Origin of the sequence: Prevotella sp. TF12-30, from assembly GCF_003436715.1 — a bacterium.
Lineage (GTDB): Bacteria > Bacteroidota > Bacteroidia > Bacteroidales > Bacteroidaceae > Prevotella > Prevotella copri_A.
Window position 1 is genome coordinate 33,490 of record NZ_QSQJ01000013.1, and the last position, 47,903, is coordinate 81,392.

Annotated in this window: 30 protein-coding genes and 2 tRNA genes; 27 read left to right on the forward strand and 5 right to left on the reverse strand. The window is 48.5% G+C overall.

Annotated features, from left to right (window positions below; translation table 11 throughout):
• Positions 1-259: 259 nt before the first annotated feature.
• Positions 260-886, reverse strand: a complete 627-nt coding sequence (locus DXD25_RS06835; protein WP_106812198.1) for a Type 1 glutamine amidotransferase-like domain-containing protein — start codon at positions 884-886, stop codon at positions 260-262.
• 859 nt (positions 887-1,745) lie between these two features.
• Positions 1,746-3,083: a deoxyguanosinetriphosphate triphosphohydrolase gene (locus tag DXD25_RS06845; RefSeq protein ID WP_117662454.1), complete on the reverse strand. Its 1,338-nt coding sequence runs from the start codon at positions 3,081-3,083 to the stop codon at positions 1,746-1,748.
• A 158-nt stretch (positions 3,084-3,241) separates the two neighbouring features.
• Here DXD25_RS06845 and dut point away from each other — a divergent pair, with 158 nt between their 5' ends.
• The 4 genes from dut to DXD25_RS06865 are packed head-to-tail and all read left to right on the forward strand — an operon-like array spanning position 3,242 to position 8,286.
• Positions 3,242-3,679, forward strand: a complete 438-nt coding sequence (gene dut / locus DXD25_RS06850) for a dUTP diphosphatase (protein ID WP_117662456.1) — start codon at positions 3,242-3,244, stop codon at positions 3,677-3,679.
• Positions 3,680-3,707: 28 nt separating this feature from the next.
• Positions 3,708-5,594, forward strand: a complete 1,887-nt coding sequence (locus DXD25_RS06855) for a tetratricopeptide repeat protein (RefSeq protein ID WP_367379915.1) — start codon at positions 3,708-3,710, stop codon at positions 5,592-5,594.
• 5 nt (positions 5,595-5,599) lie between these two features.
• Positions 5,600-6,496, forward strand: a complete 897-nt coding sequence (locus DXD25_RS06860) for a DUF4292 domain-containing protein (RefSeq protein ID WP_117662514.1) — start codon at positions 5,600-5,602, stop codon at positions 6,494-6,496.
• A gap of 41 nt (positions 6,497-6,537) precedes the next feature.
• Entirely contained in the window at positions 6,538-8,286 is a 1,749-nt protein-coding gene (locus DXD25_RS06865) for a murein hydrolase activator EnvC (protein WP_117662459.1), read from the forward strand.
• A gap of 50 nt (positions 8,287-8,336) precedes the next feature.
• Here DXD25_RS06865 and DXD25_RS06870 read toward each other — a convergent pair whose 3' ends face one another.
• Positions 8,337-9,401: a M20 family metallo-hydrolase gene (locus tag DXD25_RS06870; RefSeq protein WP_117662461.1), complete on the reverse strand. Its 1,065-nt coding sequence runs from the start codon at positions 9,399-9,401 to the stop codon at positions 8,337-8,339.
• A 130-nt stretch (positions 9,402-9,531) separates the two neighbouring features.
• Here DXD25_RS06870 and DXD25_RS06875 point away from each other — a divergent pair, with 130 nt between their 5' ends.
• From DXD25_RS06875 to DXD25_RS06895, 6 genes are all read left to right on the forward strand, one after another.
• Complete coding sequence (locus tag DXD25_RS06875; RefSeq protein ID WP_117662462.1) at positions 9,532-11,340, forward strand: long-chain fatty acid--CoA ligase; 1,809 nt, start codon at positions 9,532-9,534, stop codon at positions 11,338-11,340.
• 53 nt (positions 11,341-11,393) lie between these two features.
• A complete protein-coding gene (gene prfB / locus DXD25_RS06880) occupies positions 11,394-12,518 on the forward strand; it encodes a peptide chain release factor 2 (RefSeq protein ID WP_117662464.1) in 1,125 nt (374 codons plus the stop codon).
• 29 nt (positions 12,519-12,547) lie between these two features.
• Positions 12,548-12,697: a hypothetical protein gene (locus DXD25_RS16940; RefSeq protein ID WP_187360447.1), complete on the forward strand. Its 150-nt coding sequence runs from the start codon at positions 12,548-12,550 to the stop codon at positions 12,695-12,697.
• Positions 12,698-12,744: 47 nt separating this feature from the next.
• Positions 12,745-13,230 (forward strand): CYTH domain-containing protein, encoded by a 486-nt coding sequence (locus DXD25_RS06885; RefSeq protein WP_117662466.1) that lies wholly within the window; start codon positions 12,745-12,747, stop codon positions 13,228-13,230.
• Between the two features lie 202 nt (positions 13,231-13,432).
• A complete protein-coding gene (locus DXD25_RS06890; protein ID WP_117662468.1) occupies positions 13,433-14,794 on the forward strand; it encodes a sodium-dependent transporter in 1,362 nt (453 codons plus the stop codon).
• Positions 14,795-14,894: 100 nt separating this feature from the next.
• Positions 14,895-16,250, forward strand: coding sequence for a sodium-dependent transporter (locus tag DXD25_RS06895; RefSeq protein ID WP_117662470.1), 1,356 nt, complete (start codon positions 14,895-14,897; stop codon positions 16,248-16,250).
• 97 nt (positions 16,251-16,347) lie between these two features.
• On the opposite strand, the gene DXD25_RS06900 is transcribed toward DXD25_RS06895, so the two are convergent.
• Positions 16,348-17,307, reverse strand: coding sequence for a helix-hairpin-helix domain-containing protein (locus DXD25_RS06900; RefSeq protein ID WP_117662472.1), 960 nt, complete (start codon positions 17,305-17,307; stop codon positions 16,348-16,350).
• Between the two features lie 23 nt (positions 17,308-17,330).
• A tRNA-Pro gene (locus tag DXD25_RS06905) sits at positions 17,331-17,403 on the reverse strand.
• Between the two features lie 175 nt (positions 17,404-17,578).
• Here DXD25_RS06905 and DXD25_RS06910 point away from each other — a divergent pair.
• From DXD25_RS06910 to DXD25_RS06995, 17 genes are all read left to right on the forward strand, one after another.
• Positions 17,579-17,651: transfer RNA gene (locus tag DXD25_RS06910), tRNA-Phe, on the forward strand.
• Positions 17,652-17,907: 256 nt separating this feature from the next.
• The gene (locus DXD25_RS06915) at positions 17,908-20,877 is read left to right on the forward strand and encodes a TonB-dependent receptor (RefSeq protein ID WP_117662474.1); all 2,970 of its coding nucleotides are present in this window, start codon (positions 17,908-17,910) and stop codon (positions 20,875-20,877) included.
• An 18-nt stretch (positions 20,878-20,895) separates the two neighbouring features.
• Positions 20,896-22,563, forward strand: a complete 1,668-nt coding sequence (locus DXD25_RS06920) for a RagB/SusD family nutrient uptake outer membrane protein (protein ID WP_117662476.1) — start codon at positions 20,896-20,898, stop codon at positions 22,561-22,563.
• 12 nt (positions 22,564-22,575) lie between these two features.
• Positions 22,576-23,964 carry a DUF5114 domain-containing protein gene (locus DXD25_RS06925; RefSeq protein WP_117662478.1) on the forward strand — a complete coding sequence of 463 codons (1,389 nt, stop codon included), beginning with the start codon at positions 22,576-22,578 and terminating at the stop codon, positions 23,962-23,964.
• Positions 23,965-24,088: 124 nt separating this feature from the next.
• Positions 24,089-25,165, forward strand: a complete 1,077-nt coding sequence (locus tag DXD25_RS06930) for a glycosyl hydrolase 53 family protein (RefSeq protein WP_117662480.1) — start codon at positions 24,089-24,091, stop codon at positions 25,163-25,165.
• Positions 25,166-25,253: 88 nt separating this feature from the next.
• The gene (locus DXD25_RS06935; protein ID WP_370453408.1) at positions 25,254-27,713 is read left to right on the forward strand and encodes a glycoside hydrolase family 2 TIM barrel-domain containing protein; all 2,460 of its coding nucleotides are present in this window, start codon (positions 25,254-25,256) and stop codon (positions 27,711-27,713) included.
• A gap of 338 nt (positions 27,714-28,051) precedes the next feature.
• The gene (locus DXD25_RS06940; protein WP_158556313.1) at positions 28,052-30,949 is read left to right on the forward strand and encodes a two-component regulator propeller domain-containing protein; all 2,898 of its coding nucleotides are present in this window, start codon (positions 28,052-28,054) and stop codon (positions 30,947-30,949) included.
• Positions 30,950-31,228: 279 nt separating this feature from the next.
• Positions 31,229-34,165: a TonB-dependent receptor gene (locus tag DXD25_RS06945; protein ID WP_117662484.1), complete on the forward strand. Its 2,937-nt coding sequence runs from the start codon at positions 31,229-31,231 to the stop codon at positions 34,163-34,165.
• Between the two features lie 20 nt (positions 34,166-34,185).
• Positions 34,186-35,712, forward strand: a complete 1,527-nt coding sequence (locus DXD25_RS06950; protein WP_117662486.1) for a RagB/SusD family nutrient uptake outer membrane protein — start codon at positions 34,186-34,188, stop codon at positions 35,710-35,712.
• Positions 35,713-35,727: 15 nt separating this feature from the next.
• Positions 35,728-36,630 carry a DUF4984 domain-containing protein gene (locus DXD25_RS06955; RefSeq protein WP_117662488.1) on the forward strand — a complete coding sequence of 301 codons (903 nt, stop codon included), beginning with the start codon at positions 35,728-35,730 and terminating at the stop codon, positions 36,628-36,630.
• 17 nt (positions 36,631-36,647) lie between these two features.
• Complete coding sequence (locus tag DXD25_RS06960) at positions 36,648-38,213, forward strand: DUF5003 domain-containing protein (RefSeq protein WP_117662490.1); 1,566 nt, start codon at positions 36,648-36,650, stop codon at positions 38,211-38,213.
• A complete protein-coding gene (locus DXD25_RS06965) occupies positions 38,213-40,888 on the forward strand; it encodes a DUF4458 domain-containing protein (protein WP_117662492.1) in 2,676 nt (891 codons plus the stop codon). Before DXD25_RS06960 ends, DXD25_RS06965 begins: the two co-directional genes overlap by 1 nt.
• Before the next feature lie 21 nt (positions 40,889-40,909).
• Positions 40,910-42,964, forward strand: a complete 2,055-nt coding sequence (locus DXD25_RS06970; protein WP_117662494.1) for a BACON domain-containing protein — start codon at positions 40,910-40,912, stop codon at positions 42,962-42,964.
• 18 nt (positions 42,965-42,982) lie between these two features.
• Positions 42,983-45,070: a subtilase family N-terminal domain-containing protein gene (locus DXD25_RS17155; protein WP_117662496.1), complete on the forward strand. Its 2,088-nt coding sequence runs from the start codon at positions 42,983-42,985 to the stop codon at positions 45,068-45,070.
• Between the two features lies 1 nt (position 45,071).
• Positions 45,072-45,809, forward strand: coding sequence for a DUF1573 domain-containing protein (locus tag DXD25_RS06980; RefSeq protein ID WP_117662498.1), 738 nt, complete (start codon positions 45,072-45,074; stop codon positions 45,807-45,809).
• An 86-nt stretch (positions 45,810-45,895) separates the two neighbouring features.
• The gene (locus tag DXD25_RS06985; RefSeq protein WP_117662500.1) at positions 45,896-46,387 is read left to right on the forward strand and encodes a lipocalin family protein; all 492 of its coding nucleotides are present in this window, start codon (positions 45,896-45,898) and stop codon (positions 46,385-46,387) included.
• Between the two features lie 272 nt (positions 46,388-46,659).
• Positions 46,660-47,619, forward strand: a complete 960-nt coding sequence (locus tag DXD25_RS06995; protein ID WP_117662504.1) for a hydroxymethylpyrimidine/phosphomethylpyrimidine kinase — start codon at positions 46,660-46,662, stop codon at positions 47,617-47,619.
• The last annotated feature ends 284 nt before the right edge of the window (positions 47,620-47,903 follow it).

Genomic DNA, 47,903 nt, shown 5'->3' on the forward strand with positions numbered 1-47,903 from the left:
AAATAAACTTAATACATTCCCCTCTCATTTATTTAGTGTAATTTTGGAATATAATCTTTATCCCTTTATAATAAGGACATTGGGAGGATTGTCCGATTTTGAGGTAACGAATTGCCAACCGTTCTTGTTGCTGCATTCTGCTTTGATATGCTTTCTTGGCATCTCGTCTATGCTACAAAACGTTCTGAAATTTGCTGTGCTTTCACTAACGAGTGCGATTGTAACTGAATCAATATAGCAGAAATACGGTCTATTCTATTCATTTTGCATCTTTAATTTGAATATTTGAATCTTCAATAATAATAGCTTGTTTATTACTTATAGGAATAAGCTGCAACTTCTCATTATATAGTTGAACTATCTTTTCTCCTTTTTTCTTGAATGGAAAATTTCCATAATGGGGAATCGTATAAAAATCGACCAAATCTAAAGAAGTACAGTCTTTCAATTCAGGAGCCTTTTCTATTGGATCAAAATTCACACTTCTCATATATTCTGCATCGGGAGAGGCTATTATTGCTCCGGCAGATTCCCCAATATACAGTTTCCCCAATTTCACTTGTTTAGATATAATTTTATCAACACCTTTTCTTTTTAACTCTTGCAAAAGGAAAAATGTATTTCCACCTGTTATGTAGATATAATCGCATTTATGTAATATAGAAGATATTTCCTCTTTGGGCAGTTGGGTAATCTCGACTTCTTCAACAATCATTCCTGCTTCTTCTAAAGCCTTTTTCCCCTTTTTTACATAGAATCGTATTGGTTCTGTAAGGCTTGCAGTTGGTATAAAAGCTATAATTTTCCCTTGCAAATCTTCTTTGGCACAATCGACAAATAGATTAGCAACATCAGCAAATGATGAGCATAAAAATAATCTTTTCATATTTTATAATATTAAGTTGAATACTTTTTGATACAAAGATAGCGTCTTCTATGACAGCTCTATGTCAGTAAGTCTAAATATTGAAGAGTTTTTTCATCGAAAGTACTTATTTTTTATAAGTAATTGAGAATGAGATAAGTTTTTATCTTATAAAAAGAAGAGGTTACGAATTAGAAATATACAGAATGTAGCATCCTGCTGTGATTTGCATAACCATTCAAAGAACTCTTTCGGTTGCAAAGGTACGATATTTAATCGGGGATAAAGAATGTTTTAAGATTTTTTTGAGTATTTGCATCTTTTCGATGAGCCAAGGACAGCTCATGTTTCTTTCGAGGGCAACGACAATGCATCTTATAACTGCAACATCATAAGCCATAATGCCAAACTCATACATAGGGAAGATGGCAACTATTTTATGGCTACAGCCACTGTGAGCACACAGGGACAAAATACCCCAATATTGCAACAGTACATGAAAGCCGATGTCAGAATCATCGTCAGCAATAAAACGTTATGGCAACAGGTATTCGGATAAACTATATCCGAATACCTGCTGTTTGTTTTTGGATGCATATTGTGTTGGTAAGCATCAGATTTTACGCAAAAGTTCTAATTTCCATAAAATTCCTCTTGTAAATCATTGGATATTTAGAAAAATATCGTATCTTTGTCCCCGAATTGAGGCGTTCTTTGCATATTGCAAAATACAGAAACGAGCAGAAGTCCGCTCGTTTCCATATTGTTACCTATATAATATAGGCAAACGCCCAACTTTTTGATTTTCAATCAAAGTCCAATTTAGAACGAGTTATTTCAATTAACATTACGCTCTAAAGCCCGTATGCCTGCTTTGTTTCTATACTATCGGCAGACTTATTCCGTTGATTTTCTGATAGATGTCGAGCGCATAGATATCCGTCATGCCACTGATATAATCCAATATCGCCATGATTCGCTCCTCCAGATGCTCGTTCTCTATGTCGTACTGGCTGCTTACCCTTCTCAGGAGTTGCTTGGAGTAGAAGCGGGATGGATTCACGGCGGCATCGATGAAGACCTCCATCAGCGTAGCCATGATCTTATAACCCGAAAGTTCGATGTCGAGAACCGGTTTGCTGGCATAGATTTTCTTGCGGGAAACCTGCGTACATTTCTGATAGGCTTGGCGCTGATGTTCGGCGATATGTTCGATGAGACATCCCTCGAAAGTGCCGCCAAGAATCTCCTCTTCGTGATTCAGAAAAACATTGACGCATTCGTTCTCAAGCTTTCCGATTACGCAGGCACGCATGTACACTACCTGTTCGTTTTCATCGGTCAATCCCTCATCCAGGATTCGCTGGCGAATCTTCTGTTGGGTTTCCTCGTCAAAGAATCCCAGCAGTAAGTTTGCTGTCTCCTCGAAGGATAAGATCTTGAGCTTGTGGGAGTCTTCGATGTCCATAATCTCATAACAGATATCATCAGCTGCTTCTACCATATACACCAGCGGGTGGCGGACATATTCCAGAGGCTCTCCCGGTTTCGATTTTCTCAGGATTCCCAACTCCTCAGCAACCTTCTGGTAAGATTCTGCTTCGGAAGTAAAAAATCCAAACTTTCCGTGCTTCCCTGCCAAACTGCTGGCAAAAGGATATTTCACGATGGCAGCAAGCATGGGATAGGTCATCACGAAACCACCCTGGCGGCGACCTTTAAACTGATGCGTCAGGATTCTGAAGCCGTTGGCATTACCCTCGAAATGGGTGATGTCGTCCCAGAACTCGGCAGAAACTTCATCTTTCAATCCCTGTCCGGCACCCTCGCTGAAGAAAGTCTGGATAGCTTTTTCGCCGGAATGACCGAAGGGAGGATTGCCCAGATCATGCGCCAGGCAGGCTGCACTCACGATGGTTCCGATTTCCTCGAAGAGTGTATCCTTCAGCTCCGGGCGCTTCTGGATGATGTGGCGGGAGATATCGTTGCCCAGCGACATACCCACACTTGCCACTTCCAGGCTGTGAGTGAGACGGTTGTGTACGAAGATGCTGCCCGGCAGCGGAAATACCTGCGTCTTGTTCTGCAATCGGCGGAAAGCCGAAGAGAAGATCAGACGGTCGTAATCGCGCTTGAACTCCGAGCGGTCATCGTGGCGCTCGGCGTGCTTATGCTCCTGTCCGAATCGCTTGTTAGATATGAGTTGGGTCCATTCCATATTCTTTCTGTATTATGAGTCTTTTATGTTGTCTATTGTGCAAAAATACACGAAAGTTAGGATAAATCAAAATAAAAAAGGATAAATTATATCATTTTCACGTCTAAAATGCTATTATTCGGTTAAAAAGCAGTATTTTTGCAGAAAAATAGAAAATTATGCTGAAAGTACAGATTATCAATAAGGGGCATCAGCCTCTCCCTGCGTTTGCCACACCTCAGAGTGCGGGCATGGATTTGCGTGCAAACATCGAAGAGGCTATCGTGCTTCATCCTATGGAGCGCCGACTCGTTCCTACGGGGCTTTTCATGGCATTGCCGGCTGGTTATGAGGCACAGATCCGTCCTCGCAGCGGTCTCGCCCTGAAGCATGGCATCACCGTGCTCAATACTCCGGGTACCATCGATGCCGATTACCGTGGCGAGATCATGGTGCTGCTCATCAACTTCTCACAGCAAGACTTCGTTGTCAATGATGGCGAGCGCATCGCACAAATGGTGCTTGCCAAGCACGAACAGTGCGACTTCATCGAGGTGGAGGAGCTGGATGAAACTGAGCGTGGTGCAGGTGGTTATGGTCATACCGGCGTAAAATAAGATAAGGATTTTTAGATAAGATTTGATCGTGAAGATAGATTTAAGAAATATGGGAGTCTGGGTGACTGTGGTGCTCATCGGCGCCATAGCCTTGCCTTCGCTCGCCCGAAAAAAGAAGATGCAGCCTGTCGGACAGCAACAGCAGACTGTAAGGGTGGATTCGCTTTCTCCAAACAATCGTAAGCGATATGAATACTTCTTGACCGAGGCGGCTCGCCAGCATGCAGCTGGCAGCTATACTGCCGCCTTCGATCTCTACGAACATGCCCGGAACATCGATCCTAACTCGGCAACGGCAAATTATTATCTGTCTCTCTATTTGACCGAGATGAAGCAGGATTCGCTGGGTCTTCTGCGATTGCAGAAGGCGATAGAGCAGGATCCTGAGAACCTGATTTTTGCAGAGCGACTCGCCCAATACTATATCAGCAAGGGAAAATACGAGGATGCCATCAATGCCTACGAGGCTGTCTATGCCAAGAATCACAGCAATACGGATGTGCTCCGCGTGTTGGCGCAGCTCTATCAGCAGCAGAAGAACTTCAAGATGATGCTCAATACCGTTAGCCGTCTGGAGACCGAAGAAGGTGAGAGCGAGCAGTTTACACTCACCAAGATGCGTATCCATGAGATGATGGATGACAAGAAGGCTGCCTATAACGAACTGAAGTCGCTTGTAGAACAGCATCCTCTGGATATGCAGTATAAAACCATGCTGGGCAACTGGCTGATGCAGCACGATGGTCAGAAGGAAGCGTTCAAGTACTTCACTGATGTGCTGAAGGAAGAGCCGGATAATTCCTACGCCCAGATGTCGCTCTATGATTATTACAATGCTACCAAGCAGGCGGATCTGGCGAATGGCATGCTCGATAAGATTCTGATGAGTCAGAAGACGGATACCCAGACCAAGATCATGATGTTCCGTTCCTTCATCCAGAACAATGAAACCGAAGGCGGCGACTCTACCAAGGTCATCGCCCTCTTCGATAAGGTGCTCAATGTGCCACAGCCGTCTTCAGAAATAGCCGAGGTGCGTGCCGCCTATATGAGTCTGAAGAAGATGCCGACCGACTCTGTGATTTCAGCCTTCAAAAAGGTGCTTGATATCGCTCCAGACAATGCCAATGCGCGCATCCAGACCATTCAGCTGCTCTGGAATCAGAAGAAATATTATGAGGTGATCGAGCAGGCGAAGGCTGCCCACGAATACAATCCGGAAGAGATGATCTTCTATTATTTCGGAGGTATGGCTTACTATCAGAATAAGGACGAAGATGCGGCGCTCAATGAGTTCCGGCTGGGTGTGGCTCAGGTGAATAAACTCTCTGCCAACGACCTGGTCTCTGATCTCTATGCCGTGATGGGCGACATCCTGCATCAGAAGAATCAGAAGGATGCAGCCTTTGCTGCCTATGATTCCTGCCTGCAGTGGAAAGCCGACAACGTAATGGCGCTCAACAACTACGCCTACTATCTGAGCGAGGAAGGCAAGGACCTGCACAAGGCTGAGGCTATGAGCTACAAGACCATCAAACTGGAACCGAACAACGGTACCTATCTTGATACCTACGCCTGGATTCTGTTTATGGAAGAGCGTTATGTAGATGCCAAGACCTACATCGATGCGGCTCTCAAGAACCGTGATTCTACCGAGAATAACAGTACGGTATTGGAGCATGCCGGCGATATTTACGCCATGAACGGTATGGTGAATGAGGCTGTCGGCTATTGGAAGCAGGCCTTGGATGACGACCATCAGACCGAGATCCTGAAATGGAAGATAGAAAATAAGCAATATATTTCCGAGGAAGAATTCCAACGAAAGAAGAACCCTGCAGCTGCTGAGCTCAAGAAATCGAAAGTGGCAGGCAAGTCTGCGGGTAAAAAGAATAAGAAAGGTAAAAAGAAGTAATGAATATGAAGAAGATGAATATGGCAGTAGCTGCTGCGGCACTCCTGCTGATGGCTTCCTGCGGCACTACCAAGAAGATGGAAGGAGCTGGAAAGGTGAATGCCAATGATAAGAAGACCGAGACAAAGGCGGAGCAGTCGGCTGCGCTCAGGAATCTGGCTTTCGTTCAGAAAGTATCAGATAATCAGGTTTATACCAATAATATTGTGGGCAATATGAATTTCAATCTGCAGGCAGCAGATAAGGACATCACCGTGCCGGGCAAGTTGAGTATGCGCAAGGATGAGGTAATCCGCATCCAGCTCTTCATCCCTATCCTGGGTACAGAAGTGGGAAGACTGGAATTCACCCCTAACTATGTGCTGATCATCGACCGCCTTCACAAGGAATACATCAAGGCAGATTATACCCAGGTGGATTTCCTGAAGAAGCAGGGTGTGAACTTCTATTCTCTCCAGGCGCTCTTCTGGAACCAGTTGCTCGTGCCTGGAACCAAGAAGGTGACAGATGCAGACCTGAAGAAGTTCTCTGCCAATCTGGATGCTGTGGGTGAGAATGTACCTGTGGCTCTGCAATATGGCAAACTGAACTATACCTGGACTGCCAACCGTAATTCGGGCAGAATCACCGAGGCCAATGTGGTGTATCAGGACAGAAGCATCAGCGCAGCCAAGCTCAATCTGAAATATAGCAATTTCAAGAGCGTGGGTGTGAAGATGTTCCCGGCTACCCAGAATCTTACGCTCTCTGCCATGGTGAACAACAAACCTCAGGTAGTGAAGATCAACATCGATATGAAGAGCGTGAAGACCGACAGTAAATGGGAGGCACAGACCGAAGTGTCTGACAAGTACAAGAAGGTGGCTCCAGAGGATGTACTCGGCAAACTGATGAATATGTAGTGTTTGTCGCGAAAGAAAACAATGAAATCATGTATTGAATAATGAAGCGAATTATATTTTTCCTATTGGCAATCATGTTCTCGCTTGCTCCCTATGCGCAGAAAACGGTGCATAAGAAGCCGGTGAAGAAAACCGCTGTTGCCAATCGTAAGCATCAGGCTCAAAGAAAACCGGCGGCTCGCCGTGCCAAGGCACCTACCAAGGCAGAACGCCGTGCTGCTACCTATAGCAATGCTTCTATCAGAGGATTGCAGGGGCAGCGTGCCGATATCCAGCGAAGAATCAGGGAGCAGGAGCAGGCTTTGCGCAAGAACAAGGCTGACGTGAAAAAGCGCCTGGAAGACCTGATGGCGCTGAATGGCGAAATAGACCAGAGTCAGAAGAAGATTGAAGGTATCGAGAAGGATATTCATCATATTAATGGAAACATCGGTATCCTGCAGGCGCAGTTGAAGACCCTTCAGCAGCAGTTGCAGGATAGAAAGAACAAGTATATCCGTTCTATGCGATATATGAGCCGGCATCATACGGTGCAGGACAAGCTGATGTTTATCTTCAGTGCCAAGAACCTGACCCAGATGTACCGCCGTCTCTCGTTCATCCGCCAGTACTCTTCTTACCAGAAGGTGCAGGGCGAGGCTGTAAAGGCTAAGCAGCAGCAGGTGAACGATAAGCACAAGCAGTTGCAGAATGTAAAGGGACATAAGAATACCTTATTATATAAGGGCAAGCAGGAGAAGACCGTGCTCGAAGGCAAGCAGACCCAGCAGCAGGAGATGGTACACGGACTGCAGAAGCAGCAGAAGACCATTCAGGCTGTCATCGCCGACCAGCGCCAGAAGGATGCAGCCATCAATGCTCAGATCGACCGCTTGATTCAGCAGGAAGTAGCCAAGGCTCGTGCCCGTGCTGCTGCCGAGGCTAAGCGCAAGGCAGCTGCAGCCGCTGCTGCCAAGAAGCGTGCAGAGGAACTGGCGCGTAAGAAAGCAGCTGCAGAGGCTGCTGCAAGGGAGAATGCCCGTCGTATTGCTGAGGCTAAGGCTCGTGAGGCAGCTGCAGAGGCTGCAAGAAGAAAGGCTGCCGAGGAGGCTCGTGCTGCTGCCGAGGCTGCTAGAAAGGCGCAGGAAGAAGCTGCTGCCCAGGCTGAGGCGAAGGCTAAAGCAAAGGCGCAGGCTAAGGCCCGTGCTGCTGCCGAAGCTGCTCAGCGTGCTGCCGCAGAACAGGCGGCTCGTGAAGCTGCTGCCGAACAGGCGGCTAAGAAGGCGGAAGCTGACCGCAAGGCTGCTGAGCTGAAAGCCAAGGCGGATGAGGAGCGTCAGGCCCGTGAGATTGCTGCTGCCAAGAAGGAGGCGCAGGAAGCGGCTACCTTGAGTTCGGTAGATAGAATGTTGAGTGGTGGATTCGAGGCAAACCGTGGCAGATTGCCTATGCCTATTAGCGGCGGTTATCGCATCGTGAGCCATTTCGGACAGTATAATGTTCAGGGATTGAAGGGTGTTACCCTCGACAACAAGGGTATCAATATCCAGGGTAAGCCGGGTTGTGTGGCTCGCAGCATCTACGATGGTGAGGTGAGTGCCGTCTTCGGATATGGTGGTATGTGGAATGTCCTGGTTCGCCATGGTGCCTACATCTCGGTATATTGCAACCTGAAATCGGTCAGCGTACATAAGGGTCAGAAGGTTAGTACCCGTCAGGCTTTGGGTAGTGTAGGCTCTGATAACATCCTCCAGTTCCAGCTTCGCAAGGAAACGGCAAAACTCAATCCGGAGGCTTGGCTGGGAAGATAAAATACAGGAGTTATCAAGGTTAACTGTATAGACAGATAGAGGAAACCCTCTTAGATGGCAGCGCCATCTAAGAGGGTTTCGTATTTAGCAATGGCATCGCGTATTTCGCTGATGCGGATAAACTCGTTGGCAGAATGGGAGCGGGAAGATTCGCCCGGCCCCAGCTTGAAGGATGGAAAATGCATCAATGCCTGATCGCTGAGGGTAGGACTTCCGAATGGCTTCATACCCATAGCTACACATTTCCTGATAAGAGGATGTTCCGGGTCGATACGTGATGACTTCAGGCGGAAACTGTGTGCCTTTACCTCGCTCTTGAGGTGCTGGCGGATAAGCTCGTAAACCTCCTCGTTGTCGTAAAACTCGTTGGTTCGGATATCCACAAGCATCGTGCACTTATCCGGAATCACATTATGCTGGGTTCCGGCATTCACTACGGTGAGCGTCATCTTGGTAGGACCCAGAAATTCGCTTACCTTCTCGAATTTGTAATCACGAATCCAACGCATATCATCCAGCGCCTCATAGATCGCATTCACTCCTTCGTTTCTAGCCGCATGACCACTTTTGCCATGAGCAATCACATCCAGCACCATCAGTCCCTTTTCTGCTACGGCAGGATTCATGCTTGTAGGTTCTCCCACAATGGCAAGATCGATGTGTGGAAGCAAGGGTAGGGCACGTGTGATGCCATCCTTTCCCGAAACCTCTTCTTCGGCGGAAGCCAGATAAATCAGGTTGTAGCTCTGCGGCTTCTCCGTCAGCATTCGGAAAATCTGGAGAAGGGAACACAATCCGCCACCGCAGTCGTTACTACCCAGTCCATAAAGCACGCCGTCTTCTACATCTGGAGAAAAAGGATCGCGACTCCACGAAGTCACGGGCTTCACGGTGTCGATATGGGCATTGAGCAGCAAGGTAGGACGGCTCTCATCGTAGTGAGGGTCGATAATCCAGAGGTTGTTTGCCTCGCGCTGCGGTTCGAAACCATAGCTGCGGATGGTCTGCTCCATAATGTCGGCAGCATCTTTTTCGTTGCGGCTTACCGATGGAGTGGCAATCAGCTTTTTGAGCAGTAGCACCGCATCGCTAACATATTGTTCCTGTGTCATCATAATCTCTCTTTTTAATGTTTTGGGGACAAAGTTACGAAAAAAAGAGCATATAAAGTGGAAAAACCAACATTTTATTTTGTGTTCTTAACAAATTCTATTATCTTTGCACCAATATTATAATACTAAGCTTATGCAAATTAATAGTCATCTTTCGGTTCTGGTTCATGACCTTGCTAAGAAGTGGGGAGATAAGCCTGCGCTTACCTTCAGGAAGTTTGGTAGTGACCAGTGGCAAACGGTTTCATTCAATCAGTTTTCCCTAAGAGTGAAACAAGTGAGCAATGCCCTTCTTAATCTTGGGGCTAAACCACAAGACAAAATAGCTGTCTTCTCGCAGAACTGTGTGCATTATCTGTACACCGATTTCGGTGCATACGGTATCAGGGTTACTGCAGTACCTTTCTATGCCAACAGTAGTGAGCAGCAGATTCAATATATGATCAATGATGCCCAGATTCGCTTTCTCTTCGTTGGCGAACAGGAGCAGTATGACAAGGCACATCGTATCTTTGCCCTCTGCCCATCCCTGGAACGCATCATCATCTTCGATTCCAGCGTGCGCATCAGTACACACGACCCAGCTGCGCTCTATTTCAAGGACTTCCTGAAGTTGGGTGAGAATCTTCCTCGTCAGACCGAAGTGGAGGAACTCTACAAGCAGGCAAATATGGATGATTTGGCTGATATCCTTTATACCAGTGGAACTACCGGTGACAGCAAGGGCGTAATGCTGACCTATAGTCAGTATGCAGCTGCATTGAAGGCCAACAATGAGTGTGTGCCTGTTACCGACAAGGATCGAGTCATCGATTTCCTTCCATTCACCCATATCTTTGAGCGTGCCTGGTCTTATCTCTGCTTGAGTGAGGGTGCCCAGCTCATCATCAATACCTATCCACAGGAGATTCAGGAGAGTATGCGCGAGATGCGCCCTACCTGTATGTGCAGTGTGCCTCGTTTCTGGGAGAAGGTGTATATCGCCGTGAAGGCTAAGATGGATGATGCAGGTCCTGTCAAGAAGAAGCTCTTCTACCATGCTCTGGCAGTGGGTAGGAAGCGCAATATCGAGTATATAGCCAACTGCAAGCGCCCTCCTTTGGCTTTGGAGCTGGAATATAAGATTGTCAACAAGACTATCCTGAGCATCGTGCGCAAGCAGTTGGGCTTGGATAATCCTAATATCTTCCCTACGGCAGGCGCTTACGTAAGTCCTGAGGTGGAGGAGTTCGTACATGCCATCGGTATCAATATGGTGGTGGGTTATGGCTTGACAGAGAGTCTTGCCACCGTATCTTGTGATCATCTCGACAAGAAGCACAGCCTGGGTTCGGTGGGTCGTCCTATCTCCTGCATCCAGGTCAAGATCGGTGAGGATAACGAGGTGCTCCTCAAAGGTCCTACCATCACTCCGGGCTATTACCATCGTGATACCACCAATGCCAAGGCTTTCGATAAGGATGGATTCTTCCATACCGGTGATGCCGGCTATATGAAGGATGGTGAGCTTTACCTCACCGAGCGTATCAAGGATTTGTTCAAGACTTCGAATGGTAAATATATCGCTCCGCAGCAGGTGGAGTCTTTGCTCCTGGTGGATAAGTTCATCGATCAGGTGGCAGTCATCGCCGACCAGCGCAAGTTCGTTTCAGCCCTCGTTGTACCTGAGTTCCGTCTCGTAGAGGATTGGGCTCGTGAGCATCACATCGCCTTCGCCTGCCGTGAGGACCTGTGTGCCAACGAGAAGGTGCAGAAGATGTTGATGGATCGCATCCAGATTCTTCAGCAGCACCTGGCTTATTATGAGCAGATCAAGCGTATCACCCTTCTGGCTCACCATTTCTCTATGGAGTCGGGAGAGTTGACCAATACATTGAAGATTCGCCGTCCTATCATCAACAAGAACTATAAGGCGGAGATTGACAAGATGTATGAGGAGTAATCATAAAGTTCAAAGTTCAAAGTTCAAAGTTCAAAATTCAAAGTTAAGAGTTAATGATTACAGCCGACCAGTTGAAAGATGTGATGGACAGAGCCGATGCTCTCCATCATTATCTCAATATCGACCAGAAGAAAGTAGAATTCGAGGAGGAGCAGCTCCGCACCCAGGCTCCTGACTTTTGGGAAGACCCAAAATATGCGCAGGAGCAGATGAAGAAGGTGAAGAGCATCCAGAAATGGCTCGATGGCTATAAGACCGTGCGCCTTTATGCCGATGAATTGAAGCTCGCCTTCGATTTCTATAAAGACGAAATGGTGACCGAGGAAGAGGTGGATGCCGATTACGGCAAGGCTATCAAGGCCATCGAAGACCTGGAGTTGAAGAACATGCTTCGCCAGAAGGAAGATCCGATGGACTGCGTGCTCAAGATCAATTCCGGTGCCGGTGGTACGGAAAGTCAGGATTGGGCTCAGATGCTGATGCGTATGTATATGCGCTGGGCTGAAGCTCATGGCTACAAGGTAACCATCACCGATATGCAGGAAGGCGATGAGGCTGGTATCAAGAGCGTGACGATGACCATCGAGGGCGGCGAGTTCGCCTATGGTTATCTGAAGAGCGAGAATGGTGTGCATCGTCTGGTGCGTGTATCTCCTTTCAATGCTCAGGGCAAGCGTATGACCAGTTTTGCCAGTGTCTTCGTTACTCCGCTGGTGGATGATACCATCGAGGTGTATGTAGATCCTGCCAAGCTTTCCTGGGATACTTTCCGTTCGAGTGGTGCCGGTGGTCAGAATGTAAATAAGGTGGAGTCGGGTGTCCGTCTGCGTTATTGGTACACAGATCCTGATACGGGCGAGGAGGAAGAAATCCTCATCGAGAACACCGAGACCCGCGACCAACCGAAGAACCGTGCCAAGGCATTGTTGCTCTTGAAGAGTCAACTCTACGACCGCGCCATGAAGAAGCGCCTCGAAGCCAAGGCGAAGATTGAGGCTGGCAAAAAGAAGATAGAGTGGGGAAGCCAGATTAGAAGCTATGTCTTCGACGACCGTCGGGTGAAAGACCATCGTACCAACTATCAGACCTCTGATGTGGATGGCGTGATGGACGGCAAGATAGATGATTTCATCAAGGCATACCTGATGGAGTTCCCAACTACCGATGACGAACAATAGAATTATAACAACCTAAAAATAAGATAACTATGAGTGGAAATAAAGATTTAAGAAGAGCCAAGCATGAGGCTTATCAGAAGAAGCAGGCTGCCAAGGGCGAGAAAGTAGTAAAGTGGATTTTCATCTCTTTGATAGTACTGGGTGCTCTCTTTGCCATCTATGCAGCTTCGATTGCATAATAGCTTCTATCGCATAATAAGCTTCTATTGCATAAAATGAGTGAGAAATGAGTGGATTGGAAATAGAAAGAAAATTCCTCGTCAAGAAGGGCGACGCTTACAAAAGCGCCGCCTTTTCTAGTAGTCATATCCAGCAGGGATATATTCCGGCTGAAGGGGCTACGGTGCGTGTTCGCACCCGAGACGACAAGGCTTACCTTACCATCAAGGGGAAGTCGGTGAATGGCGGAATGACCCGCTATGAGTTTGAGAAGGAGATTACCATGGACGAGGCGCAGCATCTCCTGCAACTTTGTCAGGGAGGCGTGATTGATAAGCGCCGCTATCTCGTGAAAAGTGGCAGTCATATCTTCGAGGTGGATGAGTTTTATGGTGACAACGAAGGCCTGGTGATGGCGGAGGTAGAGCTGGAAAGCGAGACCGAAGCTTACGAGAAACCGGATTTCATCGATCGCGAAGTAACAGGCGACAAACGCTTCTATAATTCGCATCTTTTGACAAATCCATTCTATAAATGGCGTGATTCGCTATAAAATTGTATAATTATTTAAGATTTTGCATAATTTACTTTCGATTTATACGCTTATTTGGATTATTTTTTATAATTTTGCAGCATCAAAGAACTGAAGCGTTAAGAATGTTATAATGGCGCTGTAGGTTTGATGTGAAATAATAAAGGAGAATCTAAGTTTTAAAAAGAAATAATATAGTAAAAATAAGGAGAAAGTAAAGGAAATGGCAGATTCAAATAGAGGTAGTTTTGGTAGTAAGTTGGGAATGATTCTTGCTACCGCTGGTGGTGCCGTAGGTTTGGGTAACGTATGGCGCTTCCCTTATATGGCTGGTCAGGAAGGTGGCGCAGCCTTTATCTTGGTGTACATCGGATGCGTGCTTTTGCTCGGCATCCCTTGTATGATTTCGGAGTTTATCATCGGTCGCCATGGTGCTTCCAATACAGCTCGCGCCTACGCCAAGCTTGCCAATGGCACAGCCTGGAAGTGGGTGGGATTTCTGGGAGTGCTCACGGGTTTCCTGATTACGGGTTACTATGCCGTGGTTTCGGGTTGGTGCCTTCAGTATGTGTATGCCAGCATCATAGGCGAACTGCATGGTGATGCCAATTATGTGACTCAGTATTTCCAGCAGTTTGCTGCCGATCCGTTCCGTCCTGTATTGTGGACGGTGGTTATTTTCCTGATTTGTCATTTCGTGATTATCCATGGTGTTCGTGGCGGTATCGAAAAGGCATCCAAGGTGATGATGCCGCTGCTTTTCATCCTGCTGCTCATCATCGTTGTGGCTTCCTGCCTGTTGCCTGATGCGGGCAAGGGTGTCGAGTTCCTGCTCAAGCCTGATTTCGGAAAGGTAGATCGCAATGTGTTCCTCAATGCTTTGGGACAGTCGTTCTATTCCATGAGTATCGGTATGGGCTGCATCTGTACCTATGCATCTTATTTCAGTCGCCAGACCAATCTCTTTAAGTCGGCATTGCAGATTTCTGTCATTGACTTGATGGTTGCTGTATTGGCGGGTCTGATGATTTTCCCTGCAGCCTTTTCTGTTGGTATTTCGCCGGATAGTGGTCCGTCACTCATCTTCATCACTTTGCCTAATGTCTTCAACAAGGCGTTTGCGGCACTTCCTGTATTGGGATGGATTATCTCCCTGCTGTTCTATGTACTTCTGTCAGTGGCAGCATTGACCTCTCTGATGTCGCTGCACGAGGTGAATACTTCGTTCTTCTACGAGGAGTTGAAGATCGACCGTAAGAAGGGTGCTTGGATTGTAACCATCTCCTGTGCCATCATTGGTGCATTCTGTTCGTTCTCATTGGGAGCTACCGATAAGCTTTCCTGGTTGGGCAAGACGCTTTTCGATTGGTTTGATTTCATCACCGGACAGATTTTCCTTCCAATGGGAGGCTTGCTTACCTGTCTGTTCCTGGGATGGTATGTACCAAAGAAGATTTTAAAGGATGAGTTTACCAACTGGGGAACCTTGAAGGGTCGCCTCTTTGGCATCTATTTCTTCCTGATTAAGTTCGTGTGCCCAATCCTCATCTTGCTGGTGTTCTTAAACCAGTTTGGAGTTTTGTGATAATCGGAGTTTGGACGTAAGGTATATATAATATTAAGGTATATATAATAAGGTGTAGTTCTTCAATAAACATAGATCCTACACATTTAACATTAACATAATGGAAACAAGAGGAAATTTCGGAAGCAAGTTAGGCATTATTCTCGCCACGGCGGGATCTGCTGTAGGATTGGGAAACATTTGGCGTTTCCCATATATGACTGGTCAGAATGGTGGCGCAGCCTTCATCCTGATTTATTTAGTCTGCATCATTCTGCTGGGTTTGCCGGGTATGCTGAGCGAATTTATCATCGGTCGTCATTCTGCATCCAATGCAGCCCGTGCTTATACCAATCTGGGTAAGCACAAGGCGTGGGGTGCCTTGGGATTGATGGGCATCATCACTTCCATGATTATCTTCGGATTTTATTCCGTAGTGGCAGGCTGGTGCTTGCAGTATCTTTATGCCAGCATTATTGGTGGCGTGCATGGTGATCCGGAGTATGTTAAAAGCTATTTCCAGACCTTCGCATCCGATCCGATTCGTCCTGTATTATGGGCTTTAGGCTTTATCCTGCTCACCCACATGGTGGTGGTTCGCGGTGTGCGTAATGGTATCGAAAAGGCATCCAAGATATTGATGCCGCTGCTTTTCATCCTGCTGGTGATCATCGTGATTGCTTCCTGCTCATTGCCTGGAGCGATGAAGGGAGTGGAGTTTCTGCTGAAACCGGATTTCAGCAAGGTAGATGAGAATGTGCTGCTTGAGGCTTTGGGACAGGCTTTCTTCTCGCTGAGTATGGGTACAGCTTGTCTTTGCACCTACGCTTCTTACTTCAACCGACAGACGAATCTCTTGAAATCAGCCACTCAGATTGTAACCATTGATACGCTCATCGCCGTATTGGCAGGATTGATGATCTTCCCTGCTGCTTTTTCCGTGGGAGTTCAGCCGGATAGTGGTCCGTCGCTTATCTTCATCACCCTGCCTAATGTTTTCCAGCAGGCTTTTGGCAATATGCCGGTGGTTAGTTACATCATCTCTGTATTGTTCTATGGCTTGTTGGTGCTGGCTGCTCTTACCTCTACCATCTCGATGCACGAGATTGGTACCGCCTTTATTTATGAAGAGGGCAAGGTAAGTCGTGCGAAGGGAGCCTGGGTTGAGACGATAGTCTGTGGTGTTATCGCAGTATTCTGTTCTCTTTCTCAGGGAGCGGTAGAGGGATTGGGCTTCTTCGGTAAGGATTTTCTCTCCAATTGTGATAATTTGACGGCGCAGTTTCTGATGCCGTTGTCTTCGTTCATCACCTGCCTGTTCCTGGGCTGGTATGTACCAAAGAAGATTGTACGTGATGAATTCACCAACTGGAATACGGTAAGTGGAAAGCTTTTTCCTGTCTTCCTCTTTACCATCCGATTCATCTGTCCTATCTGCATCTTCCTGATCTTCCTGCATCAGTTTGGAATCATCTAGTTCCTCATCATATAGTCTTGTAAGGGCAAAAGCACCATACGCCAATAGGGTACGATGCTTTTGCCCTTACTTTTTATATGCAGGTCTTGCCGGATAGCTAGAAACAGATGTAGGGCTTCAACCTTTCTATTTCGTCTGGTGGAAAATCCTTCAGCAGTTTGAGGTCTTCTATACAATGCAGTGGACCTTTCAGCCTGCGATAATCACAGATTTCCTTGGCCTGATAGAAGTTGAGATAGGGGTGTTTCTTGAGCTGGTTGAGCGTTAACTTGTTGAGATTCATCTTGCGGATTTGCTGCTCGTCAATCTTGATATAGGCAATGGAAGATTCGGGCAATCCATCGATCTCTTCCAACTGTTGGGCAGATGCAAATCCTCCCAGCCGTTCTCTGTATCTTACGATGCGGCTGGCATAGTAACTGCCTATACCGGGAATCTTCATCAGCTGCGTCGTATCGGCGCCGTTGATTTCGATATGCTCGTTGGCTCTCAGCTTATGTGGATAACTATAAACCTTGGTATCATCGTTTCTTCTATTATTATAATAAGGTGTATTGTGCCTTCCGCTTCTTCCATATCCTTCTTTTCCGTAGAAATCAGCCGCAGGCTTGTAATCATCGGCTATCTGGATAAACGGCAACAGCACCTCGTAGGTTCTCTTGGTGATGCCATAGACCCGGGCGAAATCGGATGGGCGGGAGAAGATGCCGCCTTTCTCCCGGAAACGGATGATGCTTCTGGCTTGCCAGCTTTCTAATCCCAGTCGCTCGAAATCCTCAGCGCTAGCCGTATTGGGATCAAAAGGGAAGAGTTCGTGCACCATCCCTTCTTCTTTGCTGTATAAAGGATGAGATTTGGAGGCGTGATGGATTTTGGCAGATGATGCATCTTTCTCCTGATTGCTGTTTGTGGAGTCTAGTTGGGAAGTCACAGGAGCATCGTTCTGCTTTTCCTGAATCAGGAACGTGAGAGAAACACACGCAATCATAATGGCAAGCAGGGTGAGGAGAGCTTGTCGGTCTTTCTTTTGAAGGTAAAAAATGTCTTTGAACTTCATAAGCTCCGATTTTAATAGGTGAGTCGGGATTACTGGACTCGAACCAGCGACCTCATCGTCCCGAACGACGTGCGCTACCAACTGCGCTAAATCCCGTTTTGTGGTACTTATGAGCACAAAGACGCTGCAAAGGTACACCAAAATCTCCATAATACCAAATAAAAAAGCACTTTTTTATCTTTTTTGAAAAGTTTTTCACTTAAAAATTTGGTGGAACCAAATAATTGTTGTACCTTTGCACCCGCAAATGAGAAATCATCTGTAAGAGTATGGTGCCATAGCTCAGTTGGTAGAGCAAAGGACTGAAAATCCTTGTGTCCCCGGTTCGATTCCTGGTGGTACCACTTAAAAAGCCGAACTTCTTCAAAGAGGTTCGGCTTTTTGGTGTTTATAAGGCTTTTGCTCATTATAGGCGCATTGCAGTCTGGAATCCTGCGTCTTTTTTCTTTCTTTTCCCTTTTTCTTCGATATATTTCGGGTATTTGTCCCTTTTGTTGCTAGATTTGTCTGATATTTAGCGTGAGATTGCGGTATTCTAACCTACTTTTGCAATCGAAATCAAATGAAAAAATAAAAAGAACCTGAAAACAATTAAGCAAAATGAATCACGTCTTAAGCAAAACAAAACAGAGAAGTCTCCTTCTCGTGGCATTGTTGCTCATGGGATGTTTGCAGCTCTTGGCGCAGACTCGCACCATTAAGGGTGAAGTGACAGATGCACAAAATGGTGATCCTCTTATCGGCGCTACCATTATGGTAGAAGGCGAAAAGGGTGGTACGGTTACTGATTTCGACGGTAACTTTGTTCTTCAAGTATCTTCTTCTGCCAAGAAGATCAAGGTATCTTATATAGGTTATATAGATAAGATACTGGCTATTTCTGAAAATATGAAGGTGAATCTCGAATCGGATAGCAAGGCGCTTGCCGATGTCGTGGTCATCGGTTATGGTACGGCGCGCAAGAGCGACCTGACGGGTTCCGTGGCTACGGTGAAGGCTAAGGACTTCAACAAGGGTCTCGTTTCTTCTCCTGAGCAGTTGATCAATGGTAAGGTTTCGGGTGTACAGATCATGTCCAACAGTGGTTCTGCCTCAGCAGGTAGTACCATCCGTGTGCGTGGTGGTGCTTCTCTGAATGCCAGCAACGACCCTCTTATCGTGCTCGATGGCGTGCCATTGGAGCAGGGGGGTATTTCTGGTAACAGCAGCAACTTCCTCAGCATGATCAACCCTTCTGATATCGAGAGTATGACTGTGTTGAAGGATGCTTCTTCTACAGCCATCTATGGTTCCCGTGCATCCAATGGTGTCATCATCATCACTACCAAGAAGGGACAGCAGGGCGGTTTGAAGGTAAACTTCAATACCACCAACAGTATGCAGACCCGTGCGCAGATGGTGGATATGCTGAGCCATGATGATTTCGTGAATGTAATCAATCAGTTTGGCACCGATAACCAGAAGTCATTGCTAGGCAATGCCAATACCGATTGGAACGACGAGGTTTATCGCACCGCTTTCGGTACTGATAACAACCTCAGCTTGAGTGGAAGCATCGGCAAGTATTTGCCTTTCCGTGTTTCTGCCGGATATTACAACCAGAGCGGTCTGGTGCGAAAGGACAATGTAGAGCGTTGGACAGGTAACGTGGTGTTGACTCCTAGCTTCTTCCAAGACCACCTGAAGTTGACCATCAATGCCAAGGGTACACTCAATAACAACTCTTTCAATAATGGTGGCGCTGTATGGGCAGCTGCCACATTCAACCCAACCATCCCGGTTTATTCCGGCAACGACAAGTATGGTGGCTATAATGAGGCACTCGATGCTGATGGCTATCCAGTAAATGCGGGTGTGAGAAACCCACGTGGTCTGGTGGATCTTTATGATTCGAAGAGTAAGGTGAGCCGTTTCATCGGTTCGATGGATGTAGATTACAAGGTTCATTTTCTGCCAGACCTCAAGCTCCATGCTACCATTGGTGCAGATTATGCCAAGGGTGATGGTACCATTTATGTTCCTGGCTATGCAGCACAGTCATTCAACAAGGATGAGTCCTTGAGCGGTAGCGATTACAAGTATGGTCCTCAGAAGAACGAGAACCGTCTGCTTACCCTCTATGCCAACTATGCAAAGTATTTCGAGAATATCAAGAGCAATGTAGATTTGACAGCCGGTTACGACTACCAGTACTGGAAGAGCACTACACCTCTTTATTATACCAAGAGTGCGGCAGGTACAACCCTTTCTACCGTAAAGGCTTCTGATTACCGCCACGTGATGTTGTCATACTACGGTCGTGTCAATTATTCCTTCGATGGAAAGTATCTCCTGACAGCTACCGTTCGTCGCGATGCATCTTCCCGCTTCTCTAAGGATACCCGCTGGGGTACTTTCCCATCTGTAGCTTTGGGATGGACCTTGACCGAGGAGCCTTGGTTGAAGGACAACAAGGTAGTCTCTAACCTGAAACTCCGTGCCAGCTATGGTGTAACCGGTCAGCAGGAAGGTATCGGCAACTACAACTATCTGCCGGTCTATACATCTAGTGTAACAGGTGCCGAGGCACTCATCAACGGACAGTATATTACAACTTATCGTCCTGAGGCATACGTTTCAGACCTGAAGTGGGAGACAACTACCTCCTGGAACTTCGGTCTTGACTTCGGATTCCTGAATGGTCGTATCGGTGGTGCCATCGATTTCTATACCCGCAAGACCAAGGACCTGTTGGCTTCTGTTCCTACAGCAGCAGGTACCAACTTCTCAAAGACTATCCTTACCAATGTAGGTAATGTAGATAGTAAGGGTATCGAGGTTTCCCTGAATGCAACTCCTATCCAGACCAAGGACTGGGAGTGGAACCTGAGCTACAACTTCACCTGGCAGAACATGAAGGTGAAGAACCTTTCTCTTACCCAGGGTGGAAGTCAGACCAATGTGAAGGTAGGTCCATCTATTGATGCTTACCAGTTCCAGGTACTCTCAGAGGGATATGAGCCATATATGTTCTATGTATATCATCAGCTCTACGATTCTGAGACAGGCAAGCCAATCGAGGGTGCTTATGCAGACTTGAATGGTGATGGCGAAATCAATGATGCCGATCTCTACCGCTATCATTCTCCAGCCCCTAAGTACATCATGGGCTTGAGCACATCCCTGAGATACAAGCAGCTGACTCTCGGTATGAGCTTCCGTGCCAACATCGATAACTACGTATATAATGGCATGGGTATGAGCACTGGTGCATGGGAGACCGTGAGCTACAACAACTCACAGCTCAATAACCTCAACGCCAGCTTCCTGAAGACAGGTTTCAAGACCCGTCAGTATCTCTCTGATTACTATGTAGAGAATGCTTCGTTCCTGAAGCTCGACAACCTGAGCCTGAGCTACAATGTAGGCAAGATCAACAAGTGGGCTTCACTCACCGTATCTGCGATGGTACAGAATGTATTCACCATCACCGGTTACTCAGGTACAGACCCTGAGGTGCCAAACGGAATGGACAACTCGTTCTATCCACGTCCTCGCACCTACTCAGTAAGCCTCGGACTTCAGTTCTAACAAATAAAATCGATAACAATGAAACTTAAGAATATATTATATAGTATGATGTTGGGAACAGCAGTGCTGACCAGCGCTACCAGCTGTGTATCCGACCTCGACCAATATCCTCAGACGGAGACTACCTCTAAGGATGTTTATACCTCGCTTGCCAATTATGAGGCTGTGCTGGGTAAGATTTATGCTGCCATGGTGACCAGTGGTCAGGGTAAGGGCGGCGACAACAAGGATATGTCTTCCGTATTGAACGGCGGCAGTGGTTTCGACTACATGCGTATGTTCTTCAACCTCCAGGAGTGCGGTACTGATGAGCTTGCCTCTACCTGGTTGACAGGTGAGCAGACCACAGGTTTGACCTATCTCTCTTGGGATGCCAACGATGCGTGGGTATCAGATATGTATTATCGCATCTATTACAACATCGCCCTCTGCAACGAGTTCCTCCGTAATGCCAATGGTGCCAGCTTCTCGGGCGAGGACGAGGTGAAGATGAAGGAGTATAAGGCAGAAGTCCGCTTCATGCGCGCCTTGTTCTACTTCCATGCCCTCGATCTCTATCGTAACATTCCGATGGTAACAGAGAACGACCCTGTGGGCAGCTACATTCCTCCTCGTTATACTCCGCAGCAGACTTTCGATTACATCGAGAGTGAGTTGAAGGATTGTGTAGGCGACATGCTTCCTGCCTCTACCTGTCCTTATGGTCAGGCTTCTCAGGGCGCAGCCTACACTCTGCTTGCCAAGCTTTATCTGAACAGCGAGGTTTATACCGGCGTTGCCAAGTATGCCGAGTGCAAGGAGGCTTGTGAGAAGGTGATGAATATGGGCTACTCTTTGGAGTCTGATTACAGCAAGCTCTTCAATGCTGATAACGACAAGCGTACCAACGAGATTATCTTCGCCTTGCCAGTAAGTGCAGAGCATACCGTAAGCTGGGGTTCTTCCACTTACTTGGTGTGTGGACAGTTGAGCATGTCGAATGCCAACCAGAATGTTGCCGACTTCGGTGTCACCAATGGCTGGAGCGAGTTCCGTCTCCGTCCGGAGTTCGTGGATAAGTTTACCCAGACCGATATTGATGGCAATGGCGACAAGCGCTGCAAGTTCTTCACCAATGGTCAGAGCAAGGATGTAACCAGCATGACCGATGAAACCACCGGTTATCTCTCAGAGAAATGGAGTAACCTGAAGGACGATGGAACAGCTGCATCCAATACTGCTAATGATGGTGTAGAAACAGACTATCCTCTTTTCCGCTTGGCAGATGTATATCTGATGTATGCTGAGTGTGTAGCTCGTACCCAGGGTGCAAGTTGGGATCCATGGCCAGAAGGAAAGACTGATGCCGCTGATCCTGAGGTCATCGCTTCTCGTAAGCAGGGAGCCATCTATTGGATCAATCTCCTCCGTGAGCGTGCAGGTAATACCGATGTATGGGCTAACAACTTTGCCAACGATGATGAGTTCCTCCAGTTCATTCTCGATGAGCGTGCCCGTGAACTTTATCATGAGGGCTATCGCCGCACCGACCTGATTCGCTTCGGCGAGTTCACTACCAGCAAGTATATCTGGCAGTGGAAGGGTGGCACCCATGATGGACAGGCTGTTGACAGCAAGTACAACATCTATCCAATCCCTAACACCGAGCTTACCGCCAATCCAAATCTTCATAACGACAACTATTAATAGGATAAAAGAATGAAAAAGATATTTAGAAACCTGATGATGCTTCTCTGCGCACTCGCCGCTCTGGTGAGTTGCGACGAGAGTGGCGACAAGATATATCTGGATGGCTTCAAGGTATCCGATCTGATGGCATCGGCCAGCGATGTGGTGCTGTCTGTTGACAATACGAAGGACATCGTGCTCTCGATGGCTTGGCAGAATCCTACCTTGCTTTCGAGCGATGAGACCAAGCCTGCGGGCAACGGCGTGTTGAAAACCTATCTGCAGGCATCACCTTCTGAGAGCTTTGCTACGGTCAAGGAGTATTCCGTAACCGATCTCTCCAAGGCTTTCACCGGTGCAGATCTCAACACCCTTGCCAAGGATCTGGGAACGACTCCGGGTCAGAGTGCGCCTCTCTATTTCCGCATCAAGAGTCAGATGGGAAACAATCTCGATGCTGCTTATAGCAATGTGTGCCAGGTGAACGTTACACCTTATATTATACACATGGACAAGATGACCATCTGGAATGCGGATAAGAACAAGGAACTGACCTATCTATATTCTCCAAACGAGGATGGCATCTATGCAGGCTATATGAATGCTTCTTCCTGGCTCAACTTCTGGGGCAAGGAGAATGATGGAACCATTTGGGGTAACGTAGGACAGGATGGTCATGTATATGAAATGGATAATACAGAGTCGGCATGGAACTTCTGGTTCCCTGGTCAGACTGGTATTTATTATACTGTGGTAGATACAAAGGCTAAGGAATTCAAGCCAACCTACATCAAGGCGATGCAGTTGAATGGTGAGGACATGACCTATGATGCTCCTAACTATGCCTGGACCAAGGTGATTACAACCTCTGCTGATAATACACCTATCAGTATTGTTGCTACTGGTGCAGAGTACAGCAAGGCAACCGCAACTGATGATGCTGCAGCCGTAGTCAAGACAATGAACTACACTCTTGCCGATGGCAAGATGACAGCTGCCGCAACTGCTGGCAGCGTGAACATAGCCAAGGCGGGTACTTATACTGTTACCGTGAAGGTAGGTGAGAACAGCGACCTGACTTACTCTATCGAGTCAGGCAACCAGACTGCTCCAGAGCCAGAGGCTAGCAATACTCTCTGCATGTTCAGCAAGGATGGCAACACCCTTCTTGCTGTGATGGACAAGGTGAGCGATGGTGTTTATACCTGCAAGTACAAGCCAACTTCCTGGGAGAACTTCCGCTTCATCTTCGTTGGCGAGAACAAGGACGACAAGCAGACCTGGTATGGTGCCGATGGTGAGCAGTTCAAGTTAACTTCAGGCGATGGTGCCTGGGATATCTGGTTTGGTGATGAGAATGGTGAAACTGAGTTTACGGTTACAGCCGATCTCAATACCATGACATGGAAGTATGAATAGCTTAATGAATATTCTGCGCAACCGATTGCGCAGAATATTCATCATGGGTAAGTTTCCTTATTGTAAACGAATCATTTATTTGATTATCTTTGCATTATAATAATAACTTAAAGGCAGAATAACAATGAAACATATTTTAGGAAAAGCCATATTGCTGGCTACAGCGCTCTTGTTCTCTATCACGGGCACGAGTTGCAGCAATGCTGATAATACCACTCCCGAAAAGGAGAAGACATACGATATGAGTGGCTTCGCCAAGGGAGCCGATGTAAGTTGGATTACAGAGATGGAGCAGAACGGAAAGAAGTTCTATAATGCTAACGGTAAGGCTACCGAGTGCATGGCACTTCTCCGCGACCTCGGCATGAACTCCATCCGCCTTCGTGTATGGGTAAACCCAGAGGATGGATGGAACGGAAAGAATGATGTGGTAGCAAAGGCATGGAGAGCTCAGCAGCTCGGTATGCGACTGATGATAGACTTCCACTACTCTGATACCTGGGCAGACCCATCCAAGCAGGGCGTTCCTGCTGCCTGGAAAAACTATGACTTCAATCAGATGAAGCAGGCGGTTGCCGATCATACCAAGGATGTATTGAATGCCTTGAAGGCAAGAGGTGTCAACGTAGAGTGGGTACAGGTAGGTAACGAGACCACCGACGGAATGCTCTGGAATGATGAGGCTGGCGATGCTGCCCTGAAGGTGACAGGCCGTGCCTCTAAGAACATGGCTAACTTTGCCGCTTATATCAATGCCGGTTATGATGCCGTCAAGGCGGTTTATCCGGAGGCTAAGGTGATTGTGCATCTCGATAAGGGAAACAATCTGAGCCAATATACCTGGATGTTTGATGGCTTGAAGCAGAATGGTGCCAAGTGGGATGTCATCGGTATGTCGCTCTATCCAGATTGGATTACTGACAAGACCTGGGAGCAGGTTTCTGATGACTGCCTCAGCAACATCAAGACCCTTTCCGGCAAATACAACTGCGATGTCATCATCTCAGAGATTGGTATGGTGTGGAATTCTGAGAATGCCGCTCCATTCCTCAAGAAGATGGTGGATGGCTGCAAGGCTATCTCTACCTGCGAGGGCGTGTTCTACTGGGAGCCTGAATGCAACAGCGGCTGGAACGGCTACGACAAGGGAGCCTTCGACAACAGCGGCAAGCCAACCGCTGCACTCGATGCCTTCAAGTAATCGGGTAAGTTAGCTTTCTTCGCTTCCTCTGGGAGCGATAGAAGCGAATTTTAAAATGGAATATTGTACTAACTTAGAAGAATAAGATATGATCAAGAGAAGCATTACTTTCGTGTCTCTCGCCCTGGCGTTCTCTGCCATGTGCCAGGCGCAGAGCAGAAAAGTCATTAATTTGCCATCGTGGGATTTCTCCCGCGATGGCAAAGCGTGGTCTCAGGTAGCCGTGCCTCACGACTGGGCAATCGCGGGTCCTTTCGACAAGAAATGGGACCTGCAGATGGTGGCTATCGAGCAGAATGGCGAAAAGGAGAAAACCGAGAAGTCGGGACGTTCTGGAGCTCTCCCTTGGATTGGAGAGGGTATGTATAAGATGAATCTTCAGTTGCCGAAGGGCTACAAGCGTGCCGTCCTCGTATTTGATGGTGCGATGAGTCAGCCTGTAGTGAGCGTGAATGGTAAGGAGGCTGGCAGATGGGCTTACGGCTACAATGCCTTCCGCATCGACATCACACCTTACGTGAAGTTTGGCGGAAAGAAGAATCTCGTAGAGGTTCATCTCAACAATGTAGAGGAAAGCAGCCGATGGTATCCAGGTGGCGGTCTTTACCGTCCGGTTTCCGTGGAACTTTACGGTAACGAGAACTTCTCTACCTGGGATACCTTCGTGCGTACCCTGAAAGCAGACAAGCTGGAAGCCGAAGTGGAAGTGAACGCCCTGCTGGAAGGAAAGATTGGAAAGTCGGGAAAAACCGTCATCGCCTTGCTCGATGAGGCTGGTATAAAGGTTGCCGAGCAGACCGTATCGGGTGCAACCCCGCAAATCAAGACTACCCTGAAAGTAGCAAATCCTCAGCTCTGGTCTCCGGAATCTCCTTATCTCTATCAGGTGAAGTTAACCCGATATGAAGGCAAGAAAGTGGCTGATGTCCAGACGCTGAAGACCGGTATTCGTACCATCTCGGTATCCAAGAATAATGGTTTCCAGCTCAATGGCATCACCCGCAAGATCAAGGGTGTCTGCCTGCACCACGATCTCGGTCCGTTGGGAGCAGCAGAGAATAAGGCTGCCCTCATCCGCCAGATCAAGACGATGAAGGAGATGGGTTGCGACGCCATCCGTACAGCCCATAACATGCCTTCTACCATGCAGATGGAAATCTGCGATTCCCTCGGTATGATGGTAATGGCAGAGAGCTTCGATATGTGGATTTATCCTAAGTGCAAGAATGGCTATGCCAAGTTCTTCAAGGACTGGAGCGACAAGGATATCACCAACCTGGTGAAGCACCATCGCAACCATCCTAGCATCATTATGTGGAGTATCGGTAACGAGATTCCTGAGCAATGGAGCAAGGAGGGTATGGAGATTGCCAAGCATCTGCAGGATCTCTGTCATCAGTACGACCCATCCCGCCCTGTAACCCAGGGTATGGATAGGGCTGAGGATGCCCTGAAGAGTGGATTTGCCCAGGTAATGGACGTTCCGGGCTTCAACTATCGTGTACATAAATATTATAAGAATATCGAGCAGTTGCCTCAAGGCTTCCTGCTGGGTTCCGAGACGGCATCTACCGTCAGCTCCCGAGGCGTGTATAAGTTCCCGGTTCAGGTGCGTGCCAGCAACAACAATCCATACGCCGACGGCCAGTGCTCCAGCTATGACACGGAGTATTGCTCCTGGAGTAATCTTCCGGATGATGACTGGAAGATGCAGGATGATTACAGTTGGGTAATCGGAGAGTTCGTGTGGACGGGCTACGATTATCTGGGCGAGCCAACTCCTTATGATACTTACTGGCCAAGCCGCAGCAGCTACTTTGGTATCTGCGACCTTGCCGGACTTCCAAAGGACCGATATTATATGTATCGTGCCCGCTGGAACGAGCATCAGCACACCACCCATCTTCTTCCTCACTGGAACTGGAAGGGTAGAGAAGGACAGGTTACCCCTGTATATTGCTACACCGATGGTGTGGAAGGCGAGCTTTTCGTGAATGGCAAGAGCCAGGGCAGAGTTCGCAAGGACAAGTCAAGCCGATTGGACCGCTATCGCCTCCGCTGGAACAATGTGAAGTATGAACCAGGCGAGATTCGCGTGGTTACCTACAATCAGTATGGCGACAAGGTAGGCGAGGACGTGAAGCGTACAGCCGGAGAACCAGCGCAGATGAAGTTCAGCGTGGAGACTCCAGACCATGAGCCTATCGCCTGCATGGTAGAAGGCTGTACCGATGAGCACAACGTGCTGCTGAATGCCGATGGCAACGATCTTGCCTTCATCACCGTGAGCCTTCTGGATAAGGACGGCAATGAGTGTCCGCTCGCCGATGATGAACTTACCTTCGAGGTAAAGGGTGCCGGAACCTTCAAGGCAGCATGTAATGGTGATGCTACTTCGCTCGATTCCTTCACTCAGCCACACATGCGACTCTTCTCTGGCAAACTCGTTATTGTTGTTCAGAGCAAGGCACAGAAGGGCGACATCATCCTCACCGTAAAGGATGGCAAGCGCAATATGGAAAAGTCGCTTACGCTGCAGGCAATATAAAGCAGACTTATTAATGATAAATCTAGATTCCCCTAGGAGAAGAAGTTCTTGCTCCTAGGGGAATTCTTCGTTCAGCGACGTTGAATGTGTGTTCAGCACTGTTGAATGTGTGTTCAGCACTGTTGAACATAGGTTCAGCAGTATTGAACGGAGATTTCTTCTAATGGTACCAACAAATTCTCCCTATTCTTTCAACAACTTCTTTCTATACTTTGAGTATCTTCTCCTTATCCTTTCATCCGTTTTCCATAGGCCTGGACGGAACTTCTCCTTATTCTATTGTTATTTTTCTCTAATAATATTTGGCATTGTCGTGAATAATGTGTATTTTTGCAGCTATGAACAAATCACTAACCGCTTTATCTAGAGTAAGCATGGCGATAGCTATGCTTTTTATAACCATAGCGCTCCATGCGCAACGTTTCGTCAACACCACCCTGGATGGTGCTCAGGCTGTCTATGCTATTACCCAAGATACATCAGGAGTAGTCTGGCTGGGTACCGACAATGGTCTCTACAGTTATGATGGCTACCACGACTATCGTCATTTTGCTTCCCATACCTTTAGTCATATCCGCATCAATGCGCTCGGCTTTGAGGGTAGCATGCTCTATCTGGCTACGGGCAATGGAATGCTGAAGTTTGATACGCAGAAGGGAATCTATGCTTCTGCGCCAGCGATGGAATCTGAGGAGGACAAGGGCAGGAAAAAGGCGGTGAAGGAGTTGCGAGTGCTCAATATGAAGGGCAGGAAAGATGCCTTTGGCAACGATGTGTATGCTATCCTGCATACACAGAAGGGACTTCTGGTGGGTTCTCTCGCCGGACTCCGTCTCAACCAGCGCCAGATTCTCCTGACTCCCGGAGCACAGCCGCTGGTGAATGCCCTGGCTTACGATGCCAAGCGCCACTGTTACTGGATAGGTACCGAGGGAGCCTTGTACTGTGCCGACCAGGCTTTGCAGAACTTCTCCAAGATTGCGGCACTGGATGGAAACTCCGTGAAGTGTCTGGACGAAGACCAGGATGGCAATCTCTATATCGGTACGGATAATGGACTTTATCGCATGGCGATGAACAACAGTCTGGAGCATTTCGTTCACGACTCGCGCAATGAGGCAACCATCCCCAACAATATCGTATGGTCCTGCTATGTGGATAAGTGGCAGAATGTGTGGATCGGTACCGATCACGGACTTTCCCGTTTATCTACCCATACCTACTATCGCTTCACTTCGCTCGATAAGATTACCTTCTCGGGCGAGGGTAACTGTCTGCATGCTATCCTTCAGACCCGCAGCGGCGACTGGTGGATGGGCGGAACCAACGGCTTGATTCACTATGCAGAGGGAGTGCGCGTGCAGGGAACTGCATCTGAATATCAGAATGTGGTATGGTATAAACAGAACAATCCTTCGGCTCCTCTTGCTCACAACCGTGTGCGCAAGATTTATGAAGACAAGGAGGGGGATGTATGGATCTGTACAGACCACGGCATCAACCTCTATCAGAAGAGTACGGGAAAGTTGCTCAACTTCATCGTCTATGACAAGAGCGGCAAGTATTCTACTGCCTGGGCTTATGATATTCTTCAGGATCAGATGGGCAGAATGTGGATGGCATCTTATCAGGGTGGCGTCTTCGTGCTTGACAAGCAGCGCCTTCTGGCAGCCATCTCGCTCTCATCAGCAGCTACTGCCACCTGTGTGGCAGACCATCATTTCTCAGACAAGGGAAAGAACGCCCTCTCGGGGCTGCACATCGGTCAGCTGGTACTTGATGGCAAGGGATTCGTCTGGGCTTCCTCTTATAATCATCTCGACCGTATCGATACCCGTACCCTTCGCATCTCACATATCCCAGGCAATGATGCCATCAATTATCTGATGAAATCTGACAATGGCAATGTATGGGTAGGATACAATGCCAGCGTGAAGTGCTTTATGGTGAACCTGCCGATGAAGGGCAAGGAACTGGAAAGCAAGGAATGGAAGATTGATGCGAAGGTGGTCTCCATGTGCGATGTGGAAAACAAGGTCTGGGTGGTGGCAGGCAATGTCTGCAGCGTGCTGGATCCTGAGAACAACAGTTTCCGATTCTTCATTCCGATGGAGAGTCCGAATAATATCTATTATTCCAAGCTGAACCACGAAGTGGTGATGGGTGGCAATGATGGCTTCATCTCCATCCGTGCCGACCTTTCCATGCCGAAGAACGACAAGGCGCAGCTGCTCCTGGCGGGTATCGTGGTGAATGGCAGACAGACCCAGGATGCCTTGCTCGATGAGAACATTGAGGGAACACCGGGTGTCTCGCCCGTGGGACTGAAGACGCTTGTTCTGAAGTATGATGAGAACAACTTCACGCTCCAGCTGTCTGATTTGCCTTTTGCCGATCATCCTACCGCCGTCTATGCCTACCGTCTGGAGGGTAGCGACCACGAGTGGCATTATCTGGACAAGGGCAATCTTGACATCACTTACAATGGATTGTCGTATGGCGATTATCATCTCACCGTACATGTGGTGGATGGCGAGGGAAATATCGGCGATGAAGTTTATCAGCTCGAAATCTCCGTTCTTCCACCATGGTATCTCACCATCTGGTGCAAGCTGTTCTATCTTACCCTCCTGATTGTGGGTATAGCCTGGGTCATCAATGCTCATTTCGTAAGAAAGCAGTTGAAGGAGGCGAAAAAGCAGAAGGAGGAAATTCTGGAGCAGGTGCAGGCGCGTATGAAGTTCTATGCCAGCCTTGCCGATGACCTGAAAAATGCTGCCGCTCACCATTCGTTCGAGGAAGTGAATGATCTGGTAGTTTCTCATCTTGATGTGAATGCTTCCGACAACGAATCAGAGCCGGCAATGATTGTAGATCTCCATGCTCCTCAGGCTCCGGAAGTTGAGATGGATGAGATGGATAAGAAACTGCTCAACCAGATTCGGGAGATGATAGAGGAGAATATGGTGGATTCCGACTTTAACGTGTCGATGCTTCAGGAGAAGATGGGTATGGGAAACAAGCAGCTTTACCGCAAGCTGAAGGCAATTACGGGTCAGACTCCGGTAGAGTATATCCGTGATATGAGAATGCAGAAGGCGGCAAAATTATTAAAGGCAGGCAAGTTCAGCGTGTCGGAGGTAATGTACACCGTAGGCTTCTCTAACAGCAGCTATTTCTCCAAGTGCTTCTCCAAGGCGTTTGGAATGACTCCTACCGAGTTTATGCGCAGTTAGGAGTGAAAATGTTGCCTAAAATCATAACTTTACAGAAAAATGTTATGATTTTAGGCAAAATTCGTTATTTTATGTTTTAATTCTTGCTTAAGTTATTAAAAATTAGTAATTTTGCACCTTGAATCGAAGTACAGGTCCATGCGTGGACTATCAAGCACTATTGGTCTAAACTGAAAGAGGTATTGAGCGAAACACCTCAAGATGGGATGCAGTAATTGATTTATGTACAAGAAAGAAAAAATAAGTATCAATTTATAGTAAACAATTTAAGAAACAAGGATGAGAAGATTAACTCTTTTACTTGTCTCTCTTGTATTGTTGTCTATCCAATCCGTATTGGCGCAGAGTTTCCGCGTCAAAGGTACCGTTGTGTCTGCTGAGGACAACGAACCGATGATTGGTGTGACGATTAAGCAAGAGGGTACATCAAATGGTGTGGTCACCGATATTGACGGTAACTATACCATCGAAATTAAAGGGGCTTCGAAAGCTACACTGGCATATTCGTATGTCGGATGTCTGACCCAGAAGCATGTAGTCAAAGAGCAGACAAACACGCTCAACATCACCCTTGCTCCTGATTCTAAGATGATGGACGAGGTTGTCGTTGTGGCGTATGGTGTGCGAAAGAAGGGAACCATTGCGGGTTCTGTTTCTGCTGTGAAGGCAGAAAAGATTGAGAATGTTCCAGCTGCCAGCTTCGATCAGGCTTTGCAGGGACAGAGTACAGGTTTGCAGGTCATCGCCTCTTCGGGTGAGCCAAGCAAGGCTGCCACTTTCCAGATCCGTGGTACCAACTCCATCAACTCTGGTAAGGCTCCGCTCTTTATTCTGGACGGTGTGCCTATCTCCAGCTCCGATTTCAATACCTTGAGTCCTAACGACATAGAGAGTATCTCGGTATTGAAAGACGCCTCTTCTACCTCTATCTATGGTGCCCGTGCGGCAAATGGTGTGGTGGTGATTACATCGAAGCGAGGTTTGTCGATGGATAAGGCGAAGATCACGCTCCGCGCACAGTATGGTTTTTCTGAACTGGCTCAGAGTAGCTGGAAGATGATGAATACCGACGAGCGTATCCAGTTTGAAAAGGAAGTTGGCTTGGATGCCGGTAAGGATTACAACCTCCTTTCAAAGGTGAATGTCAACTGGCTGGATGAGGTGTTCAACGACCGTGCTCCTCTGCAGAGCTACGAACTCTCTATCAACCGTGCTACCGACCGTTTGAATTATTATGTTTCGGGTGGTTTCTACGATCAGGATGGTATTGCACAGAACTCAACCTTCCGCCGTTACAACATCCGCACCAATGCTGATGTCAAGGCCAGCAAGTGGTTGAAGGTAGGTACCAACACCATGGCTGCTTACGAGGAAGCTCAGCAGGCTGATGATGGTAGCTATACTACCGTGACTCCTATTTCAGCATGCCGCTTCATGTTGCCTTACTGGAATCCGTATGCCAAGGATGGCAGTCTGGCTTCGCTTGCAGCAGGCAACTGGGCTGGAACCAGTGAGAACCCTATCGTCTATATGGGCAAGAATCCTATCAGAAACAAGAAGTACAAGGTGCTCTCTACCATGTATGCCGAGGTTTATCCGATAGAGAATCTGACTATCCGTACTCAGTTTGGTGCCGATTTCACCCATTCTACAGCGTTCCTCCAGTCATTCCCAAGTCTCTCTTCCAATAATGGTCAGGGTACTGCGGCACGACAGAGCAGCGACGCCATCAACCTGACAGAGACTACCACCGCCAACTATCGCTTCAGTCTGAACGATATCCATGCGTTCAACGTGATGTTGGGTCAGGAGGCAGTAAGCTATCATTCAGAGGGATTCCAGGTATATTCCAAGGGGCAGACCAGTGATCTCCTGACCAACGTATCTTCTGGTACACGTGCCAGCCGTTGGGCAGATTCATCTTCTGATTACTCTTACCTCTCGTTCTTCATGCGTGGCGAGTACAACTACAAGGAGCTTTACTACGCCGACTTCTCTCTGCGTACCGATGCTTCTTCACGTTTTGGTAAGGACCATCGCTGGGGTACCTTCTGGTCACTCGGTTTCATGTACAATGTGAAATCTACCGATTGGCTGAAGGATGTAAAGTGGCTCAGCTCTGCTCAGCTTGCCGTAAGTACAGGTACATCGGGTAACTCTGAGATTCCTAACTATTATCACCTGGCTTTGGTTTCTGGTGGTGCCAACTACGATGATACTGCCGGTTTCTATCCATCACAGAGTGGTAACGAGGAATTGGGTTGGGAGTCAACATGGGCAAACAACTTCGCCCTCCGCTTGGGCTTCCTCGATAGAATCAACTTCAGTTTCGAGGCTTACTACAAGCGTACTTCCAATATGCTGATGCGCGTTCCTGAGTCTTACACCGTTACCGGCGAGGGCTATCGCTGGAAGAACGTAGGTGTGATGGCTAACAAGGGTATCGAGCTGAGTGCTGACGGTGATGTAATCCGCACCCGTGACTTTACCTGGAATGTAAGCGCCAACGTATCTTACAACCAGAACCGCCTGAAGGAACTTTATAACGGTGTAACCGAGTATGTAAACTCAACCACCGGTTTGAAGTATGTGGTAGGTCACTCTGTAAGCGAGTTCTTCCTGAACCGTTATGCCGGTGTGAACCCTGCAAATGGTGAGCAGCTCTGGTATGATAAGAACGGCAACGTGACCAACGAGTTCCGTGAGAGCGACAAGGTGATGACAGGCAAGACCTATGATGCACCTTGGATGGGTGGTTTCGGTACAAGCTTCCGTTGGAAAGGCTTGCAGCTTTCTGCCCAGTTCAGCTGGATTGGTACACGCTACGTCATCAACAACGACCGCTTCTTCGAGGAGAGTGGTGTAACCTTCGGAACAGCTTACAACCAGTCAAACCGTCTGTTGTACGACCGCTGGAAGCAGCCGGGCGATATTACCGACATCCCACGTTGGGGCGAGGTAACCCAGCTTGACGACCGCTTCCTGGAGAACGCATCGTTCCTCCGCATGAAGAATCTCAGTCTGTCGTATTCGTTGCCACAGAGCTTGTTGCGCAAGACTAACTTCTTCTCTATGGTTCGCATCTACGGACAGGCACAGAACCTCTTCACCATTACCGGTTTCAACGGCTTGGACCCAGAGGTTTCATCCAATATTTACCAGGCGCAGTATCCAGCTTCACGCCAGTTTACCCTGGGTGTGGAACTGCAATTCTAAGCTAGAAAGGAGAAAACAAAATGAATATCAGAAATATAAAGACATACATCCTGTCGGGTATCCTGACCCTCTCGCTGTCTTCCTGTCTTGATAAATATCCAGAGGATTCCATCCGCATGGATGAGGCAATCAACAAGGTGGAAGATGTGGATAAGCTGGTGATCGGTATCTACGACAGTTTCAAGAGCAGCGCCTTGTATTCGGGCAATCTGACTATCCTGCCAGACCTGCAGGCAGACTTCGTGTTCTGTGTAAAGGGCTACTCTAATGCCTATGGCGATATCTATCGCTGGAAAGACATCAAGGCAACCAATACCGACATCGAATCGGTTTATGCCGATCTTTATGATGTAATCAACCGATGCAATTTCCTGCTCGACAATGTTGATAAGGTAAAGGCTGCAACTACCGATGACAAGCAACTTGACAAGTTGGAGCAGTATGAGGGCGAGGCTTACTTTGCACGTGCCCTGGCTTACTCAGAACTGATCAAGTGTTTCTGCAAGGCTTACGATAGCGATGAGCAGGCAGAGAAGGAACTCGGCGTAGTACTTACAGAGCACTACAAGGGCGATGAGGTTCAGAAGCGAGCTACCCTGAAGGAGTCATACGAATTCGTATTGAGAGACCTCGATAAGGCTACTGAATATCTGAAGGTAGGTGATGACTTCACCGGAAGTCTCTACAACGAGATTTACTTCAATGAATATACCTGCCATGCCTTGCGTGCGCGCGTATCCTTATATATGCACAAGTACGATGATGCCATCAAGTATGCTTCTAAGGTAATCGGCAGCAAGTTCTATACCCTGGAGAAGGCTTCTTCCAACACCTATTCCAACCAGGTGAAGGATTACAAGTATATCTGGACCAATGGTGATTCCCGTGAGGCTATCTGGAAGGTTGGTTTCACCGTGAATAGCTATGGTGGTGCCTTGGGTACTGTCTTTGATAACTACAATTTCGTGACTTATCGTCCTGATTATGTTCCTGAAACCTGGGTTATCAACTCATTCGACAGCAACGACCTCCGTGCCGCAGCCATCTTCACTACTCGTGTAACAGGTTATGAGCACGGCTTGCAGTGGCCTTTGTTGAGCAAGTATTTCGGCGATGCCACTTTCTTGAGCAACAATATCCTTCACGTTCACCAGCCGATGGTGTTCCGCCTTGCCGAGCAGTATCTGATCCGTGCCGAGGCTTACGCGATGAAGAAGGACTACGCCAAGGCAGGTAAGGATATCTCAACCCTGCGCACCGCCCGCTACTCTTCTTATGGTGGTAACACTTCTTTGACCGAGGGCAACGCCTTGACCGTTATCGAGTCGGAGCGTGTGAAGGAACTCTATATGGAAGGCTTCCGCCTGAACGACCTGAAGCGCTGGCACAAGGGATTCAGCCGTAAGGTGAGTGACCAGCCAGCAGCCAACTTCGTACAGAGTAGCCTGAAGGTAGAAAAGGACGACCCACTCTTCGTATGGCCTATCCCACAGCATGAGCTGGAGGCACCGGGCTCGGAGATTGAGCCTAATGAAAGTAACAAATAAAATAAGGAGACGATCATGAAGAAAATAATGATGGGATGTTTGGCAGCCGTGGCTGTACTCATCGCTCTTGCGAGCTGTTCGCAGGATTATACCACCTATTCGGGTCCAAGTCATATCATGTTCTCTGATACGCTCTATCAGTATGCCGTGCAGGAAACCAACGAGGTTTTCAATGTTCCTGTTTCGGCTACCGAGAAGGTTGATTACGACCGCACCTTCGGCGTGGAGGTTGTAGATAAGCAGAGCAATGCCATCGAGGGACAGCACTATCGCATCCTCAACAACACCGTTACAATCAAGGCGGGCGAGATGGTAGGAAACGTGCAGATTCAGGGTATCTATGATAACATCGGCAAGACCGACTCTCTGGGCTTCACCCTGAAGCTGGTGATTCCGGAGAAGTATAACTGGACAGAGCTTTACAAGGACTACACCCACGTGGTGATGCAGAAGTCTTGTCCTTTCGATATCCACAACTTCTCTGGCTGGTGCATGGTAACATCTACCTTCTACAACCAGTACTTGAACAACGTAACCAACCGTCTGATCAAGACCGAGGTAGTGGAAGGCGAGGAGAATACCGTTCTGCTGAAGGATGTTTACTACAAGGGCTACAACCTGAAGTTGAAGTTCAATACCAATAACATCCTGGAGCCAAAGGTAGAGATGGACGACCAGATAGCTGGTGAGACCGGCGAGGCGTTCGGTACCATCTATGGAGATGGCAAGTTGCGTATCAGCCAGCCATCTTTCTACACCTCTTATTATAATACCTGCCAGAACTATGTATTGCAGTATGTCACCATGAGTGTTGACAACAAGGATGGTTCATCCTTCGGCACCGTGGGCACCTTCATCACCATGTATGAATGGATCAGCGATGCAGAGGCAGAGAAATTAAAAGAACAAGGATATTAAAAACAGAATAAAGTAAAATGAAAACATTGATTTCAAAATATTGGCTCGTACTCATGGCGCTGGTTTCAGTGACCCTGTTCACTGCTTGTTCCTGCGATGACGACGATGCCGTAAACCCTGTGTTCCCACAGGTACAGACTATCGCAGGTGCAGCTGGCGACGAGTTGGACTTCACCTTCGATGCCAACGAGAACTGGAGCCTCGCTTCTTCTGCCATCTGGTGTAAGCTGGCGCAGGGCGAGAATGCTGATGCCTTCGTGCTCAATGGTACAGCAGGCAAGCAGACCCTCAAGGTAAAGATTACGGCAGATGATGCCAGCAAGGATATGAGCGTGGCTCAGCTCTTCCTGACCATGGGTGGTCAGAAGGTTGCCATCGCTGAGGTAAAGCGTTCGGCTGCCGGTTATGAGCTCAAGGTTTACGATGAGTTGGGCAACGATATCACCGAGACAGGTATTACCGTTGGTTACAAGGATATCGCAGGTCAGCCTATCTACAACAAGTTCTCTGTCAAGGCAAACTATCGTTTTGCTGTTACCAACACTCCTGCCTGGGTAGAGTTGGAAGGCGGCTTCCTGGTAGGTACACCTAACAAGCCAGCCGTAGGCGGTGCAGCCTTCAAGGAGAACCAGGGCATGAGCGCCAAGTATGCCATTGCCAAGGATGCCAACTACACCGTTACCTTCTCTTCTGAGGATGGCAAGGCTGCCGTTACCGTACCGGTTATCTATAATGGTATGACCACCAACACCATGGATGTTACATATCCTACCGCTTCACAGTGGGCAGTATGGAATGTATCTCTGGATGGCAAGGTATTCACCCAGAACGGTTCAAGTCTGAATGGCGAGACCACCAATGCGTTTACTTTCCACAACTTCGTTCCTTTCACCCTCAAGACCTTTGGTGATGCTTATCAGCTGGTAGTCTTCGAGAACAAGGAGAATGGTTTGTTCGAGGATGCTTCCGGCGCTGTTAAGTTGCTGGGCGAGAAGGGTGATGTGAAGCTCACTGTCGCTCCATTGGGCAGCGGAAGCCGTGAGTTCCTGGTCTATGCATTGCCACAGAGCGTATTCGAGAGTCTGGAGAATGGACTCGACGGAATGCTGGAGGGTGACTTCAAGACCGTGAAGAGCGATTACGACCGTTACTTCCTGATGGACATCGTACAGAAGGAGGACAAGAAGGGCGAGTCTGCAGTTACTGCTCCTATCGTAACCAGCATGGGTATGGAGGCAGATTGCGCCTTGACAAGCAATGAAGACTATAAAATGTATGCCGAGGGCTTCTTCAACTATACTGGCAACGAGGTATTCGAGTCAACTGTTTATGGTGGCTATGTAGCCATCTATCCACAGATCGACGGATGGGATCCTACAGCTGGAGCAAAAGTAGTCATTTACGATGGCACAGGAAACTCTGTTGAAAACTATGAGCCAGGACAGGACGAGAAGGGCATCTATGTAGGAATGAATGTAGATGGACTCAAGTTCCCTATCTTCGCAGGATTCAACGATGCCCAGGGCACTTGCAAGCGTGTAGTCTTTATCAATAATATGGGATTTAGAAGCAAGAGAAAGTAATGAAGAAATTCAAAAGATATAGCAAGGCATTCCTGTTGCTCCTGGTTGCAATGATGACCCTGGTAGTGACAAGCTGCTCCGACGATAACACCGAGGGCTGGGACGGCACATACGGTTATGTGCAGTTCATGCTCTCCAAGAAGGTTTCGGCGAGAGCCACCCGTGCCGCTGCCATCGATAAGCTTGAGAAGCTCGGCGATGCCAAGAAAATCAAGGTGGTGATGGAACATGACGGTACAACCGTATCGCAGACATTGTCGCTCAATGCCTACAATGCTGAGAATGCGGAGTATGGATTGAGAAGTGATAAGCTGCAGCTGGCATCAGGTTCTTACACCATCATCGGTTTCTATCTCTATGATGCCGTAGATGAGGAGCTGCTTGCCTCTTCTGCAGGCGAGACCTTCACCGTTGTGGGAGGCGGCTTGACCAAGCAGGACCTGATGGTTGAGACCGTAGAGCGTGGTAAGGTGCAGTTCGACCTCATCAAGCAGTGGGAGAAGACCCGTGCCGGAAACCAGGAGTATCTCTTCTCCAGTATCCGCATGATTGATGTGAGCGTAACCAACCTCTTCACCCGTGAAACCTTCACCTTCGCCAACCTGAAGGTGAAATACAAGGAGGGAAGCAAGGAGAATCAGAATCCGGACAACGAAGACGATAAGTATATGGATGTGGCTATTGCCCATTGCGATTCTACCGTATGGCTCCCGGCAGGTACCTATCAGGTTACCTCTTATACTACATACGGCAAGACCGGTGCGGTGAAGATTACCTACGAGACTCAGCCGGTAAAGGGCGAGGCTTTCGTGGTAACCGACAACAAGCTTACCGACAATGCACAGGTGCCTATCCTCCTCTCAGAGACCAAGGAATACATCAAGGACTACAAGGCGTTGAAGGCTATCTGGGAATCTCTGCAGGGCAAGGACTGGAGCTTCTATGGTGATGCTACCTTCCACGGTGCCAACTGGAACTTCAACAAGGAACTCGATATGTGGGGTGAGCAGCCTGGCGTTACGCTTAACAGCAATGGCCGCGTCATCGGTCTGGTCATCGCTGGCTTCGGTGCCAAGGGTATCGTGCCTGATGCCATCGGTCAGCTGACAGAACTCCAGGTGTTGAACTTCGGTTCGCATGACGAGAAGATTGGTGCCAACCTCTTCTCCGACTACGATGCCAGCAAGTTGAGTGCCGCTCATAAGATGGCAATGCGTCATGATTATGAGAATAAGTTCCTGAAGTATGACCCACGTGCCCACATGTCGGAGATGATCGTGGAGAGTTTCAACTCTGATAGCAAGAATGCCAAGAACTTCATCAAGAAGGATTCCAGAATCCAGCTGAAGGATGCTCAGATTGGTTTGACCACCAACAAGATTACAGGTATCTCGAAGGCAATCTATCGCCTGACCAAGATGCAGCAGTTCTATATTGGTAACTCACCAATCACTGCGGATGAGGTTTGTACCAAGTTCTACGATGATGAGAATTCAGAGTACCATCGCTTTGCCGAGGAATATACCGAGGAGGCATGGGACAAGATGACTACTCTCACCGACCTGGAGCTTTACAACTGCCCTAAGCTGACCCGCCTGCCGGATGTGTACTACAACCTGCCGAATATCCAGGCGTTCAATCTGGCACGTAACAAGGGTATCAAGGCAGCTCAGCTGCGTGACGACTGGGAGCAGATGGCAACCAGCAAGATAGGTAAGACCCTGCAGATTCTCTACCTGAGCTACAACAACCTGGAAGAGTTCCCTGCCACATGGGCACTCCGCAACATGGTGAAGCTGGGCTTGCTCGACCTTGCCAACAACAATATCAAGAAGGTGCATCCATTCACCAAGGAGGTCATGCTTTCATCACTCTATCTCAACAATAACCAGATAGAGGAGATTCCTGCCGACCTGTGCGGTTTCTCAGAGAATACAGAGAGTCTGAACTTCTCTTATAACAAGTTGAAGAAGATCCCGAACATCTTTGATGCAAGCTCTGTACACGTGATGGGTTCTGTAGATTTCTCCAACAATGAGATTTCGGGTGTGGATGACGCTGGCGGTTACAAGGGTATCAATGCCTCAACCGTATCGCTTGCAAACAACAAGTTCAGCAAGTTCCCTTCAGAGCTGATTGCTGCCGGTTCGCCAATCATCACCCTCGATCTGAGCGGCAACCAGATGACCAGCATCCCTAAGGGTTCCATCAAGGGTAAGTATGCTTATCTCTTGCAGGTGATGGACTTCCGCTTCAACAAGTTGACAGCTCTCTCTAACGACTTCTTGAGTGATAACATGCCATATATCACCAACATCGACCTGAGCTACAACTGCTTCAGCGAGGTACCTACCCAGCCATTGAACAGTGCCAACCTGCGTGCGTTCGGTATCAACCATCAGCGTGATGCCCAGGGCAACCGTCCTCTCCGCACCTGGCCAACAGGTATCACCAAGTGCCCAAGCCTGATTCAGTTCCAGATTGGTTCCAACGATATCCGCAAGGTGGATGAGACATTGACCTCTCACATGTATATCCTGAACATCTCAGACAACCCTAACATCTCTATCGATGTAACCAGTGTCTGCGCATACATCAAGGCAGGTTTGTACAAGTTGTTCTATGACAAGACCCAGGACATCCGTGGCTGCGATGCATTGGATCTCGAAAATTAAACTATAAGGAAGTAAGATAATATGAAATATATTAAGAAACTTACATGGCTCCTCGTTCTCGGTGCCGGTCTGATGACCGCATCCTGCAGCGACAATGATGATGTGGAAATCCCTGGTGGACTCGCTATCGACAAGGAGCAGATAGAAATAGGAGCTGAGGGCGGAAGCGAACAGCTCGCCATTGCTGCCTCTCAGAACTGGGTGAGCAGCGTGGTTGAGCCTTGGCTGATGCTGACTCCTGCCAACGGTGTGGGTTCTACCACTGCTACGGTAATCGTAGATTCTACCTTGACCAATGGCCGCCGTACCACCGACATCGCCTTCATCGGCGATAACGGTCAGCGCCGTACCGTCTCGGTCGTGCAGTTTGGTTATGGCAAGCAGATTGATATCAAGGACCCTGTTGTGGAAATCGATAACTCCGGCTCATACGATGAGCGTGCTTTCGAAAGTCTGATTTCTGCCAATGTGGAATGCAAGATCGGAAGCATCGAGTATTCCTTCGAGGGCGATATGACGGATGCCGAGAAGGCGGAGAACGAAGGTGAGCGTGAAGGATGGCTCCTGAACGCCAAGAACGAGGATAAGCTGACCGGTACCAACCTGGGTATCGTGCTCGACCGCAAGGCGCGTCCTCGCAGCGTGAAGTTCAAGTTCCGCTGGAACATGAACATCGTTCCTGCTGTGCGTGTGGCTAAGGTTCATCTCGTTCCTGTGAATGCAGATGATGAGCTGGTGGATGCTGACGGCAACAAGACGAATGATGTGATCCTTACCGTTCGCCAGGCTGCGGCTCCGAAGATAGAGGATACCCGTGCCGGTGACTCTCTCTCGGTCATCATGATCAACCAGAAGCTCAACAGTATGGCTACTTACGATACAAGCGACAACATGCGCAACTGGAGCAGCGTAACCCTCTGGGAGGCTACCGATGCCTTCGTGAAGCAGCACCCTGAGGCTGTGGGGCGTGTGCGCAGCGTGAAGTTCAGCATGCTGAATCTCAAGCCGGGCGAGACGCTTCCTAAGGAGGTGAAGAACCTGAAGTACCTGGAGAGCTTCTCTGTGGCAAGTAATGACAACAACCAGATTCGCGAGATGCAACTCGGCGAGGACATCTGCGAGCTGGCTTATCTCAAGCATCTTACCGTACAGGCGTTCGGACTGGTTAAGTTGCCTGCGGGCTTCAAGAAGTTGGGTAAGTCACTGGAGAGTCTCAATCTGGTAAGTAACAACTTCAACAGATTGTCGGATATCACCAAGGTGGTGAATGCCCAGAACTTCCCTCACCTCACGGAGCTGATTCTCTATGCACAGCGCCGTTCCGATGTCTGCATCAATATGAGCGGATTGAACAAGAATAGCGACGGCAACTATATCTACAATACTTATCCTATCGGTATGTATGGTAATATCAGCAGCGAATATTCTGAGCGCCAGGCATTCCTCTCGCTTCTTACCTGGGACAACCTGAGAGCCCTGGAGCTTTCTTACTGTTTCCTGGAGGGCGAACTTCCTACCGATGAGGAGATGGACGAGGCCTTGGAGGCTGCCGGAAAGCCTACACGCTATACGGCTGCCGACTTCTCTACCAACAAGGCAGAATGGCAGGATAAGCTGGTGGGTGATACCTGCAAGTGGTTGCTCTCTAAGTGGAACAACCCTGTAACCTGCAAGCAGAAGGATGGCACCATCGTTTACGAGGATGTCTATCCGATGTCTGTGCCACGCGTGTTGCCTAAGTGTCGCTCTTTGGCACTCAACCTCAACTTCTTCACTGGTGCGGTGCCTAAGTGGATTCTGTTCCACCCTCGCATGGTGCTGTGGAGCCCTGCCACCATGGTATTCAACCAGACGGAGCGTGGTTTCAACACAGAAGGTAAGGCTGCCGGATTCTCCAACATGGCTGAGGATACCTATAGCGCAGCGTACTACTATGGCTCTAAGGATCCAGGTTCCAAGTGGGAAGTGAAAGGCGTAGCTTATCCATTGTACTACCGTGCCTACGTGGCTGCCGGAGATGAATCTGGCGAAGAGGCACTTGCCAAGTACAAGAGAAGTAGAAAAGTAAGTAGATAATTAATATAGAAGCAAACAATGAAGAAAAAGTTTTTCTATATAGCAATGGTCGCTTTGGCATTGACAGGCTGTTCTGACAGCCTGTCAACCATCGACTCTTCTGAGGGCAAGGCAGACATCACCATCCCTTCTGATGCAGAGGCTGGTGAGTTGCTCATCAAGTTTGCCCCAGAGATGAGCAGCATTCTCGACCAGGCGCAAATGAGCAAGACTCGTTCCGGAATGGCTACCCGTTCGGGTATTCCTTCTACCGACGAGGTGCTCGACATCCTGGGAAGCTACAGCTTCGAGCGTGTCTTCCCTGTTGATGCAAACACCGAGGCTAGAACCCGTGAGGCGGGACTCCACCTCTGGTACACCGTGAAGTTTGACAAGAGCACCGACCTGAAGGCTGCCGCTGAGCGCCTGAAGCAGTTGGGCGAAGTTACCAAGGTGCAGACCAATGGTCGCATCAAGCGTGCCTACAATACCGATAGCAAGCGCATCTATCTCAGCGACAAGGCGCTTCAGCAGAAGGCAACCCGTGCGGCTGCATCTGGTGAGCCTAACGACCCAGGCTTCGCTTATCAGTGGCACTATCGCAATCTGGGCGCCGGCAACTATGGCTTCGAGAATCTCAACGATAATCAGGCTGGTGCTGAGGCTGGATGTGATGTGAATGCCGTTGAGGCTTGGAAAACCTGCGTAGGCGATCCTTCCATCATCGTGGCTGTGCTCGACGAGGGCGTGATGTACACTCACCCTGACTTGGCGCCTAACATGTGGTGCAACCCGGGAGAAACTTCCCAGGGTGCGAAGGCTGATGGCGACGGAAATGGTTATGAGGGCGACCTTCACGGATATAACTTCGTAGAGGAGAGCGGAAACATCACCTGGTCGGATGCCAATGATTCTGGTCATGGTACCCACGTAGCTGGAACCATCGCTGCTGCCAACAACAATGGTATCGGCGTGAGCGGTGTGGCTGGTGGTGACGGTACTCCAAACTCCGGAGTCAAGATCATGTCTTGCCAGATCTTCTCCGGTCAGAACAGTGTTACCTTGGCAGGAGAGGCGAGAGCCATCAAGTATGCTGCCGACAATGGTGCTGTCATTCTGCAGTGCAGCTGGGGTTACAACTCCTCTGAGAGTAGCGAGCTGAGTGGTTACACTCCTGGACCTGCTACCGAGAAGGAATGGGCTGAGACCTATCCGCTGGAGAAGGAAGCGCTGGATTACTTCATCAACAATGCTGGTTCGCCAAATGGCGTAATCGATGGCGGTATTGCTGTCTTTGCTGCCGGTAATGAGTATGCGGGCAATCCTGCATTCCCTGGTGCTTACTCCAAGTGTGTGAGCGTAGCGTCGCTGGCTGCCGATTATACTCCTGCCTGCTATACCGACTTCGGTTCGCTCGTAACCTTGAGTGCTCCGGGCGGTGACTTGGAATACTATGGTAAGATTGGTGAGACTGAGGATGAATATTGGGCTGAGACTGGCGAGCAGAAGGGTGCCGTGCTCTCTACTTTGGTAAAGAACGGACAGCCTGCATATGGTTATATGGAGGGAACCTCTATGGCTTGTCCTCACGTATCGGGTGTGGCTGCCTTGGGTCTTTCCTATGCTGTCAAGCAGAACCGTCACTATCGTGCTGCCGACTTCATCTCCCTGATGAAGAAATCGGTGAAGGATCTGGATAGCCATTATCAGAATGGTGCTACCAAGACTTATTACATGAACCATACCACCGTGGGTGCTTCGCCTGAGACCATCGAGCTTTCCAAGTATATCGGCAAGATGGGTGCGGGTCTGATTGATGCGGCTCTGCTTTTGAACGGCATCCAGAACAAGGAACTCAGTTCGGAGATGAAGCTGCCTAATATGTATGTGGGTATCGAGAAGACAACTTCTCTCAACCTTGCTGCTTATTTCGCAGGTCAGACTGAGGGCTACTCCTGCTCGGTTGCCAATACCAGCGTGGCTTCTGCTACCGTAGATGGCAAGATGCTCATCGTGAAGGGTCTCGTTGCGGGTAGTACATCGCTCACCGTAACTGCTGCCGACGGTACTAGCCAGACTGTGACAGTAACTGTTCGTAAGAGCGCCGGTAACAACGGTTGGATGTAATATGAAGATATTTGCTTTCCTATCGGCTTTCTTCTTGGCTTTGCCTGTTACGGTGAATGCCCAGAAGGAATTGCTGAAGTTTGAGCATCCCTTGATAGATGCCGGTACGATGACCGAGGACGATGCGCCTCGCACCTTTACCTTTGTGGGAAGGAACGTGAGCAAGAAAGTGTTGCACATCTCGCAGGTGAGAACCACCTGTGGATGTACCCGTTCCTTTGTAAAGGGTGATGTGATGCAGCCGGGCGATACCTGTCAGGTACAGATTACTTTCACCCCGAATCGCTATCCGGGCACTATCAATACGGGGGCTTTTCTCTATCTGAAAGAGATAGAGGGTCAGCCAGCCGTGAAGCTTGCCTTGACGGGAAGGGTGCTGCCGGGAGCCGATATGTGGGCTCGCTATCCGCATAAGATGGGAGCGCTGAGGCTGAAACAGGCGAAGGCAAGCATCACGGAGGTGAAGCCGGGCACAGAGCCTTCGGCACGTATCCTCTGCGGCAACAGTGGCGACAAGCCGCTTCGCATCTCCAGTTTGCTTCTTCCTCCATACGCCCGGTTAACTACCGAGCCGGAGGTGATAGAACCGGGTGATGAGGCTGACCTCGTTATCACCATCCTTGCGGATAAGATTCCTGCAACGATGCCTGAAACCTTCACCTTTCCTGTTATTCTGGAGGGGCTGGATGCCCGTCCGTCCGACAGGACCATACAGGTGAGTGTATCCCGGCTTAAATGATGGCTGACTCCGGGCATCAATGATGCCTGAACCTTATCATAAGTAATCCATTCAATTATAAACAAGAAAAGATAAAGAAATATACAATGAAATATTTAAAGAAACTCTTCACCCTCCTGGTGATTGCCTTGTTTGCCTGCGGCTTTGCAGCCTGCAGCAGCGATGATGAGGAACCGGAGGAGCCTGCACTGGAGGTGACTCCTGCCAATCTTCATGGCACATGGAAGTTGGTGGAGTGGAACAATGGTGAGCAGGTGCCTGAGGGTACTTACTGCTACATCGTGTTCAACCGCAAGGAGCAGACTTTCGAGATGTATCAGAAGTTTGACAGTATGTATGGCCGCCACATCACGGGTTCGTTTGCCATCAAGAACGATCCTTACCAGGGCTACATCATCAGCGGAAGCTATGATTACGGCATGGGCGACTGGAACCAGAGCTATCTCGTAACCCGCCTTCTGGCTTCGGGTTCCATGATCTGGACCGGCAAGGATGATGCCACCGATGTTTGCCGCTACGAGCGTTGCAGCGAGGTGCCAGCCGAGGTTATCAAAGAATCGAAAGATTTTTCAGAATAAAGCCCGCCAGGTGCTTTGGGGGAATCTATCATAAATTCTTCCCCAAACGCCCTGAAAGGGCAGAAGCTCTTAGCCCAGGGCAGCGCCCTGGGGAACAAGCACTCGGCAAAGTCGCCCTGTAAGGGCAAAAGCATAATTCAAAGAGCGAATAATCAGCAAACCATGCTGATTATTCGCTCTTTTTTTGTATCTTTGCCCTCGAACTTTTCATCACTCTCAAATGTAGAGGATAGGTTCAAGGAATAAAGTATAAGGATTAAAGTTCAAACGATATGTTGCCAATATTAACGATTACAGGTTCCGACAGCACCGGCGGCTCTGGTGTACAGGCGGATATCAAGACGATATTCGAATTGGGAGGTTATGCCGTTTCGGCGATAACCAGCATCACCGTGCAGAATACCCTGGGTATCCAGGAGTTCTTCGATATTCCTGCCGAGATTGTTTCCGGACAGATAGAGGCAATTATGAACGATATGCAGCCCAACATCGTGAAGGTGGGAATGATACGCAAGGTTGAGACGCTGAATGTGCTCATCGATGCCTTGACCAAGTATCGTCCCGATTACATCATCTATGCTCCTTCCATCTGGTCGAGCCAGGGCGATGCGTTGATGACCGAGGATGTGGTGAGCCAAATCAAATACCGTTTGCTGCCGCTCTGTTCGGTAGTCGTGGCGAGAAAGAAGGAGAGTGATATCATTCTTCAGAACTCCCGACTCCTGGAGCTTGCCGAGAAGCAGGGGCTCAGGATTTACCGGCTCGATAATGCCAATTCGCATGGTCTCATCAACCGCTTCTCTTCTGCCCTTGCCATCTATCTGAACCAGGGTAAGAAGATGGAGGAGGCGTTGGCGATGGCGCAGGATTTCATCAATATAGAACTGGCTAGGGAGAGCAATCTGCAGGGCAGGAGTTCTGAGCTTTACAACCAGTTTATCTCGCAGGTGAACAACTTCTGCCGCACCTATAGCGATGTGCATTTCTATGCCGACCAGCTGAATGTGAGTGGCCGCTATCTGGCGCAGGTTACCCGCCGTATCTCCGGCAAGACGCCGAAGGCAATCATCGATGAATACATCGTGAAGGAGATAGAGCGCGAACTCTCTACCACCACGCATACGGTGCAGGAAATAGCCAATACCTTCGGCTTCTCATCCCAGGCTCATCTCACCAAGTTCTTCAAGAAGATGAGAGGGGTAACGCCTTCTGCTTTCAGGCAGAAAGGCTGAAAACAGGTGGTTTTTGACCAAAAAGTTAAAATAATTAAGTTAAATGAGGAACACGGACAAATTGAATTTGTCCGGCTCTTTTGTCTGGGTGCTTGTAAAGGCTTAAATGTTAGCAACTTATAAGATGCCGGACAATTTGTCCGGACAAATTCAATTTGTCCGTGTTGTTTTTTTCTTTGCTTTTTAACTCTATGTTTTTCTTCTCGGAACTCATAGACTTAGGAGCCATAAAACTATGAGTTGGTTTCGTTAACATAAAGCTCTAAAGCAGCCAAAGGAGAATA

Excerpts from the sequence above, each read along its gene's own strand:
- DXD25_RS06835 (WP_106812198.1), bottom strand. The coding sequence starts at position 886 with ATGAAAAGATTATTTTTATGCTCATCATTTGCTGATGTTGCTAATCTA.
- DXD25_RS06845 (WP_117662454.1), bottom strand. The coding sequence starts at position 3,083 with ATGGAATGGACCCAACTCATATCTAACAAGCGATTCGGACAGGAGCAT.
- dut (WP_117662456.1), top strand. The coding sequence starts at position 3,242 with ATGCTGAAAGTACAGATTATCAATAAGGGGCATCAGCCTCTCCCTGCG.
- DXD25_RS06860 (WP_117662514.1), top strand. The coding sequence starts at position 5,600 with ATGAAGAAGATGAATATGGCAGTAGCTGCTGCGGCACTCCTGCTGATG.
- DXD25_RS06865 (WP_117662459.1), top strand. The coding sequence starts at position 6,538 with ATGAAGCGAATTATATTTTTCCTATTGGCAATCATGTTCTCGCTTGCT.
- DXD25_RS06870 (WP_117662461.1), bottom strand. The coding sequence starts at position 9,401 with ATGATGACACAGGAACAATATGTTAGCGATGCGGTGCTACTGCTCAAA.
- DXD25_RS06875 (WP_117662462.1), top strand. The coding sequence starts at position 9,532 with ATGCAAATTAATAGTCATCTTTCGGTTCTGGTTCATGACCTTGCTAAG.
- prfB (WP_117662464.1), top strand. The coding sequence starts at position 11,394 with ATGATTACAGCCGACCAGTTGAAAGATGTGATGGACAGAGCCGATGCT.
- DXD25_RS16940 (WP_187360447.1), top strand. The coding sequence starts at position 12,548 with ATGAGTGGAAATAAAGATTTAAGAAGAGCCAAGCATGAGGCTTATCAG.
- DXD25_RS06885 (WP_117662466.1), top strand. The coding sequence starts at position 12,745 with ATGAGTGGATTGGAAATAGAAAGAAAATTCCTCGTCAAGAAGGGCGAC.
- DXD25_RS06890 (WP_117662468.1), top strand. The coding sequence starts at position 13,433 with ATGGCAGATTCAAATAGAGGTAGTTTTGGTAGTAAGTTGGGAATGATT.
- DXD25_RS06895 (WP_117662470.1), top strand. The coding sequence starts at position 14,895 with ATGGAAACAAGAGGAAATTTCGGAAGCAAGTTAGGCATTATTCTCGCC.
- DXD25_RS06900 (WP_117662472.1), bottom strand. The coding sequence starts at position 17,307 with ATGAAGTTCAAAGACATTTTTTACCTTCAAAAGAAAGACCGACAAGCT.
- DXD25_RS06915 (WP_117662474.1), top strand. The coding sequence starts at position 17,908 with ATGAATCACGTCTTAAGCAAAACAAAACAGAGAAGTCTCCTTCTCGTG.
- DXD25_RS06920 (WP_117662476.1), top strand. The coding sequence starts at position 20,896 with ATGAAACTTAAGAATATATTATATAGTATGATGTTGGGAACAGCAGTG.
- DXD25_RS06925 (WP_117662478.1), top strand. The coding sequence starts at position 22,576 with ATGAAAAAGATATTTAGAAACCTGATGATGCTTCTCTGCGCACTCGCC.
- DXD25_RS06930 (WP_117662480.1), top strand. The coding sequence starts at position 24,089 with ATGAAACATATTTTAGGAAAAGCCATATTGCTGGCTACAGCGCTCTTG.
- DXD25_RS06935 (WP_370453408.1), top strand. The coding sequence starts at position 25,254 with ATGATCAAGAGAAGCATTACTTTCGTGTCTCTCGCCCTGGCGTTCTCT.
- DXD25_RS06940 (WP_158556313.1), top strand. The coding sequence starts at position 28,052 with ATGAACAAATCACTAACCGCTTTATCTAGAGTAAGCATGGCGATAGCT.
- DXD25_RS06945 (WP_117662484.1), top strand. The coding sequence starts at position 31,229 with ATGAGAAGATTAACTCTTTTACTTGTCTCTCTTGTATTGTTGTCTATC.
- DXD25_RS06950 (WP_117662486.1), top strand. The coding sequence starts at position 34,186 with ATGAATATCAGAAATATAAAGACATACATCCTGTCGGGTATCCTGACC.
- DXD25_RS06955 (WP_117662488.1), top strand. The coding sequence starts at position 35,728 with ATGAAGAAAATAATGATGGGATGTTTGGCAGCCGTGGCTGTACTCATC.
- DXD25_RS06960 (WP_117662490.1), top strand. The coding sequence starts at position 36,648 with ATGAAAACATTGATTTCAAAATATTGGCTCGTACTCATGGCGCTGGTT.
- DXD25_RS06965 (WP_117662492.1), top strand. The coding sequence starts at position 38,213 with ATGAAGAAATTCAAAAGATATAGCAAGGCATTCCTGTTGCTCCTGGTT.
- DXD25_RS06970 (WP_117662494.1), top strand. The coding sequence starts at position 40,910 with ATGAAATATATTAAGAAACTTACATGGCTCCTCGTTCTCGGTGCCGGT.
- DXD25_RS17155 (WP_117662496.1), top strand. The coding sequence starts at position 42,983 with ATGAAGAAAAAGTTTTTCTATATAGCAATGGTCGCTTTGGCATTGACA.
- DXD25_RS06980 (WP_117662498.1), top strand. The coding sequence starts at position 45,072 with ATGAAGATATTTGCTTTCCTATCGGCTTTCTTCTTGGCTTTGCCTGTT.
- DXD25_RS06985 (WP_117662500.1), top strand. The coding sequence starts at position 45,896 with ATGAAATATTTAAAGAAACTCTTCACCCTCCTGGTGATTGCCTTGTTT.
- DXD25_RS06995 (WP_117662504.1), top strand. The coding sequence starts at position 46,660 with ATGTTGCCAATATTAACGATTACAGGTTCCGACAGCACCGGCGGCTCT.